Genomic DNA, 45,796 nt, shown 5'->3' on the forward strand with positions numbered 1-45,796 from the left:
GCTGCGCCTGGCCCAGACGGCCCAGAAATTGGTCCAAAGCCCGCTTGCCTTTGCCCGTCTGGTCCGCGCCAACCTCATGCACCTGCGCCGCATCGACCGCCTAATCGGAGACGACCGCAGCCCCAGGGGCGCTCCCAATCAGATGGTGTTGCTATGAGCCCGAAAATTAAACCGGACAGCAGTGGGTCAAGCCCGGCCATGACGGGTGGAGGAACTGTGCTTCAGCCAAAGCCAGGCAGACTCAAGCCCCGCTGTCACCGCACCTTGAAGATCGGCTCGACTGCCTTGCAGGGCAGGCGCTCTTCCAGTTTGCCGGTGGCCAATTCCTCGGCGACGCGGCCAAACGCCGTGTCATAGGCGCGCAACACCACGCCCAGATCGTCCTCGGTGTGGGCATAGCACAGATTGTGGCTGGCCAGCAGCAGCACGCCGTTCTGCATCACATGGTACGAGAACAAGGTCTTCATCGCCTCGACCCGGGCCTGGGGATGCGGCTTGAAGGCGAAGATCTTCCACGGCGCCTTGCCGACCATCGACACCACGTCCGACAGGCCGTGCTTGGCGGCCAAAGCCTCGGTCTCGGTGGCCAGCACCTCGCCCATCTGCCACAGGCGCTCGATCACCGGCTGGGATTTCATCTTGTCGATCACCGCGATCGAGGCGGCCAGCGACAGGGTCTCGCCGCCGAAGGTGCCCGAGAAGAAGATGTTCTCCATCTCGTGCAGAATGTCGGCGCGGCCGACCACCGCCGAGATGGGCATGCCGTTGCCCATGGCCTTGCCGAACGAGGCAAGGTCGGGGGTGACGCCGAACAAGGCCTGGGCGCCGCCCAGGGCATAGCGGAAACCGGTGATTACCTCGTCGAACACCAACAGCGCGCCATGGGCGTGGACGATGTCCTTGACCTGCTCCAGATAACCGGCAGGCGGCTCGACGGCGTTCATCGGCTCCATGATCAGGGCGGCGATCTCGCCGGGATGGGCCTTGAACAACGCCAGTAGGGCGTCCAGGTCGCCATAGGGCGCCATGTGGGTCAATTCGCGGACGGCACCGGGCACGCCCTTGTGGCGGACGGTGGCGCCGATATACCAATCCTGCCAGCCGTGGTAGCCGCAGGCGATCACCCGGTCGCGGCCGGTGAAGGCGCGGGCCAGGCGGATGGCAGCGCTGGTGGCGTCGGTGCCGTTCTTGCCGAACCGCACCGCTTCGGCGCAGGGGATGATCTCGACCAGGCGCTCGGCCAGTTCGGTTTCCAGTTCGGTGGCCAGGCTGAGCGAGATACCGTTGTTCAATTGGCTGCGGATGGCCTGATCGACGTCGGGATCCTGATAGCCCAGCACCACCGGCAACAGCCCGGACACCAGATCGACATAGCAATTGCCGTCGACGTCCCACACCCGGCCGCCCTGGCCGTGGGTCAGGAACATCGGGGCGCCGGCCGGATATTGGATGTGGCTTTTGGAAAAGGTCTGGCTGCCCAGCGGGATGACCTTTTCCGCCCGCTTCAGCAATTCGCCCGAGACCTTGGCGCCGCGCCAGGCCGGCGCCTTCTCGGCCCGCAGCGTCTTGGCGAAGCCGGCATTGCGGACGATCTTGCGGTTGATATCGCGTAAGTCCGGGTTGGCTTCCAGTACCGCCCACACCTCCATCCACGAAGGCGGGGCGGCCTTGGCCGGAAGGCGGGCCAGGACGGCGGCAAGGAACTCGAAATCCTTATCCTCGTCCAGGGTCCAGCGCTCGGCCTGCAGGCCGGGCAGCGGCGCGATGACGCATTCCTGGCGGAAGCGGTGGCGGTTATCGCGTAAGTAAGGCGTGACGTGTTCGCGCTCCATCGGCCGATTGGCCTCGGCGGCGGCGGATTCCAGCGCGGCGCGGGTGAACACCTCGCAATCCAGGCCGTCGGGCCAGGTGGCCGGGGCGATGTTGCTGGCGTAATCGAGCTTGCGGGCGGCGCGCAACGCCACCACCGAGCCCGCCACCCACGGGTCGAGCAGCGGGCAATCGCCGGTCAGGCGGATGATGATGTCGGCCTGCTCGGCGCGGGCGGCCAACAGGAAGCGGTCCAGCACGTCCTCTTCCGATCCGCGATGGCAGGGCACGGTGTTGGCGGCGCACCAGGCGGCCAGCGCATCGTCGGCCGGCTGGTCGGTGGTGGCGACCACCGCCTTGTCGATGCCGGGGATGGCCTGGGCGGCGGCGACCACACGGGCGATGACCGGCTTGCCGGCCAGGTCCATCAGGGCCTTGCCGGGCAGGCGGGTCGAGGATTGGCGGGCCTGAATGATGGCGATGGTCTTCATGACGGCAATCCTGCGATGCGGCGGGCGGTGATCAATCGGTCAAGGACGTCCAGCGCTTCGCGGCCGGGGCACGAAGGCTGGGCCTCGCCCCGGCAGCAGGCCAGGAACGATGTCATCTCGTCCAGGTAATCGTCGGCATAGGCGCCGGGGAATTGGTGCTCGGCCAAGGGGACGCCGTCGCCCCGGACGATGCTCAGCTTGCGGGCATCAAGGTCCAGATGCATCGCCGCCTCGGTGCCATAGACCAGGGTGTGGCGGCGCCGCGGCCGGCTGACGAAATCGACATGGACCAGCGATTGCGCGCCGCCGGGATGGACCAGCACCATGTCGGCCAGGTCCTCGGATTCCAGGCCCAGGGTGCCGGTATGGGCGGCGACACAGGCCTTGACCTCGGGCACCCCCAGCAGGAAGGCGGCCAGATCGAATTCGTGGACGATGTCGAAGATGACGCCACCGGTCTTTGGGTCGTTGGCATAGCCCTGGCGGAAATCGGTGCCGGGCCGCCAGTGGGGCAGGTAGTCGGCCAGTTCCAGCCTGGCCCACAGCGGCCGGCCCAGATGGCCCTCGCGGATGGCGCGCTGCGCCTGCAGCACCGCCGGGTGGTGGCGCAAATTGAAGCCGACGGCGACCACCTTGCCGGATTCGTCGGCCTGGTCCAGCAGGGCGGCCAGGCCTTCGGTGGTGTGGGCCAGCGGCTTTTCGACGAACAGATGGCAACCGGCATCCAGGCCGGCCCGCATGTCGTCGAAATGCCGCCCCGACGGCGAGGCGATCACGGCGGCGGTGGCGGCGGCCAGCGCCTCGTCGCGATGAACCGCCGGCAGGCCGCCTTCGGCCGCCAGCATCGAACGGCGTTCCTCGGACGGGTCGTAGCCGATCACCCGGACGCCCAGCGACAGCAGGTTGCGGGCATGGCGCAGGCCGATCGAGCCCAGGCCCAGGACGGCGATCACGACGCACCCCCCAGGATGCGCGCCAGCGACGACGCCACCCGGGCGACATCGTCGTCGGTCATGCCGACGAACAGGGGCAGGGTCAGGCAGGCGGAATAATAGGCATCGGCCCCGGGCAGGGACAGCAGGCCGGTGCGCTGGCGGTAATAGGGCTGGCGGTGGACCGGCAGATAATGGACCTGGGTGCCGATGCCGTCGGCGGCCAGGGCGCGCATCACCTGGGCGCGGCTGGTGCCGGCGGCGGCGAAATCGATATGGACCACCTGGATGTGCCAGGACGGAAGAGACCACGGCACCTGCGGCACGGACCGTACCAGTGGGGTCAGCCCGGCCAAGTGCTGTTGGTACAGCCCGCGCAGGCGGGAGCGTTCGGCCACGAAGCGGTCCAGCTTGGCCAACTGGCTGCGGCCCAGGGCGCAATTGATGTCGCTGGCCCGGTAATTGAAGCCGGGCGCGGCCATTTCGTAATACCAGGGATTGGCCTGGCCGTCGGAATCGAACGCCTGGTCGGGACACAGGAAGGCGCCGGCATCCTTGCTCATGCCGTGGCTGCGCAAGAGCATAAGCCGGGCCGCCAACTGATCGTCCCGGGTGGTGACGGCGCCGCCTTCGCCCATCGCCGCGGTCTTGACCGGGTGGAACGAAAACACCGCCATGGTCGATTGCCGGCAACTGCCGACCGCATCCCAATTGCCGCCCCGGCGCTGACGGGCGCCCAGGGCGTGGCAGCCATCTTCGATCACCGCCAGATTGTGACGCGCGACCAGGGGCGCCAGCGCCTCCAGATCGACACACTGGCCGTTCAGATGCACCGGCAGCACGGCGCGAGGCGTAAGCGAGCCGACCCGCGCCAAGGCCTGTTCCAGATGCTCGGGCCCCATCAATCCGGTGACCGGATCGACATCGGCGAACACCACTTCGGCTCCGACATAGCGGGCGCAATTGGCGGTGGCCAGGAAGGTCAGGGACGGCACGATGGCCGCGTCGCCCGGTCCCAGCCCCATGGCCAGCGCGGCCAGATGCAGGGCGGCGGTGCCGTTGGCGCAGGCCACCGCGTGGGGGGCATCGCAGCGGGCCGCCAGGTCGGCCTCGAAGGCGGCGACCTCGGGGCCGGTGGTCAGGAAATCGCCCTTCAGCACCCTGGCGACGGCGGCCAGATCGTCATCCTCGATCAGCTGCCGCCCATAGGGCAGGAATGGCGGGCTCATACCATCATGCGGCTGATCATTCCCAGCAGCTCGCCCTCACTCAGCCACCAATCGTTGGAATCGCTGGCATAGCGGAAGCCTTCAGCGACCGGCTTGCCGCCGGCGGCCGGGGCGTCAGTCTCGACGAACCGCATGATCGGCTGGATCACGAAATGGTCGTCATATTCGAAGGCGGTGCGGGATTCTTCCTCGGCGATCATCACTTCGTGCAGCTTCTCGCCCGGGCGGATGCCGATCACCCGGTGCGGAAGGTTCGGACCCAGGCACTTGGCCAGGTCGGTGATGCGCATCGACGGGATCTTGGGGATGAAGATTTCGCCGCCGGTCATCAGATCATAGGACGACAGCACGAAATCGACGCCCTGCTGCAGGGTGATCCAGAAGCGGGTCATGCGATCGTCGGTGATCGGCAGATGGTCGGTGCCCTGCTTGATCAGGCTTTGATAAAGCGGCACCACCGACCCGCGCGAGCCGACCACGTTGCCGTAGCGCACCACCGAGAAGCGGGTGCGCGAGGTGCCGCGCAGATTGTTGGCGGCGACGAAGACCTTTTCGGCGGCCAGCTTGCTGGCGCCGTACAGGTTGACCGGGTTGACCGCCTTGTCGGTGGACAGCGCGATCACCGCCTCGAGGTCGTTGTTCAGCGCCGCCCACACCAGATTCTCGGCGCCCCAGACGTTGGTGTGCAGGCATTCGGTGGGGTTGTACTCGGCCACCGGCACATGCTTCAGCGCCGCCGCGTGGATGACGATATCGACGCCCCGAAGCGCCATCATCAGGCGTTCGCGGTCGCGAACGTCGCCGATGAAATAGCGGATGGCGGGATAGCGGCTTTCCGGGAATTCGCGCGCCATCTCGTATTGCTTCAACTCGTCGCGCGAGAAGATGATCAGGCGGCGGACGTCGTAGCGTTCAAGGACGGTGCGGGCGAATTGGTGGCCGAACGAGCCGGTGCCGCCGGTCACCAGGATGGACTTGCCCTTAAGCTTGTCGCCGAGGTCACGGCGGAAGGTATTGAGAATCGGCACCGGTCATCCCCTGTTGTTCGTGAAAAAGTCCCTCGGCTTCGCCTCGGTGTACTTTTCCCCGATTTTGTTGGGTAAACCCGTGCTCAAGCAAGCTCTCCGCGCGGGTTTTGGTCTTTTCCCGCCTTTAGGCGGCCGTCAAACATGAAAAATAGGCGTAGGACCGCCCCAAGCCTATTTTTCTCCTTTTGAATCAACGTAAAAAAGTACACTGAGCGAAGCGAAGGACTTTTTCACGAGTGACTCCCACTACGGGTCATGGAAAACGGGCGGTGGTGCGACCTGCGCATCCTCCCGCCCGCGAATCCTGGCTGTCAAAGCATTAAGATTTCCCTGCACTCAGGCGGTCAATAGCCATGGGCCTGGAACATGATGTCGGTCATCGACAGCTTCTTGACGCCCCAATCGTTCATCGTCAATTGCTGGATCAACGCGGTGGCGTTGCCTTGGGTCAGGGCCAACGAATTGTTGAGGAAGCCGAAGCGTGCCTTGGCGGCCTTGATTTCCGCCTGTTTGGCATCGAGATTTTCCTCGGCGACGGCGGCGAACTGTTTGTTCAGCTCGTCGACCTCGGCCTTCATGGTGGTGCGGGCGGCGGACAGGCCGGCTTCGTCGTTCAGGAACGTGCGCTCGGCGCTGGAAATCCGCAGATGGGCGGCCGAGATATCCGTGGCGGCCCGGTCCTTGTCGGCCTGGGTGGCGAAATTGTTGTAAAGCCAGGCGTTCAGCACGGTTCCGCCGCCGCGGGTCAGCGTGCCGGTATAATCGACGCCGGCTGCGCCATCGTCGTAATGGAAGGTGATGGCCCCGGTCCCGCTGTCGAGCGAGGTCACCGACAATTTCGAGAATTCCAGCTTGGTCCCGTCATCGCCTTCCATCGCATAGGACTTGATGCTGGGATTGAGCCGTCTGCCGTCGGACAGCTCGATCGAGTAATCGTTGCCGATGAACTTGCGATCGACCGAGATCACCGTGCCGTGGCCGCCATCGACCTGATCGACCCGATCGGACCATTGGCCCAATCCGTTGGTCGGATTGGCGATCAGGCTGTCGGGCTGGTGATAGCGGACGCCGGCATATTGATTGAGGGTGCTGAAATTGTGGTCGAAGGCCTCGAAGCCCCCGGCGTCGGCATTGGTCCGCATGTAGATCAATTCGTCGCGGATGTCGTCGATCTTCTTCAGCGCCGTCTGGGCGCGCGACAGATAGTCGGAAACGTTGATCGCCTTTTCGCTCAACTTCTCGACTTGTTGCTCGATGTTGCTTTCCTTCGAGCCGTCGTACTTCTCGTTGATGCGCCGTATTTCCTCTTCCATGCGCAGCGCCGAGCCGAGCTTGATATTCAAGCGCGCGCGATCCGCCATGCTCTGGTAGAGAGAGAATTGAATTGAGTTCCCAGCCATTCTGCACCTCCTCGTCCCGCTGCGGGTGACGAGATCGACAATTCTGTCGAAGATTGCTCCTATCCAAAGCCTAGCACGGGGGCGGGGGGATCGCCAGGGGAATCTTCGGGGCGACCTTGTGTCTAGGTCCCTGATTGTGTTAATATTTTTTTCATCAGGGCCGGTAGAATTCCGGCCTCCCCATGGCTGAAACGCTCATGATCAGCGGGATCGGATACGGACAGGGACTCGTCAGTCGCCCGGTCGGCGTGTTGGACGCCGCATCGGCCACTGGGCTGCGCCGTTTCAATCAGGGCGTCAGCGGCCTGTCCGGCAGCTCGGCCCAGGCCCCCGTCGGGCTCAATCTGGGCGAGGGGCGGCTGGCCTTGTCGGCCGCCGTCAGTGGCGCCGACACCGTCATCAACGAACTGGCCAGCCTGAAGGAAACCGTCGAGAAGGCCCGAGGCCTGTCGGTACCCAGCTATCGCGGTGATACCAATGTTTTCGCCCTGCAGGCCGAGGCCGACCAGTCGGCCTCCAATATCGATCAGGCAGTGGATTTGTCGTCGGCGGGCGGCACCAACCTGATCGGCACCCCCACCACCAATGTCCGCATCAGCTCGCCCAACGGCACCATCGCGGTGACGGTGCAGCCGCTGACCGCCAGGGAACTTGGGGTATCGCAACTGGATCTGACCACCGAGTCCGGAATCGAGGCGGCCTTGTCGACGGTCCGGGCGGCGCTGACGACGGCGACATCGCGGCGCGAGCTGCTGGCGGCGGTGTCCGACGAACTGGGCAACAGGCAGCGCTTCACCGCCCGGTTGGCCGGCTCGCTCAACGAATTGTCCAGGTCCGCCACCGGCAGCTATCTGAAGACCGGGGCCTCGCTGGATATCCGCGCCTGATCAGCTTTTCTTCGGGCTGACCATGTCCCAATCCATCGGCTCGCCGCGCTTGATGGCGCGCTGGGCGGTGCGGCCCAGGATGTCGGGCAGGTATTTGGGCTTGAGGCCGAAGCCCGGCCGGATCGAGCGGACCTTGGCCTCGGTCAGCACCTCGCCGGCGGCGATGTCGGCGACGGCGTAAAGCGAGCGGCGGAACTGGCGCAGGCCGGCTTCCGACGCCTCGACGTCATAGGTGACGCGGCCCAAGGCTTCCCAGGCGGCCCGCGTGCCGCGCACCAGTTCGGCCAGTTCCGCCGGTTCCAGCGAGAAGGCGGCGTCGGGGCCGCCATCGGCGCGGGCCAGGGTGACGTGCTTTTCGATCACGGTGGCCCCCAGCGCCACGGCGGCCAACGACACGGCGACGCCCATGGTGTGGTCGGACAGGCCGGCCTGGACCCCGAAGGCGGCGGCCAGGTGGGGCAGGGTGCGCAGGTTGGCGTCGGCCGGTGGCGTCGGGTATCCCGACACGCAATGCAGCAAGATCAGGTCGTAGCAGCCGTTGTTGCGGGCGGTGGCGACCGCTTCCTCGATCTCGCCCAGGCTGGCCATGCCGGTGGACATGATCATCGGCTTGCCGGTGGCGGCCATGCGGGCGATCAGCGGCAGATCGACCAGCTCGAACGACGCCACCTTGTAGGCCGGGGTGTTCAGGCTTTCCAGCAGGTCGATGGCGGTGGGGTCAAAGGGGGTGGAAAAGACGGTGATGCCCAACTCGGCCCCCTTGGCGAACAGGGCCGGGTGCCAGTCCCACGGGGTCTGGGCTTCCTGGTAAAGATCGTGCAGCGAGCGCCCGTCCCACAGGCCGCCCTGGATGACGAAGCTGGGATCGTCATGGGCGATGGTGATGGTGTCGGCGGTGTAGGTCTGCAGCTTGACCGCGTCGGCGCCCGCCGCCTTGGCCTCCTCCATCATTTTGAAGGCGCGGTTGATGTCGCCCATGTGGTTGGCCGACAGTTCGGCGATGACATAGGGCGGATGGGTCTGGCCGATCAGGCGGCCGGCGATGGCGATGGCCTCGGGAACATGGGGCAGCATGCGGCTCCTTTCAGGCGGGCGGGCGTTCGGCGTGGATGATTATCGTCATGGTGACGACCGGCTGACCAGCAATTCCCGCACCTCGGCCAGCGAGGCCAGGCGCCGTGCTCCGTCGGGCAGCGGCTGGTGGCCCCCGACCAGGCAGGTGGGGATGCCGGCGGCCAGGGCGGCCATGGCGCCGGCGGGCGAATCCTCGACCGCCAGCGAATCCCCGGCGGCCGCGCCGGTCAGGGCCAGGCCGGCCAGATAGGGGTCGGGATGGGGCTTGCCGCGGGTGACGTCGTCGCCGCCCACCACCAGTGGCACCAGCGGCGCCAGGCCCGAGCGGGCCAGCCATTCCCGGGCCATGGCGCGCCCGGCCGAGGTGACCAGGCAGCAGCGCCACTGACGGGCATGGGCCTCGTCCAGCAATTCGCGGGCGCCGGCCATGGCCCGCACGTTGGGATATTCCTCGTCCAGGATGTCCAGCCAGCGGCGATGAATGGCGGCAGCCTCGAGCCCCAGCCCGTGGCGGGCCACCAGGATCTTGGCGCATTGCCACAGGGGCGGACCGTTCAGGCTGTCGAAGGCCTGGTCGGTGTCGGGCAGGCCCAGTTCGGCCATCAGGCGGGCGAATACCTGGCGCATGATGCCCAGACTGTCGGCCAGGGTGCCGTCCATGTCGAGAAGCAGGGCGCGGGGCGGGGTGTGATTCATCCGGCGATTGAACCAGCCGGGGCATTCGGGCGCAAGCGCTTCCCGCGCGTGACTTTCTCCGGCGCTGTCGGTTATAAGGCGGCACCCGCCAAGGAGGTTTAGATGGAAAACCGCGAGATGTTCGACGAGATCAACGCCCTGATCGGCGCCATCGCCAAGGCGTTCGAGACCAGCGAGATCGACGTGGTCACCGCCATCGAGCAGGGCCGGCTGGGCATGGAGATGCTGGCCGACGACCAGGGCCGCAACTACATCGCCGCCACCTTGGACGAGCGGGTCGCCCGCATCTACCAAGGCGCCATCTTCCGCCCCGACGACCAGCCCGAGGCCGAGGACGAGGATTGCGGCGGCGGTTGCACCTGCGGAAAGTAGGGCACCCCTTTAATCCCGGCTGTGCGCTTCCCAACTCCTCTGCAAAGGGGAAATCCCGCAGGGAGGACGTGCCATGATCAGCGCCAGCGATACCCATTCGACCGACGGGATTCATCTGAAGGCGGTAACCCTTGACCATCCATGGCGGTGGCTGTCCGCCGGCTGGCTGGACATGTGCACCGTGCCGGGGGTCAGCTATCTTTACGGCGGCGTCTTCACCGCCATCGGCTTCCTGCTGCTGTTCTTCCTGGACCAGGTCGAGATGGCCTATCTGATCCTGCCGCTGGCCTTCGGCTTCGCCCTGGTCGGCCCGGTGGCGGCCGTCGGCCTGTACGAGGTCAGCCGCCGCCTGACGGTGGGGCAGAATGTCAGTCTGGGCGACGCCATCGGCGCCTTGCGGCGCAACGGCAGTCAGATCGCCCTGGTCGGCATGTTCCTGCTGATCGCCTTCCTGGCCTGGGTGCGGTTGGCGATGCTGGAATTCATGCTGTTCTTCGGCTCGGCGCCGCCCTCGCTGGACCATCTGGTTGATGCCATCATGCTGTCGCCGCAAAGCGTGCCGTTCCTGGTGGTCGGCACCGTGACCGGCGGCGCGCTGGCTTTGGCGGTGTTCGCCATGACCGCCATCGCCATCCCCATGCTGATCGACCGCCCCGAATGCGACGCCATGACCGCCATGCTGACCAGCCTGGACACGGTGCGGCACAATTTCCGGCCGATGATGCTGTGGGCCGGGCTGATCGCCTTCTTCACTCTGTTCGGCCTGTCCTTGTTCTTCGTAGGCCTGGTGGTGACCCTGCCGCTGATCGGTCACGCCAGTTGGCATGCCTATCGCGATCTGGTGGAGTAATACCCGGACCCACATGACAATTCCCCCGGAACACGGCATCCTGCCGGAAACCGCAACGGGGAAACGTCATGGAAAACGGATTGCTTGTGAAGGTCGAGGGCGCGGTCGCCACCCTAAGGCTGACCCGCCCGCAGGTTCATAACGCCCTGGACGATTCCCTGATCGCCAACTTGACCCAGGCCTTCCAGAAGCTGGGCGTCGCCGATTCGGTGCGCGTCATCGTCCTGGAAGCCGAGGGCAAAAGCTTCTGCGCCGGCCTGGATGTCAGCTGGGTCAAGCGCGGCGCCGACCAATCCCGCGAAGACGGCCAACGCGATGCCATGCAATTGGCGGTGATGGTCGATGCCATCGATCGCTGTCCCAAGCCGGTGATCGCCCTGGTCCAAGGTGCCGCCCTGGGCGGCGGCGTCGGTCTGGTGGCCGCCGCCGACATCGCCGTCGCCGCCGAGGAAGCCAGCTTCGCCCTGACCGAGGTCCGCCTGGGCCTGGAAGCCACCATCATCGGGCCGCAGGTGATCGCCGCCATGGGGGGCAGGGCCAGCCGCCGCTATTGGCTGACCGGCGAGCGTTTCGACGCGCGCGAGGCCTTCCATACCGGGCTGGTCCATGCCGTGGTCGGGGCCGACAAGTTGGCCGAGGCGCGTGACCGCATCGTCGAATCCTGCCTGAAGGGGGCGCCGGCGGCCATTGCCGGCTCGAAGGAAGCCATCCGCCTGTTGTCGGAAGCCGAGACCGGCCCCGATCTGATGCGGCTGATCGCGCACCGTTTCGCCGATTGCCGCCAGGGCGACGAGGCGAGGGAAGGCGTGGCGTCGTTCCTGGAAAAGCGCAAACCGTCCTGGTCGGTCTAGAGCCCCTTGCGCCACATTTGACGCACGGGGCTCCAGCCGCCATTGAGGCGGCGGCCAAGCTCGCGGAGGCGAGCGCCCGGCGAGGGGCAAACATAATCCAAGGGGAAACATGATGCTTGCCGAATGCCTGCAAGGAATTCGCGTCCTTGACCTGACCCAATACATCCCCGGCCCGTTCGCCACCCAATGGCTGACCGATCTGGGCGCCGAGGTGGTCAAGGTCGAGCCGCCCATCGGCGACCCGATGCGCACCATGGGGCCGGTCGATCCCGACGGCACCACGCCCTTCTACAAGCTGGCCAACCGCAACAAGACCATCGTCCGGCTGGACCTGAAAAGCGAGCGCGGCAAGGCCGCCCTGGCCGGCCTGCTGGCCAAGGCCGATGTGCTGGTCGAGGCCTATCGCCCCGGCGTGCTGACCCGGCTGGGTTTTGACCCTGAGCGTCTGGCCGAACTGAATGCCCGCCTGATCCATTGTTCGCTGTCGGGCTACGGCCAGACCGGGCCGCTGGCTCCGGTGGCCGGCCATGATTTGACCTATGTGGCGCTGACCGGCGGCTTGTGGGCCAGCGGCACCTCTGATCGCCCGGTGATGACCTTCCCGCCGTTGGCCGACCATGCCGGCGCCATGCTGGCGGTGATCGGCATCCTGTCGGCCCTGGTCCGCCGGGGCGTGTCCGGCAAGGGGGCGCGGCTGGACTTGTCTTTGTCGGAAGCGGCGTTGTCGTGGATGGGCGGCGTGCTGACGGCGGCCAAGCGGTTCGGCACGGTCGGGCGCGAGGACGACATCATCAATGGCGGGGCTGGTTTCTATCGCATCTACAAGACCGCCGATTCCCGCTTCGTCGCCCTGGCGGCCATCGAGGAAAAGTTCTGGGAACGCTTCTGCATCGCGGTCGAGCGGCCGCACTGGATCACCCGCCAGTCCGAGCCGATGCCGCAAAACGAGCTGATCTCGGACCTCGACACGCTGTTTCGCGGCAAGGATCGCGATGCCTGGGTGGCATTGCTGGCGCCGGTCGATTGCTGTTTCGAGCCGGTGCTGGAACCCTCTGAGGTCGCCCATCATCCGCAATGGAAGGATCGCGGCATCGTCCAGGACGGCATCGACCGCGACAATCTGGCCGAGGTGCTGCTGCCGGTGTTCCTGGACGGCGCCCGCGCCTATCACCGCCGTCCCTTCAAGGAAGAACCCGTCGAGGCGGTGCTGGACCTATGGCGTTAGAGCTTCCCGTCCATGGCGGCGACCTGGCGGCGGCCGAGGCCCGCTGGGGCAAGCCCGCCGCCGGCTGGCTGGACCTGTCGACCGGCATCAATCCGTGGTCCTATCCGGTCGGCCACCTGCCGGGGGCCTGCTGGACCCGCCTGCCGGGACAGCCAGAGGAACAGGCGGCCCGGGCCGCCGCCCGCCATGCCTTCGGCTGTCCTTCGGCCGAATTGGTGATGGCCGGCGGCAGTTCGGCGCTGATCCTGGCCCTGGCCTTCTCGCAAGCCCCGTCGGCGGTCACGGTGGTCGGCCCGACCTATGGCGAGCACGCTCGCGCCTGGTCGCTGGCCGGCCATAAAGTCACCGAGATCGATTCCTTGCCGGATGCCGGCGAGGTGGTGGTCGTGGTCAATCCCAACAATCCCGACGGCCGCCATATCTTGCCGGCCCATCTGCTGGCCCTGGCCGAACGCTGCCGCTTGCTGGTGGTGGACGAGGCCTTCGGCGAGGTCACCCCCGAGCTGTCGGTGGCGGCCAGCGCCTCGGACAGCCTGGTGGTGTTGCGCTCGTTCGGCAAGTTCTACGGCCTGGCCGGTCTCAGGCTGGGGTTCGCCCTGACCGGGTCTGCCCTGGGCCGCGCGCTGACCGCCCGGCTGGGGCCGTGGCCGGTGTCGGGCATGGCGCTGGCGGTGGCGGCCAAGGCGCTGGCCGACGATGGCTGGGCCCAGGCAACGCGGGCGCATCTGGCAAGCCAGGCCGACCGCCTGGACGAGGTGCTGATCGGGGCCGGCCTGAATGTGGTCGGCGGCACCAGCCTGTTCCGGCTGGCGGCGCACCCGCAGGCGGCAATGATCTATGACCGGCTGGGCCGGGCCGGCATCCTGGTCCGCGCCTTCTTGGGCCGGCCCAATCTGTTGCGGGTCGGCCTGCCCGCCAACCAGGCCGAGTTGGAGCGGCTGGGGGCGGCGCTGTGAGCGCACTGACCCTGGCCGCCTTCGACGGCGATGACACGCTGTGGCACAACGAGCCCTTGTTCTGGGCGACCCAGCAGCGCTTCGCCGAATTGCTGGCGCCGTTCTGCCCGGCCGACCACCTGGCCGAGAAGCTGCTGGCCACCGAGATCGCCAATCTGGCCCTGTTCGGCTATGGCATCAAAGGCTTCGTGCTGTCGATGATCGAGACGGCGTTGGAGGTGTCGGGCAACCAGGTGCCCAACGCGGTGATCCAGGAATTGCTGGATCGCGGCAAGGACATGCTGGCCCATCCGGCCCATCTGCTGGACGGCGCCCGGACCGGGCTGGACGCGGCGCGCGCCCTGGGGTTGAAGACGGTGCTGATCACCAAGGGCGACCTGTTCGACCAGGAAGGCAAGCTGGCCCGCTCTGGCTTGGCCGAATTGTTCGACGCGGTGGAAATCGTCTCGGAAAAGGACGAGGCGACCTACCGGACGCTGTTCGCCCGCCATGGCGACGGGCCGCAAAGCGCGGTGATGATCGGCAATTCGGTCCGGTCCGATATCTTGCCGGTGCTGGCGATCGGCGGGGCGGCGATCCATGTCCCCTATGCCATGACCTGGGCCCACGAACGGGCCGAGCCGCCGACGGATCACCCCCGTTACCGCCGGCTGGACAGCCTGCACGAGCTGGGCGCCCTGTTGGGCGTTCTATAAATCATCGACAAGGGGGGAATGGGGCGAGTGATCGGGTTCGAACCGACGACATCCAAGACCACAACCTGGCGCTCTAACCAACTGAGCTACACCCGCCACCGGGAAGGCCGCATGTGTACCCAACGGAACGGGGGGTCGTCAAGGGGGAGTTTGTCCGAAGGTTGATTGCCGGCCGGCGGCCCCAATTTGGCCACAATCCGGGCCGACGGTGAACGGCCCGGATCAGGAGGCCCCGACGATGACCCGTCCAAAATCCTATCTTGCGCGCATGATGATCTTTCTGGCCCTGGTGGCGGGCGTTGCCGCCATGCTGTGGCCGGGCATCGTGATCGCTTTTTCCTACAATCCGGCGCTTAACGGCTTGATCTTCGGCGTCTTGCTGATCGGAATCGGCCTGAACTTGCGCCAGGTCGCCATGCTGGGGCCGGAAGCAGCCTGGGTCGAGGGGTGGCAGCGCGGCCAGCCGGCCGCATCGGGGCGATTGCGGCTGCTGGCGCCAATGGCCTCGATGCTGGGCGAGCGCCACGAGCGGATCAGCCTGTCGGCGATGGCCTTGCGCTCGCTGTTGGATTCCATCGCCGCCCGCCTGGACGAAAGCCGCGAACTGGCCCGCTACATGGTCGGGCTGCTGATCTTTCTGGGATTGCTGGGCACCTTCTGGGGACTGTCGCAGACCATCGGCTCGGTCGGCGAGGTGATCCGGGCGATGGACGTGTCGGGCCAGGACCCGGCCGCGATGTTCGAGTCCTTGAAGACCAGGCTGGAACTGCCGCTGGCCGGCATGGGAACGGCTTTCTCGACCTCGATGATCGGCCTGGCCGGTTCGCTGGTGCTGGGTTTCCTGGATCTGCAGGCCGGCCGCGCCCAGAACACCTTCTACAACGAGCTCGAGGAATGGCTGTCGGCCCAGACCCGGCTGGGGGCGGCCCCCTCGCTCGAAGGGGCCAGCGCGCCAGCCTATCTGCAGGCCTTGCTGGAACAGACCGCCGACAGCCTGGACAGCCTGCAGCGGCTGATCGTCCGGTCCGAGGAAAACCGCCAATCCTCGGCGGTCGGTCTGACCGCCCTGGTCGATAAGCTGTCGGTGCTGGCCGACCATATGCGGGTCGAGCAATCGCTGATGCTGAAGGTCGGCGAGGGTCAGGTCGAGCTGCGCCAGGTGCTGGCCCGCCTTGTCGACCAGCCGGCCGGCAGCGGCATCGACGAGGCCAGCCTGGGCCATCTGCGCAGCATCGACAATCACCTGCAGGTGGTCGCCGCCGAGACCAAGGCGACCCGGACCGAATTGGTGGGCGAACTGCGTCAGGAATTCCGCCTGCTGGCCCGCACCATCGCCGCCGTCGCCCAGGCCGAGCCGGGGATGAAATCGTAATGGCCGCCCGCCGCGTCCGCCGCTCGCCCGACATCTGGCCCGGCTTCGTCGATGCCCTCGCCTCGCTGGTGATGGTGGTGGTGTTCGTGCTGCTGGTGTTCCTGGTCGCCCAGTTCTTCCTGGGCCAGGCGCTTTCCAACCGCAATCAGGTGATCGGCAGCCTGGGCCGCGAACTGGCCGCCCTGGTCGATCAATTGTCGCTGGAAAAGGGGGCATCTGCCCAGTTGCGGGCCGACCTGGCCCGCCTGACCGAGGACCTGAAGTCCACTCAGGCCGAGCGCGACGCCCAGGCCGAGAAGGCCGCCCTTCTGTCCCACGACATCGCCGCCCTGGAAGCCTTGAAGGCGGAACTGGAAGGAAAGATCGGCGCCCTTGACGCCGCCTTGGGCGAAAGCCGGATGCGGGCCGCCGACGAGCGCCGTGTTTCCGAGGAAGCGCGGGCCCAGGCGGCGCTGTTGAACCGCCAGCTTGACGTCTTGCGCCAGGATCTGGCCCGCATCGCCGCCGCCCTTGATGCGTCCGACGCCCGCGATCGCGATCAGAAGGTGCAGATCGCCGATCTCGGCAAGCGGCTGAACGCGGCCCTGGCCGCCAAGGTCGAGGAATTGCAGAAATACCGGTCGGAATTCTTCGGCCGCCTGCGCAAGGTGCTGGGCGACCGTCCCGGCATCCGGGTCGAGGGCGACCGCTTCATCTTCCAGTCCGAGCTGCTGTTCGATACCGGTTCCGACGCGCTGGGCGATCGCGGTCAGGGTGAGGTGCGCAAACTGGCCGCCACCTTGAAGGACATCACCCGCCAGATGCCCAAGGATATCAATTGGGTGCTGCGCATCGACGGCCACACCGACCGCCGCCCGATCACCAGCGACCGTTTTCCGTCCAATTGGGAATTATCGACGGCGCGGGCCATTGGCGTGGTCCGCGCCCTGGTGGCGGAAGGCATCGCCCCCGAGCGCCTGGCCGCCGCCGGCTTCGGCGAGTTCCAGCCCCTCGACAACGGCCCCGGCGAGGTCGCCCTGGCCCGCAACCGCCGCATCGAGTTCCGCCTGGATCAACGCTGAGCCAAACACTCCATCACCCCACCCTGTGGCACCAATCCCCGGATATGGCGGCGGTGCCACAAAGCGTGGAACAGCAAGGTCCAGCGGGCCATGGCGGTCTTGGGCGACGCAGCGGTGAACAGCGATCGCACCGCGTCGGGGGCGGCGATCTCGGCGGTGGCTGGGTCGGAGGCCATCAATTCGGCCAGGTGCGGCTGGGCCGCCATCCATTCGCCCACCGGCACGGTGAAGCCGCGCTTGGGCGAGAAGGGCTTGGCCTCGGGCAGGGCGCGGTCCAGCCAGCGGCGCAGCAGCCATTTGCCCAGGCCCTTCTCGACCTTCCAGCGGTCGGGCAGGGCGAAGGCGAACTCGGCCACCTTGCGGTCCAGGAACGGCACGCGGCCCTCGATGGCGTTGGCCATCAGGCAGCGGTCGGCCTTGATCAGCAAATCGTTGGGCAGCCAGTCGGCGCAATCGATGGCCTGGGCCACCTGCAACCGGCTGCGCCCGCCCGTGTCCATGGTGCGTTCGCAGGCGGCGAAACGATCGCGCCAGCCATCGGCGATGCCGGGCCGCAAGATGCTCAGCCCGTCGAAGGTGCCCTTGCGCCGCATCGGCCGGGTCAAGGGCCACGGCCGCATGGCGCCGCGATAACGGCCATAGCCGCCGAACAATTCGTCGCCGCCCTCGCCGGACAAGATGACCTTGACGTGGCGGCGGGCCTCGGCCGCCAGCTTGAAGGTCGGCAGACAGGCATAATCGGCGGCCGGGTCGTCCATCGCCGCCGCCACCTGCGGCAACAGCGACCAGAAATCGGCCTCGGTGAACTCGACCTCGACATGGGTGGCGCCGACCGCCTTGGCCAGCAGGCGGGCATGCTCGCGCTCGTCGCGGGCGGCGGTGCCGGGAAAGCCGGCGGTGAAGGCCAGGACCGGGCGCGGGTTCAGCCGCGACATCAAGGCCAGCAGCACCGAGGAATCGATGCCGCCCGACAGGAACATGCCATAGGGCACGTCGGACCTTTGGTGCAGTTCGACCGCCTCGACCAGCACCCGGTTCAACTGGTCCAGCAATTGCGCCTCGCCTTCGGGCTTGATCCGGCCGGCGGGCAGGCAGGGGGCGGCGTGGGACGACACCACGCGCCCGGCCTCGATCACCACCCGCTCGCCCGGAGCCAGCCGGCGGATGCCGGGGAAGATGGTGTCGGCGCCGCAGGTGAACTGCAATTGCAGCAATTCGGCCCGGGCCTTCGAATCGACGGCCGGTGCGACCAGCCCGGCGGCGATCAGCGCCTGGGCCTCGGAGGCGAAGGCCACGCCCCACGGGCCCTCGGCCAGGTAAAGCGGCTTGATGCCGAACGGGTCGCGGGCCAGCACCACCCGGCCGGTGGTCGGGTCGTCGATGGCGATGGCGTACATGCCGCGCAACTGGTCGGTGAAGCTTTCGCCGTCCTGTCCGTAAAGGTGCAGCGGCGGCTCGCAGTCCGAGCCGGTGGCGAAGGTCTGGCCCGCCAATCCCTGGCGCAGTTCGATGTAATTATAGACCTCGCCATTGGCGACGATGGCGCGGCCGTGGCCGTCGATGATCGGCTGGCGTCCGCCTTCCAGGTCGATGATCGACAGCCGCGTCTGCACCAGGCCGACATTGCCCAGGATACGCCGTCCCGATCCGTCGGGGCCGCGATGGGCCAGGGCGGCCTGCAGCCGGTCCAGCAGGGCCGGCTCGGGCGCCTGGCCGTTGGCGGTGACGATGCCGGCCAGGCCGCACATCAGCCGGCGACCTGGCGGAAGAAATCGAGATAACGGGCGACCACCACCTCTTCGGTGAAGTGCGCCTGATAGGCGGCGCGGCCGGCGGCACCCAACCGGGCGGCCAGGCCCGGCTCGGCCAGCAGGCGGCGGATCGAGGCGGCCAGGGCGGCGGCATCGTCAACCGGCGACAACAGGCCGGTCTGGCCGTCCTCGATCAATTGGCTGGGGCCTTGCGAGGCAGAGGCGGCCACCGGCTTTCCTTGCGCCCACGCCTCGATGACGACGTTGCCCAAAGGCTCGTGCCGCGACGGGCAGACGAACAGGTCGGCGGCGGCATGCAAGGCGGCGACGTCGTCGCGCCAGCCCAGGAAACGTACGCGCGGCAGGATGCCCAGATGCTGGGCCTGGCGTTCCAGCTCGCCCATCAGCGGGCCGTCGCCGGCGATCCACAGATAGGTGTCGTGGACCTCGACCATCGCCTTCAACAGCACATCGAAGGCCTTGTTGGCGTGCAGGCGGCCCAGGGCGAACACCAGGGGCGCGCCGTCGGGCGTCGAGAAGGCCTTGCGCGGTGCCGGCGGCGCGCTGTCGCAGGCGACGAAGTTGGGGACATAGTGCGCCCGCGATTCCGGCCAGCCCTGATCCACCATCCAATTGCGGATGTCGGGGGTGTTGCCGATCAGGTGGCCGCACTGGCGGTAATATTTCAGGTCGTAATAGCCGCCCAGCCGGCCGACATGGACGAAATCGCCGCGCGGGCAGAAACGGGTGGCGCGATTCATCCAGGTCAGCGCGATGGTCGGTTTGAACTGGCTGACGGCGCGGCGAAAGCCCCAATGGGTGGCCAGATCCAGGCGGCCGCCGAAGCCCAGTTCGGTCACCGTTACGCCGCCGGCCCGCAGCAAGGCGGCGCGGCGGGGATTGGTGCGGATCAGGACGTGCTGGTCGATGCCGGCCCGTTGCAGGGCCAGGGTCAGACGCTCGAAGAAGGCTTCGGCGCCGCCATGCTCGGCGCCGGCCATGGCTTGCAGCAGGCGGGTCATGCCAGGAATGCCTCCAGCCGCTCGGCCGCCGCGTCCCAGGTGCGGCCGCCGTAAAGGGCGCGGGCCTCGGCCGACAGCGAGGCGCGCACCGACGGATTGCCCAGGATGGTGGAGGCCAGATTGGCGAAGGCGTCGGAATCGGGGGCGACATAGGCCGAGCGGCCGTCAGCCACCCGCTCGGGTGCGGCGCCCAGCGGGCGGATCACCGCCGGGCAGCCGGCCGCCTGGCTTTCCATCAAGGTAAAGGCGGTGGAATCGTCGGGATGGCCGGGATACAGGTGCAGCCAGGCCTGCTGGAAGGCCTGGGCCATCAAATGGTCGCCCTGCGGCCGTTCGACCCGGACGTTCTGGGCCGAGGCGGCGAACACCTTGGCGGCCAGGAATTCCAGCGCCGGCTCGATGCCGCCACCTTCGGCGGCTGCCGCCAGCGCCATGGAATGGATGTGCAACTCGGCCGTGGGCACCGCCGGATGGATGCGCTCGACCCACAGATCCACCAGCCAGTCCAAGCCGTGACTGGGATGCGAGGTGACGATGGCACGCGGCACTTCGGCCAACTCGACCTGGGCTTGGTTCAGGAAATCGGACTTCAAGGCCGGCGGCAGCAGGCCGACCGCCAGGCCTCGCGCCTTCCAGTCGATGGCCTGGGATTCGGAACACAGCAGCACCAGCGGCTTGTGGTTGTCCAGCATCGCCCGGGTGTCCTTGCGGTCAAGGAAGCGGCCGGGAATGGTGTGCCACAGCACCCGTTTGCGGGCCTGCCTGACGAATTCCAGCAGGGCCGGCTTCCTGAATGCGATCAGGGCGTCGGTGGTCAGCGGCTTCCTGCCCTCGAAGGTTTCCCATTGGGCGCCTTCGATGAACATGCTCCAGCGGCAGCGATTATAGACCGCGACGGTGTGGCCGCGCCGGGACAGGGCGCCGGGCAGGGCGGCGAACGCCTTTTCGGCCCCGCCCAGCGGGCGGGCCGAGGCGGTGTAGCCATCGAAGGGAATGGAATCGTCGACCAGGGTGATATGCATCGTGCCCTGTTATAAGACGCACGGTCGGGTCTTGCCAAGACGGGCTGGTTGCCCCACCTTTTGCGGGCACCGACAAAACAATCCCCCGAAGGATATCGCATGGCCGCCAGCTTCACCCGTCTGCCCCGTTCCGTCGTGGTCGTCGCAGGCGAGGACCGCCGCACCTTCCTGCAGGGATTGATCTCGAACGACATCAACAAGGTCAGCGCCGCGCAGGCGATCTGGTCGGCCTTCCTGACGCCGCAGGGCAAGTTCCTGTGGGACCTGTTCATCTGCGAGGAAGGCGACCGCTTCCTGATCGATGTGGAAGCAGACCGCGCCGAGGCCTTCAAGAAGAAGCTGTCGATGTACAAATTACGCTCGAAGGTGACGGTCGAGTTGGATGGCGGGCTTTCGGTGTTCGCCGCCTTCGGTGACGGTGCCCTGGCCGCGCTGGGGCTTGCGCCGACCGCCGGTGCCGCCAAGGGGGCGACCTATGTCGATCCCCGTCTGGCCGATGCCGGTGCGCGCATTGTCGCCGCCGACCCGTCCGCCCTGGTGGCCGCCGGCCTGAGCGAAGCGGCCTTCGCCGCCTGGGACCAGGCGCGCATTCGGCTGGGCCTGCCCGACGGCGGCCGCGACATCGAGGTGGAAAAGGGCATCTTGCTGGAAAACGGCTTCTGGGAGCTGAACGGCGTCGATTTCGACAAGGGCTGCTATATGGGCCAGGAACTGACGGCCCGGACCCGCTATCGCGGTCTGGTCAGGAAGCGCCTGCTGCCGGTGTCGTTCGAGGGCGCGGCGCCTGCGCCGGGAACCCCGGTGACGGCCGGCGAGTCCGATGCCGGCGAGATGCGCAGCGCGCAAGGCAATGTCGGGCTGGCCTTGTTGCGGCTGGAAGCGGTGCGGGCCGGTAAGGCGCTGAGCTGCGCCGGCCAGGCCCTGTCCTATTCCGTGCCCGGCTGGGTGGTGCTGCCGGAAGCCGAATAACTTAATCCAGCTCGCTTTCGGCGATTTCCGAGTAGAAGCGGAAATCGTTGCGGCCGGCATGCTTGACCCGGTACATGGCGATGTCGGCGGCCTTGCTGATCTCGTCCATGGTTTCGCCGTCGTCGGGATAGACGGCGCCGCCGATCGAGGCGCCGACCTGGCAGATATTGCCCTTGTAATCGATGGGCTTGGCCAGGGAATCGATGATCTTGCGCGCCACCAGCGCCGCCTCGTTGGGCCGGGCGACGGTTTCCAGCAGCACCACGAACTCGTCGCCGCCGACGCGCGACACCGTGTCCGACGACCGCACGCAGCGATTCAAACGCTCGGCCACCTCGCGCAGCACCTCGTCGCCGGCCTCGTGGCCCAGCGTGTCGTTGATCGGCTTGAACTTGTCGAGATCGACATAAAGCAGCGCCATGCGCGACTTGTTGCGCTGGGCGCGCGCCAAGGCGTGGCGCATGCGGTCGTTCAACAAATTGCGGTTGGGCAGGCCGGTCAGGCTGTCATGGTGGGCCAGCCGGCGGATGCGTTCCTCGTTTTCCTTGCGCTCGGAAATGTCGCGCAGGATGGCGGTGAACAGGCGGTGGCGGCCGTGGCGCAACTCGCTGACCGAGATTTCCATCGGGAAGCTCGTGCCGTCGGCGCGCTGGCCCAGCCCTTCGACCTGACGGCCCATCAGGGTCGGGAACAGGCCGGCCATGTAGGCGTCGAAGAAACGGTGATGGCGCTCGCGGTCGGCCTCGGGCAGCAAGGTGACCAGATCGGCCCCGACCAGCTTGCCGCGCGCATAGCCGAACATCCGGTCGGCGGCCGGGTTGGCCGATTCGATCCGGCCGGAATCGTTGATGGTGACGATGCCTTCCGCCACCGAGGCCAGAACGCCTTGCAGCCGCTCCTCGCGCTCGCGCAGGGCCTCGGCCGATTTGACGAATTTCGAGATGTCGCGCACTTCCAAAAGGAAGATGTCGCTGGTCGGCTGGGCCCTGCGCACCCGCAGCTCGGCCTCGAAGGCGGTGCCGTCCACGCGCAAAAGCTTCAGCGGCAGGAATTCTTCCTCGGCCAGCAGCTCCCATCCCGCTTCCATCAGGAAGCGGTAGTCCGAGACGACGAAATCCTCGAATTGGGTGCCGATCGCCTCGGCCTGGCTGTTCAGCCCCAGCATGCGGGCGCCAGCATGGTTGACGAAATCGATCTTGCCGTTCTTCAACAGGCAGACAAGCGACGACACGAGCTCGAGAAGCTCATGGTCCAGCATAGCCGTCGTCGTCATGGCCGGCATGGAAGCCGTCACCTTGCAATTCTCCCGTATCCTTTGTGTGGATGCTCTGCCCAACGGATGGGAATGTCAACAACCGGGCGATTTACGCACAGCCAAGGCGAGTGTTGACGGTCGCCAGTCGCGAGAACGGAGATTCCCCCGGCGGCAGGCTCAGGTCGCCGGCCCGGCGGATTCCCTCGCGGCCCCAGCGTTCGCGGACCGCCTCGCACAGCCAAAGCGCGGCCTGGCCGTGGCGGGCATCGACCAGACGGCCGCTTCCCTCCAGGAAGGCCCGATGGTCGTCGATGGCGGCGATCAACTGGTCCAGGCCGTCCTGGCGCAGCGACGATACCATCAGCACTGGCACGGTCCAGCCGTCGGCCCCATCGGCGCCGCCCAGCGACAGCGCGCCCAGCACATCCGAGCGGGCACGTTGTGCCGCCTGCTCCATGTCGGCCTTGGTGACCACCACCACATGGGGGATTTCGGCGATGCCGGCCTTCATGAATTGCAGCGAATCGCCCGATCCCGGCTGGACGCAGAACAGCACGGTATCGGCGACGCCAGCCACGTCGGTCTCGCTTTGGCCGACGCCGACGGTCTCGATCAGCACGATGTCGTAAAGGGCGCGCATCAGCACCATCGCCGACACCGTCAGCCCGGCCAGGCCGCCCAGCCGGTCGCGCGCCGCCATCGAGCGAACGAAGATGCCCTGATCCTCGGGGTCGGTGGACAGCCGCGTGCGGTCGCCCAGAAGCGCTCCGCCCGAACGGCGCGACGACGGATCGACGGCGATGCAGGCGACGCGGCGGCCGGATTTGCGCCAGCCGCCGATCAGGGCGTTCATCAGGGTCGATTTGCCGACGCCGGGCGGCCCGGTCATGCCGACCACATGGGCGGTGGGCGCCTGGTAGGCCTGGTCAAGCAGCGCCACGGTTTCGGGGGCGTCGGGGTGGCGCTCGATCTCGGCCAGGGCGCGGGCCAGCGCCGCTTTGCCGCCGGCTTTCAGGGTGTCTAGGTCCATGGCGGCGATTGTCCATGGACCGGCGAGTGTGGTCAAGACCAGCCGCCTTTGCTATGGTCGCCGCCATGAAAAATGCTGCCCGTCTTCCCCTGTTCGTCCTGGCGGTTTCAGTCGCCGCTTTGGCTTTCGCCCTGACTGCCGAATACGGTTTCGGCCTGAAACCGTGCGTGTTGTGCCTGGTGCAACGGGTGCCATTCGTCCTGGCCGGTCTGGCCGCAGGGCTGGTGCTGGCCTTGCCGCGCCTGGGGCGATGGGTGATGCCGCTGGTGGTTCTGACCTTCCTGGTCAATTCCGGCATCGCCGTTTATCACGTCGGCGTCGAACAGAAATGGTGGGCGTCGTCTTGTTCCGGCTCGGCCGGCCAGGCGCTCGACGTCACCGACCTGGCGGCGATGATGAGCAAACCCGCCGAGGCCCAGTGCGACGAGCCGGCCTGGCAATGGCACGGCATCACCATGGCGGCGCTGAACGTGCCGTTCTCGGCGGGGCTGGGCTTGATGGTGCTGGCGGCGCTGCTGCGGCGAAAGGATGGACGATGAAGACGGCGGAACGGCGTATTCCCGGCGATCCCACCAAGGACCAGCTGATCGACCGCTTCCTGCGGGTCAACCAGGCCGGCGAGTTGGGGGCGGTGCGCATCTATCAGGGCCAGCGGGCGGTTCTGGGCAAGGGCCGTCACGGTCCGCTTCTGGCCCATATGGCGGCGCAGGAACAGCATCACCTCGACACCTTCAACCGGCTGATCGGCGAGCGCCGCACCCGGCCGACCGTGCTGGCGCCGTTGTGGCATGTCGCCGGCTTCGTCCTGGGCGCCGGCACCGCGCTGTTGGGCGACCGGGCCGCCATGGCCTGCACGGTGGCGGTCGAGGAGACCATTGATGCCCATTACGCCGAACAGGCGGCGCAGTTGGGCGAGGACGAGGCGCCGCTGAAGGCGACCATCGAACAGTTCCGCGCCGAGGAACTGGAGCACCGCGATATCGGCCTGGCTAACGAGGCCGAGCAGGCGCCCGGCTATCCGCTCCTGTCCACGGCCATCAAGACCGGCTGCCGGATCGCCATCTGGCTGTCCGAGCGGATTTAGCCGGCTCGAGAAAAGAACGTCATTCCCGCGCCGGCGGGAATCCATGCCTCCGCCACTCGATATCTTCCGGCAAGGTCGTCATCTCGCCCCACGATGGACCCCCACCTGCGCGGGGGTGACGGCAAGAGAGAGGCTGAGGCGAATTTTTCCTCGAGCCTGCAAGCCTGGGCAATGTCGAAAGCAAGCCGGCCGCCTGATGGGGGGATTGGCAGCCGGCCCTGCTTACGCTGATCAAGCGGCGGCCCGGCCTAAAGGGAATCTCCTGGGATACGGGAGTGGAGATGCCGGCATTACGCACAAATCGCTGCTTCCAAAGTATAGTAATCTATACGAACGAAGCAGAACAGTGGAATCGGTTCACTTTTGCCCGCCGCACATCCCCTTCAGCGCTTGCCACTGGGCGGGGCCGAGCGCCGGGCGGTAGGCGCGCCCGGCCTGGCGATCGGCCAGGAAGGCGGCGGCCCGGGCCGACGAATCCGGATGGGACGACAGGAATTCCGGCACGTTCCCCTCGATCTTTTCCAGCATCTCGAAGGTGCGGGCCATGCCGATGGGGTCGATGTCGGCCCGGTTCAGCAGGGCCAGGGCTTGGGCGTCGGCCTCGGTCTCGTCGTCGCGGGAATAGGTGAAGCCCAGCAGCGAACCGGCGGCGGTTCCCACGATGCCCGAGGCGTCGCCGACCACGATGGCGGCCAGGGCGCCGACTCCGATGGCCCGAACCGAGGCGGCCAGCGCGTCGCGGCGCCGGACATGGCCGATCTCATGGGCCAGCACCCCGGCCAGTTGCTCTGGCGTGTCGAGCTTGTCCACCAGGCCGCGCAGGATAAGAATGGTTCCGCCCGGCAGGGTGATGGCGTTGACCATCGGCGAATCGACCACCATCACCCGGCGCGGCCTTGTTTGATCCGATCCGTTGACCCGGCTGGTCAGGGACCACAAGGCGGCGCCGCCCTCGGGGCCGGTGCAGGCCGGCCAGGCCTTGAGGATCTGGAAATGGAGGGAATCGCCCATAGCGATCTCGGCTTCCATCGGCACATGGCGGGCGGCAAATCGGGCCAGGGGCGGAATCGCCAGCCAGATCAGGACGATCAGGGCCGGGGCCGCCGCCAACAGGGCCACCAGCCGCCAGGGCTTGTCTGTCCGGCGGGACGGGCGGGGAAGGCGGCGGCTCAAGTCCTCGGGATCGTCGATGGTCAAGGTGGCGTCGGCGCATAGGAAAGCGGCGCCGTCTCTTTCGATCTCGGCCAGCGGCCAGTGGGCCAGCGCCGAGCCGTCCAGGGCGGCGATGGTCAGGACGCGCTCGCCGATTTCGACCCGGACCTCGTGGGCCAGGGCGACGCGGCCGTCGCAAAAGCGCCCGCGCATCAAAAGGCGCCGATTCCGTCGAACACCTCGACGATGCCTTCGGCCGAGCCGGCTGCGGCCGCGTCGGACCGGGTGATGCGGGCGAAGTCGGGCTCGCCCGCGATCTCCAGATGGGCGGCGGCGAAGCGGAAGAGGCGCAATCCGGTCAGCGGCGCCAGGATGCCGAACGACAAGATGATCAGGGCGAAATTGCCCAGGAACAGCCCGATCAGGCCCCACGAGCCGACCGGGAAGGAAAAGGCCTGGCCGGTCAGGCTGGTCGATTGGGCCAGGTGGCGATAAAAGCCGGCCCGGTACCAGGCGATGGGGAAGGCCATCAGCACCAGCAGCAAGATCATGGCGAGAAACGTTATTCCGCTGGCCTGGGCGGCCGGATCGGCGCCGCTCATCTGGGCCGCGCCGACAGCCGCCACGACCAGAAAGATCGGCAGCGGCAGCGCCAGCACGAAGCAGGCCATCAGCACCAGGAAACGCTTGTACAACGGCCCCGCGCGCAATGTGCACTCCAGCCGGGTGTCGCCGATGCGGGTGTTGGACATCATGGCGCGGGCCAACTTGGCCTGGAACCATGGCACGGCCAGGCCCAGGGAAAGCACGCTGCACACGCCGGAAGCCAGGAACAGCAGGCCATAGCGCCAGGAATCGCCATCCAGGCCGCAGGCGATGCCGCGCCAGCGGGTGCGCGACAATTGGTAGCGCTTGGCTCGGTACAGGCCGGCCCCCAGCAGGAACACGCCCAGGGCGTAAAGGCCTGCGAAGCCGAGCCCGGCCACGGCCGGCTGGGTCAACACGATCATCTGCAGCAGGCCATAGGCCACCGCCATGGGCAGGAAGACGAACAGCAGCACCAGCAGGAAGCCGACGAACAATTCCCGCCCGGTGCCGGTATAGGTCAGCGGATCGCCGAAGGCCAGGGTGGTCGACCACAAATGGCGGCGCACCCGGGTCTTGCCCCAGAAGCGCCACAGGGTCAGCGTCACCAAGTTCAGCAGCGCGTTGACCAGGGCCAGACGCAGCACCGGGCCGGTGTTCGAGGTTTGTTGGAAAGGATGCACGGCCTGCCCCCCGCAAGCGTTGAAGTCGGCGTAGAGTATTCCTCTTGCGGTATGGAATCCACCGGCAGTCTGGGCTGTGGCCTGGAAATCTGGTATGACCACAAGGTGCCCCTTCCGCACGAGGAGACAGACGTTGAGCGACTTCACCGCCCTGATGCTGCATGAAACCGACGGCAAGGTGACGCCGTCGATCCGCCGTCTCGCCGATGCCGACCTGCCGGCCGGCGACGTCACCGTGCGGGTGGAATGGAGCACGCTGAACTATAAGGACGGCCTGATCCTGGGCGGATTGGGCCGATTGGTGCGGACCTATCCGCACATCCCCGGCATCGATTTCGCCGGCATCGTCGAGACGTCGGACAATCCGGCCTATCAGCCGGGCGACAAGGTGGTGCTGACCGGCTGGCGGGTCGGCGAGATCCATTGGGGCGGCTATGGCCAGAAAGCCCGGGTCAAGGCCGAATGGCTGGTGCCGCTGCCCGACGGTCTGTCCACCCGCCAGGCCATGGCGCTGGGCACCGCCGGACTGACCGCCATGCTGGCGATCATGGCCCTGGAAGATCACGGCCTGTCACCCGAGGTTGACGGCGAGGTGCTGGTGACCGGCGCCGCCGGCGGCCTGGGCAGCGTCGCTACCGTGTTGCTGGCCCGCAAGGGCTATCACGTGGCGGCCTCGACCGGGCGGGCCAGCCAGCACGATTATCTGAAGGGTTTGGGCGCCACCACCCTGATCGACCGCGCCGAGCTGTCGGGCGGCGCCGCCAAGCCGCTGCTGGCCGAACGCTGGGCGGCTTGCGTCGACAGTGTCGGCGGCCCGACCCTGGCCGCCGTGCTGGCCGGCATGAAGATGCGGGCGCCGGTGGCGTCGTGCGGCAATGCCGGCGGAATCGAGCTGGCGACCACCGTACTGCCCTTCCTGCTGCGCGGAATCAATCTCTTGGGCATCGACAGCGCCCAGTGCCCGACGGCCCGGCGCCTGGCCGCCTGGTCCCGCCTGGCCGCCGAGATGCCCTTGACCCTGCTGGACCAACTGACCACCGAGGCCAAGCTGGCCGACCTGCCCGAACTGGGCGCGCGGATCCTGAAGGGCGACATCCGCGGTCGGGTGGTGGTGAACGTCGCCGCCGGGGCGTAACCTTTTTTCCGGCGCGGGCGAACCCATCTTCACACCAGTCCGATGGAGTTCGCCCGATGCTGATCCGCCGCCCCGGCCTTAAGGAATCCCAGGTCACCGATCACCGTGCCTATCTGAACCGCCGGCTGTTCCTGGCGGCTGGCGCGGCGTCGCTGCTGCCCGGCCCGGCGCTGGCCTTGAATCTGGCCGGCTATCAGAAGGGCGAGGCCCCGGCCGGCGAGAAGCCGACCCCCCTCGAGGCGGTCACCACCTACAACAATTTCTATGAATTCGGCACCGACAAGGACGAGCCGGCGCGGAACGCCCCCGGGCGCTTGAAGGTCAGGCCGTGGGAGGTGGTGGTCGAGGGCGAATGCGCCAAGCCCGGCCGGTTGGCGCTGGACGACATCGTCAAGCCGCACCGGCTGGAGGAACGCATCTATCGGATGCGCTGCGTCGAGGGCTGGTCGATGGTCATCCCGTGGCTGGGCGTGCCGCTGGGCGCGGTGCTGGCCCGGTTCGAACCCACCCTCAAGGCCAAGTACGTTCACTTCACCACCCTGGCCGACCCCGAGCAGATGCCCGGCATCCGCTCGCGCGTGCTGGACTGGCCCTATGTCGAGGGCTTGCGGCTGGACGAGGCGATGCATCCCCTGACCCTGCTGGCGGTCGGCCTGTACGGCGCCGAATTGCCGGCCCAGAACGGCGCGCCGCTGCGGCTGGTGGTGCCGTGGAAATACGGCTTCAAATCCATCAAGTCGATTGTCGCCATCCGCTTCACCGAGACGCAGCCGCGCTCGAGCTGGATGAAGGCCAACCCGCGCGAATATGGTTTTTATTCGAACGTCAACCCGGCGGTCGATCATCCGCGCTGGAGCCAGGCGACCGAGCGGCGCATCGGCGAGTTCCGCCGCCGCGACACCTTGATGTTCAACGGCTATGGCGATCAGGTGGCCGGGCTTTATGCCGGCATGGACCTCAAGGCCAATTTCTGATGAAAGCGCCCTTCAAACCCTTGGTGTTCGCCCTCGGTCTGCTGCCCGTGGCCTGGCTGGCCGGCCGCTTCTGGCTGGACGATCTGGGGGTCAACCCCATCGAGACCGTCAACCGCTTCCTGGGTGACTGGGCCTTGCGCTTCCTGCTGATCGCCCTGGCGGTGACGCCGGTGCGCCAATGGACCCATTGGGCGCCCTTGGCCCGATTGCGCCGCATGCTGGGGCTTTACGCCTTCTTCTATGTCTGCCTGCACATGGCCTCCTATATCGGGCTCGACCTGTTCTTCGACTGGCAGACCTTATGGAAGGACGTGCTCAAGCGGCGCTACATCACGCTGGGCATGATCTGTTTCGTGCTGCTGGTGCCGCTGGCGGCGACCTCGACCGATGCCATGGTGCGCTGGATGGGCGGCAAGCGCTGGCGGATGCTGCATAAATTGGTCTATCCGGCCGGCTGCCTGGGCGTGGTTCATTTCTGGATGATGGTCAAGGCCGATATCCGCGAGCCCTTGATCTACGCCCTGGTATTGGCGGTGCTGCTGGGCTGGCGCGCGGTCAAGGCCTTTCGCCAAAACCCGGCTGGGGTCATACTGGGGCGATGATCCGCATTCTTGTTCTTCTCGCCATCATGGTTTTCTCGGCCCAGCCGGTCCTGGCCCAGGTCAAGGTCAAGCGCTGCCTGTCGGAAGCCGAGATCAAGACCGAGCAACTGGTCCGGCACGGCATCTTCCTGCGCGAATCCGGCAATCGCTGCGACGAATACAATCCCGGCACCGCCAAGATGTGGAAGGATTTCGACGCCAATGTCGGCACCCGCTTCGCCCAGCAGACCGCCAAGCGCAAGAAGATGTTCGAACGCGAGTTCAAGACCAAGGCCCTTGAGGTGATGACCTATTTCGACGGCCGTCTGGTGACCTATTACCGCCATTATCCGCTGGGCATCGCCTATTGCGGCAATATCGAGAAGCTGTTGAAGGACGTCACCAAGAAGGGTTGGAACGCCTTCACCGTCCAGGCCGAGACCATCCAGAACGAGGTGCGCGGCGACTACAAGGTCTGCAAGTAATCCTGCGCCAGGGCGGCGAACAGCCGCACGCCGAAGCCGGTCGCGCCCCTGGGGGAATAGTCCGCGTCCTCGGGCGTTTCCGAGGTGCCGGCGATGTCCAGATGGGCCCAGGCCAGACCGGGCGGCACGAATTTCTGCAGGAAGCGGGCGGCGTCGTCATTGTCGGGCAGCGCGCCCCAGCCGCAATTCTTCCAATCGGCGATGTCGGATTTCAGGTGCTCGTCGCAGGCCGCCGACAGCGGCAGCCGCCACAAAGGCTCGGCCTCGCGCCGGCCCAGCTCCACCAGCTTCCGGGCCAGCCGGTCGCTGGCGGTATAGAGGCCGGCATGATGAAGCCCCAGCACCCGGACCACTGCCCCGGTCAGGGTGGCGGCATCGACCATCAGGCCGGGGTTCAGATTGGCCGCCGCCCATGACAGCGCGTCGGCCAGCACCAATCGGCCCTCGGCGTCGGTGTCGACCACCTCGACGGTCAGGCCCTTGTGCGAGGTGATGACGTCGCCGGGCCGAAGCGCGTTGCTGCCCGGCATGTTCTCGGCCACCGCCAGCACGCCGACCACCGGAACCGGGTCTTTGCGTCCGGCGATGGCGGCGATGGCGCCCAGCACCGCCGCCGCGCCGGCCATGTCGCCCTTCATCTCTTCCATGCCCTGGGCCGGCTTGATGGAAATGCCGCCGGCATCGAAGGTGATGGCCTTGCCGACCAGCACCAGCGGCTTGGCGTCGCGGCCGTCGCCGGGCCAGCGCAGCACCACCAGCCGGGGCGGTTGGTGGCCGGCGCGGCCGACGGCGGCCAGCAGGTTCAGTCCGTGGGCCTGGGGCTCCAGCACTTCGACGGTGACGCCCAGGGCCTCCAGCAGGCGGGCGCGCTCGGTCAATGGCTCCGGCGCCAGCATGTTGCCGGGTTCGGTCACCAGATCGCGGGCCAGCAACACGCCGCGCGCCACCGCTTCCAGGCGGTCGAACTCGGCCTGGGCGGCGGCGGGGTCGGCGGTGACGACCACGACATGGTTGGGATGGGGCAGGGGGGCTGTTTCGTCGGGGCGGGTGCGGTACTTGGTCAGTTGCGGCGCCGCGCGAAGCCGCAGCCCAAAGGCGAACCCGGCCGCCTGGTCGGGGGCAAGGTCCAGATCGATGGCGACGGGTGACGGACAGCCGGCCAGCAGCGGCGCCAGACGGGCGCCGTCCAGGCGGGAATCGTCAGAGGTCTTCACGGTGATGGTGAAGGGTTGGGCGGCGGCGAAAATCTCGGTCTTCGCCGCCGCCCGAACGTGTGCGGCGGCGGCGGGCGCCGTCGCCGCGAAAGCGATCCTCACCTATTTGTCTTCGTAATGGTCGGCCACCAATTGGTCGAGCAACCGCACCCCGAAGGCCGAGGCACCCTTGGGGCAGGTGGCGCTGTCCTTCTTGGTCCAGGCGGTGCCGGCGATGTCGATATGGGCCCAGGGGGTGTCGGCGACGAAGCGCTTGAGGAACTGGGCGGCGGTGATCGAGCCGCCCTCGCGGCCGCCGACATTCTTCATGTCGGCGATGTCGGACTTCAGCTGCTTGTCATAGGCATCGCCCAGCGGCAGGCGCCACACCGGCTCGCCCACCTTGCCGCCGGCGGCGGTGATGCGCTCGGCCAGCTTGTCCTGGCTGGCGAACAGGCCGGCATATTCGTTGCCCAGCGCGATGATGATCGCCCCGGTCAGGGTGGCGAGGTCGATCATCGCCGCGGGCTTGAAGCGTTCCTTGGCGTACCACAGGGCATCGCACAGGACCAGGCGGCCCTCGGCGTCGGTGTTGATCACCTCGATGGTCTGGCCTGACATCGAAGTCACCACGTCGCCCGGCCGCTGGGCAGTGCCCGACGGCATGTTCTCAACCAGACCGACGATGCCGACGACGTTAGCCTTGGCCTTGCGCCCAGCCAGCGCCTTCATGGCGCCGATCACCGCGCCGGCGCCGGCCATGTCCCACTTCATTTCTTCCATGCCGCCGGCCGGCTTGATCGAGATGCCGCCGGAATCGAAGCACACCCCCTTGCCGATCAAGGCCAGCGGGGCGGCGGTGGCATCCTTGGCGCCCTGCCAGCGCATCACCACCAGCTGGCTTTCGCGGTCCGAGCCTTGGCCGACGCCCAACAGCGCCCCCATGCCCAGCTTCCTCATCTGCTTCTCGCCCAGCACCTCGACCTCGACGCCCAGGGCGGACAGCTTGCGGCATTCGTCGGCCAGGCTTTCGGGGTGGATGACGTTGGCCGGCTCGGACACCACGTCGCGGGTCAGGAACACGCCGTCGGCCAGCGCGTCCATGGGGGCGAAAGCGGCCTTGGCGCCCGACGCGGCGGTCAGCACCGTCACCTTCTTGATGGACGGCTTGTCGTCCTTCTTTTCCTTGGTGAAGTACTTGCCGAAGCGATAGCCGCGCAGGCGCGCTCCGAAGGCCGCCTGGGCGGCGAAGGATTCGGGCGACATCTTGAGGCCGGGGATGTCGTCGCAGGCAATCGCCAGGTTGGGGTCGCCCGAGGTCAGCACGGCGGCCAGGCCGGTGCCGCCAAAGGATTGCGCGGCTTGGGAATCGATGGATTCAGCCTTGCCCAGGCCGACCAGCACCACCCGGCCCAGTCCGCTGTCGGCGGGCGCCAGGATGGTCAGGGTCTGGTCCTTCTTGCCGGTGAACTTGGCGGCGGCGACGGCACGGGCGATGCCGCCGGCGGCCAGATCGTCGATCGCCTTGGCCGAGCCGGTCAGCCCCTTGCCTTCCAGGACACCGACCACCAGGGCGCCTTCGGACGGCAGTTGCGGCTTGGCGAAGCTGATCTTCATGGGCAGGAATCCTTGCATTGGGCGAGAAAAGGGTCTTCCCAATGTAGCGATCCTGGCGGGGAAGAAAAGAGGCTTAGAAACACTCTTCCTCGAGCAGGCGCAGGGCCGCCAGGGCGGCTTCGTCGTCATGGTCCTCGAACAATTCGACCATGTAATAGACGTGGGAATGCAGCAGCAGCAGCTTGTCGGCCAGCGGGCGTTCGGCGGCCTCGGCCTGGCTCAGGCGCTGCTCGAAGCGCTGCCAGAACGGGTTGGTCAGGGCCGGATCGTCGAGATAACGCCGCAAATGGCGCAGCACCGCCCCCATGTTGCCCTCGAAGTCGATCGAGGTGAAGCTGGTGTAGCGGGCAAGGTCGGCCATGGCGGATCCGGATTGTTACGGCAAGGGTGGGGCGGGGCTGCGCACGCCGGGATCTTCGTCGGTGGCGGCGGCTTCGTCGGCCAACTCCTCGGCCTCGATCCTGCGTCCGCCCGACAACAGGAATACCAGCCCGCCGGGCAGAGCCGTCAGCATGGTGAGGATGCCGAACAAGATCGACAGCACCAGCGCCTCGTCGCCGGCGATTCCGACGAAGCCGAAGGCGGTGACCATGGCCGTCTCGCGCAGGCCCCAGCCGGCGATCGAGATCGGCAAGGTCATGACCAGCAGCACCGGCGGCACCAGCACCAGGCAATCCAGCACGTGGACATCCATGCCCAGGCCTTCCGCCAGCATGTAGACCACCAGCGAGATGTTGGCGTTGCCGGCCAGGCCGACCAGCACGCAGGTCAGGCTCCAGCCCGGATGGAAGAACAGCTTGCGGGTGTCGCTGGCCAGATGGACCAGCCCGCGCACCAGCCGCCAGCGATGCAGCGATTCCGGCAGCTTGTCCAACGAGGCCAGCACCAAGATGCCGATCACGCACACCGCCAGCAGTACCGGGAACATGGTGCCGCCCGGCAGATTGGGGACGCGCGACATTAAGATCGGCTGGGTCAGGCACACCAGCAGGACCAGCGAGAACACGGTGACGGCGCGTTCCAGCATCACCGAATTGATGGCGGTGGCCAGCGACAGCCCGCCCTTGCGGGCGAACCACATGCGGACGGCGTCGCCGCCGACGGCGCCCGGCAGTACGATCGAAAAGAACACACCGATATAAAAGACGCTGATGGTCTTGGTCCAGCCGAACACCGCGTCCAGCGATCGCAGCACCAGACCCCACCGCACGCCGCCCAGACCGATCTGCACCAGCATAAACACCACGGCCAAGCCGGCCAGTTGCGGGTCGATGGCCTTGGCCTTGGCCCAAGCTGACGGCAGATCGACCTTCGAGAGGACCCAGGTGATCAGGCCAACGGAGATTCCGCCCTTGATGATCCAGGGAAGCCAGCGCTTGATCATGAAAACGAAGCCGTGCGACGTGGGATGAGGGCGCCTCTTTAACACAAAGAGGTCGGTATGAATACCATCGATCAGAATAGGAACCGCCCCCTGCGGGGGCTGGGCGATCCTGAAAGAAAACGCCCCGGCCGGGAATGCCGGCCGGGGCGGCTTTGTTAAACGGCGCGCGCCTTGACGTAGGCGCCGGGCGCCGGTTCGATGGCTTTAAGCTTGCCGTCGCCGGGCTTCCTGGCCGGCACCTGCTTGACCCCCTTGGTCGCCCAGCCGTGCCAGTCCGGCCACCACGAGCCTTCTTCCTGCTTGGCGCTGGCCAGCCAGGTGTCGGGGCCCTTCGGCTTCTTGGTGTTGGTCCAATAGCAATATTTGTTGGCGGCCGGCGGGTTGACCACGCCGGCGATGTGGCCCGACGCCGCCAGCACGAACTTGACCGTTCCGCCGGTGCGCTGGGTCAGGGAATAGGTGCTTTTCCAAGGCGCGATGTGGTCCTCGCGGGTCGACAGCATGTAGATCGGCGTCTTGATCGTCGAAAGGTCGATGGCGACGCCGTCCAGGGTGATGCCGCCCGGCTCGACCAGCTTGTTCTGCTGGTACATCTTGCGCAGATAGAAGCTGTGCATCGCCGCCGGCATGCGGGTGGAATCGGAATTCCAGTACAGCAGATCGAACGGGAAGGGGTCCTTGCCCAAAAGGTAATTGTTGACCACGAACGACCAGATCAGGTCGTTGGCGCGCAGCATGTTGAAGGTCATCGCCATGTCGCGGCCGTCAAGATAGCCGTGCTCGCTCATTTTCTCTTCCAGGCTGGTCAGCTGTTCCTCGTCGATGAAGACGCCCAGCTCGCCCGGTTCGGCGAAGTCGGTCATGGTGGTGAACAAGGTGGCGCTGGCGATGGAATCCTTCCCCTTGGCCGCCAGATAGGCCAGGGTGCACACCGTCAGCGTGCCGCCCAGGCAATAGCCCACCGCGTTCACCTGCTTCTGGCCGGTGGCCTTTTCGATGGCGTCGATGGCGGCCAGCGGGCCTTCCAGCATGTAGTCGGCGAAGCCCTTGGCGGCCAAGTGCTCGTCGGGGTTGACCCACGAGATGACGAACACCGTGTGGCCCTGGTCGACCGCCCACTTGATGAAGCTGTTCTTGGGGCGCAGGTCCAGGATGTAGAACTTGTTGATCCATGGCGGCACCACCAGCAGCGGCCGCTCGGCGACGGTCTCGGTGGTGGGGTCGTACTGGACCAACTGCATCAGGTCGTTCTGGAAGACCACCTTGCCCGGCGTCACGGCGATGTTCTCGCCGACCTTGAAGGCGTCGTAATCGGTCATCTTGATGGACAGCTTGCCCTTGCCGCGTTCCAGATCGTCCAGCAGGTTGTTCAGGCCCTTGACCAGGTTCTCGCCGCCGGTCTCGACGGTGGCGCGCAGCACCTCGGGGTTGGTCAGCACGAAGTTCGACGGTGCCATCGCATCGACGAACTGGCGGGTGTAGAAGTCGACCTTCTGGGCGGTGTGTCCGTCCATGCCCTCGACCCCATCGACCAGGCCGTGCAGGTAGCGGGCCGACAGCAGATAGGACTGCTTGATGAAGTCGAACACCTCGTTGTCCTGCCACATCTCGTCCTTGAAGCGGCGGTCGGCCGCGTCGGGGGTGGCGATCGGCTCCGAGGTCTCTCCCATCAGGCGGCGCGCGGTGCTTTGCCACAGCGCCATGTAATCGTTCCACAAGGACAGGTTGGCTTCGACCAGGCGGGCCGGGTCGGACATCATCCGGGTGGTCATCTCCAGGAAGGCGTTACCGATGTTCAAGGGGTCCAAAGATCCGTTGCCCTTGGGTTCGGCGGTCTGACGTTGCAGGAAATCGGCGACCAAACGCTGGCTGCGCTCGGCGATGCCGGTCATCGCCTGCGATAGTTCCGCCGGGTCGATCATCTTGATCTCGGTACCCTTATCATCAGCCATTGGAAACCCTCGCCACTATTGCACCGGGCCAAGCCACCCAGAGGGGTTGCCGGCGGGGAGGTGCGAAAGGCCGAGCCTCGGCCCGTCCTTTGAATTCCCCCCATAGCCCTATATACTTTCGATCGCCGGCCTGTTAAACGTGAACTTGACGGATTTGGTGGTCATTCAAAGATTTTTTTGTGACGTCAGGGGTGGTGGTCGAGCCATGAAGGGTCGCGTGAAGATGGATTGGCGCCGCTGCGCCAGGCGCGTGCTGACGCAAGTCTTTGGTGTCGGGGCGGTAACTCTGTTGTCGGCCTGCTCGTCGGTTCCCGATGCCGTCAATCCGGTTGAATGGTACAAGGGCGCCAGCGACCTGATCACCGGGCGCGAGCGTCCCGAGGTGGCCAGCCCGGCCTCGAACGCCAAGGGCTACCCGGATGTCAACACCGTGCCGCAGCGCACCTCGGACACCCGCAAGGACCTTCCCAAGGGCCTGGTCGCCGACCGCTCCAACGCCAAGTATGCCGATCCGGTCCCGCGTGAGGTCGCGCCGACCAAGCCGTTGGCCAAGCGCACGCCCGCGCCGGCGGACACCCAGGTCGCCAACTCGGCGCAGGGTGTGGTGCCGCCCAAGCCGGCGGTCCAGGCCAGCCCGTTGCCGGATTCTGGAACCCAGGTGGCCCAGGCGGCCGAGCAGCCTCGGCTGTCGCCCGACCGCCGTCAGCCGACCGCCCGCGGCGAATTGGGCCCCGACGCGCCGCCCGCCAGCATGAACATGCAGCCGCCCGCCCGCGCCGATGTGCCCGAGCAGGTGCCGATGCCCGGCGGCCGCAAGATGAAGCCGATTCAAGAGCAGTTCCAGAAGCGTCTGGCGGAATCCGCCCAGACCAGCGTCTATCCCGGCATGGTCGATATGCCGCGCCCGGCCTCGGCTGGCGGCGCCTATGCCGACGACGCCCCGATTCATTTGGTTCCGCCCACCGGCCGTCGTGGCGGCAGCAGCGGCGGCGGCAAGGGCCTTGCGGCGCCGGCCCCGGCTCCGGCTCCGGCGGCGTCCTTCCAGGTGGCGTCGCTCGACTTCACCGGGGCGTCGGCCAAGCTGTCCTCGGCCGACCGGGCCGCCATCGCCGAGGTCGCTCGGCTTTACAAGCAGACCGGTGGCGTGGTCCGGGTGATCGGGTTCGCGCCGACGCCGGAATTCTCGGCCGGTGACGCCGTCCACCAGTTGATGGGCGGGTTGGATGCCTCGAATGATCGCGCCGTCGCCGTCGCCCGCGAATTGTCGCGCCGTGGCGTGCCGGCCAGCAAGATCATGGTGGCCGCCGATCCCAGCTATGCCAGCATGGGCGGTGCCGGGGCCCAGGTCTATCTCGACGTGATTTGACGGCGGGGCGCGACCGGATCGCCGGGGCGCTGGATCGTCTGGCCCGGCATGTGCCGGCCTTCGAGCGCATGGCGATTCTTGATCACGCCATGGATTCGCCGGGTCTAAGCAAGGCCTCGCCCGAGGCGGCGGCCTGGCTGTCGATGGTGGCGACCATCCGCCATCTCCACACCGATTACGATGGCCTGCTGGCCGACTTCTATGACCCGGACGCCGCCCGTTGGGCCGTCGCCCCGGCCATCGACGACATCCTGGCCGCCTGGGGATGCCGCAGGCGGGTGTCGGACGATCAGCGGTGATTCACTTCTGATTCCACTCGATCCAGCACGGACATGATCGCCTGGGTCTGTTCGGCCGACAGGGAGGCATGAGTTGGCAGGAATTCCGCCAGTCGATGGCGGCCGGCTCGGCCGCGCAATTCGCCGTCGTCGCCGCGAACCACCAGATCGCGGATCAACTCGGCAGCGGTGTCGTGGCAGTCGCCGCAGCGTTCGGCGTATAGCGGCGGCGTCGCCAACTGGGCGGCCAGCATGATGCGGAACGAGGCGATTTCGTCGGGGCCGTAGCCGCCATTATGGATGGTCAACAATTCGGCCAAGTCTCGGCCCGAAGCGCGACCAATCAGGTGCCCGTCGATCTCGATCAGGGACCGGCGGGCGAACGGTCCGGCATGGCCGTGGCAGCCGCCGCACTGTCGGTCCCACAATTGGTGAAGGTCGCCACCCCATGCCGGGGAAAGGCCAAAGGCGGCCATTGCGGAAACCAATACAATGCGTAAGCTTGCAGCCATGTCTTTTGCCCAATTCAAGCGGCCGGGGCGCCCAAAAAGCGCGTGATTATTCCCCCTGTGCACGCTAGATATAGTGCCTTGCCTGCGCACTGGCGCAGTCTGTCACGAGATGGATGCCATGAGCAACGACCAGGAATTCCACCGGATCAAGCGGCTTCCGCCTTACGTCTTCGCCGAGGTCAACGCCATGAAGGCGCGCGCCCGCGCCGCCGGCGAGGACATCATCGATTTCGGCATGGGCAATCCGGACCAGCCGACGCCGCCCCACATCGTCGAGAAGCTGGTCGAGGCCGCCCGCAATCCCCGCGCGCACCGCTATTCCATGAGCCGCGGCATCCCCGGCCTCAGGAAGGCCTTGTCGGCCTATTACGCCCGGCGCTTCGCCGTCGATATCGATCCCGAGACCGAATGCATCGTCACCCTGGGCTCGAAGGAAGGCCTGGCCAATTTGGCCAACGCCATCACCAGCCCCGGCGACATCGTGCTGGTGCCCAATCCCAGCTATCCGATCCATCCTTACGGCTTCATCATCGCCGGCGGTTCGTGCCGCTATGTGCCGGTCACGCCTGACGCCGAGTTCCTGAAGGCGCTGGATCGCGCCGTGCGCCATTCGGTGCCCAAGCCGATCGCCCTGGTGTTGAACTATCCCAGCAATCCCACCGCCCTGCTGGCCGATCTGGATTTCTATGGCCAGGTCGTCGATTTCTGCCGCCATCATGGCATCTGGATCCTGTCGGACCTGGCCTATTCGGAAATCTATTTCGACGTGGCGCCGCCGCCCTCGATCCTGGAAGTGCCGGGCGCCAAGGACATTGCGGTCGAATTCACCTCGATGAGCAAGACCTACAACATGCCGGGCTGGCGCATCGGCTTCGCCGCCGGCAACAAGAAGCTGATCGCCGCCCTGGCCCGCATCAAGTCGTACCTGGATTACGGCGCCTTCACGCCGATCCAGGTGGCGGCGGCCGCCGCCCTGAACGGGCCGCAGGATTGCGTCGAGGATATCCGCCAGATGTACAAGGCGCGGCGCGACGTCATCATCGAGGGCCTGGCCGCCGCCGGCTGGGACGTGCCCAGCCCGCCGGCCACCATGTTCGCCTGGGCGCCGATCCCCAAGGCCTTCGCCCATCTGGGTTCGCTGGAATTCTCGAAGCTGTTGATGCGGGAAGCCCAGGTGGCGGTGGCTCCGGGCATCGGCTTCGGCGAATATGGCGACGGCCATGTCCGCATCGGGCTTGTGGAAAACACCCAGCGCACCCGGCAGGCGGTGCGTAACATCAAGACCTTCCTGGGCCAGTACGATAAGGTCTTGGAAGATTCCGAAAAGAAACGCGCGGGAACCTGCTGATGAAAACCTTGAAGATTGCCGTGGCTGGCCTGGGCACCGTCGGTGCCGGCCTGGTCAAGCTGTTGTCGGACAATGCCGAGATCATCGCGCTTCGCGCCGGGCGGCGGATCGAGGTGGTGGCGGTGTCGGCCCGCGACCGCAGCCGCGATCGCGGCGTGGCGATCCCGGCCTCGGTGGCATGGTACGACGACGCCGCCAAGATGGCCGACGAGGCCGAGTGCGACGTGGTGGTCGAGGTGATCGGCGGCTCGGACGGCATTGCCCGCCAGGTGGTCGAGAACGCCATCGCCAAGGGCCGCCACGTGGTCACCGCCAACAAGGCGCTCTTGGCCCATCATGGGGCGGCGCTGGCCCGGGCGGCCGAGGACAAGGGCGTCTTGCTGGCCTTCGAGGCGGCGGTGGCCGGCGGTATCCCGATCATCAAGGCGCTGAAGGAAGGCCTGGCCGGCAACGTCATAAGCCAGGTCACCGGCATCTTGAACGGCACCTGCAACTATATCCTGACCACCATGCGCGAAACCGGGCGGGACTTCGCCGACGTGCTGGGCGAGGCGCAGGCGCTGGGCTATGCCGAGGCCGATCCCAGCTTCGACATCGACGGCATCGACGCCGCCCACAAGCTGTCGATCCTGACAAGCCTGGCCTTCGGGACTCCGGTCGATTTCGCCTCGGTCCATGTCGAGGGCATCCGCCACGTTTCCGCCGACGACATCCGCTTCGCCGATCTGCTGGGCTATCGCATCAAGCTGTTGGGCATCGCCCGGATGACCGATCACGGCATCGAGCAGCGGGTCCATCCGTGCATGGTGCCGGTCAAGACGCCGATCGCCACCGTCGATGGGGTGTTCAACGCCGTGGTCGCGGAAGGCAATTTCGTCGGTCGCTCGATCTATGAAGGGCGCGGTGCCGGCGCTGGTCCGACCGCCTCGGCAGTGGCCGGCGACATCATCGACATCGCGCGCGGCAGCCGGGTGCCGGCCTTCGGCGTGCCGGCCGCCGCCCTCAAGGCGCAAGGGGTGGCCTCGATCGACCGCCGGGTCGGCGCCTATTACATGCGCCTGTCGGTGGTCGACCGCCCGGGCGTGCTGGCCGAAGTCGCCGCCACCTTGCGCGACGAGGGCGTCTCGGTCGAACAAATGATCCAGCCGGCCCGCTCGCCCGCCGACAGCGTGCCGATGGTGATGACCTTGCACGACACCGAAGAGGCGGCGATGAACCGTGCCGTGGCCCGGATTTCCGCTCTCGACGCCGTGCTGGAACAGCCTCGCATCATCCGTATCGAAGCCCTTTGATGAACGAGCCCGCGATGCCCAACCGCCTTTTCGTCCCGCCACCGCGCGCGCTTGACCGCAACCTTGCCCTGGAAGTGGTGCGCGTCACCGAGGCCAGCGCCCTTGCCGCCGCCCGCTGGGTTGGGCGCGGTGAAGAGCGCGCCGCCGACCAGGCCGCCGCCGAGGCGATGCGTGAGGCGCTGAACAGCCTGTCCATGGACGGCAACGTCGTCAATGGCGAGGGCGAGGAATGCTCGGGCAAGGTCGGCACCGGCACCGGACCCAGGCTCGACATCGTACTGACCGCCATCGAGGGCGCCACCATCTGCGCCAAGGCCGGCCATAACGCGCTGTCGGTGGTGGCCGCCACCGAGCAGGGCTCGTTCTTGCAGGTTCCCAGCGGCGTCTATATGGAAAAGATCGCCGCCGGTCCGGATGTGCCCGAAGGCGTGCTGGATCTGGACCTGCCGGCCGAGGTGATGGTCGCCCGCGTCGCCGAGGCCAAGGGCGTGCCGGTATCGTCCTTGACCGTGTGCATGCTGGATCGGCCGCGCCACACCGACATGCTGGGCCGCATCTACGAAGCCGGAGCCCGCGTCGTGCTGATCGAGGCCGGCGACGTGTCGGGGGCCATCGCCACCGGCCTGCCGGAAACCGGCATCGACCTTTACATGGGCTCGGGCGGTGCCGCCCAGGGCGTGCTGGCCGCTGCCGGCCTGAAATGCCTGGGCGGGCGCATGCAGTGCCGCTTGCTGCTCAGGAACGAGGAAGAGCGCGGCCGGGCGCGTCGTGCCGGCTTCACCGATCTGGCGCGCAAGTTCGACCTGGACGACATGGTCAAGGGCCATGTGATGTTCGCCGCCACCGGCATCACCAGCGGTCACATCCTGGACGGTGTGACCCTGTTCGACGGCGGGGCGGTCAGCCATTCGCTGGTCATGCGCTCGGCCACCGGCACGGTGCGCAAGATGACGGCGCGGCACGACTTCAAGCGCCACATCCTGCTGCATCAGGACCCATGACCACCGGCCCCGCCTTCCTGGGGGTTGAACGGTCGCTGACCGGTCGGCGCTGGCAGGAAAGCGGGGGTGATTCGCGTCTGGCCCTGACGTTCTCCCAACGCCTGGGACTGCCGGAAGTGGTGGGGCGGGTGTTGGCGGCCCGGGGCGTCGGTCTGGCCGACGCCGAAAACTTCCTGGCGCCCACCCTGCGCGCCTTGCTGCCCGATCCCTTCCATCTGAAGGACATGGACAAGGCGGCCCGGCGCATCGCCCGCGCGGTGCAGGGCGGCGAAGCCATTGGCATCTTCGGCGATTACGACGTCGACGGCGCCACCTCGTCGGCGCTGCTGGCCCGGTTCCTGCGCGCGGCCGGCGCCACGGTCCAGGTACACATCCCCGACCGCATCGCCGAGGGCTACGGCCCCAACCTGCCGGCCCTGCTGTGTTTGAAGGATGCCGGTGTGGGGGTGGTGGTGACGGTCGATTGCGGCACCACCGCCTACGAGCCGCTGAAGGGCGCCGCCGAGGCCGGCCTGGACGTGGTGGTGGTCGATCATCACGAGGCCGAGCCCGACCTGCCCGCGGCTTTCGCGGTGGTCAATCCCAACCGCGTCGACGAGGACAGCCCGCACGGCCATCTGGCGGCGGTCGGCGTGACCTTCCTGCTGGTGGTGGCGGTCAACCGGGTGCTGAAGGATTCTGGCTGGTACCAGGGGCGCGCCATGCCCGACCCCCTGCAATGGCTGGACGTCGTGGCGTTGGGCACGGTGTGCGACGTGGTGCCGCTGAAGGGCGTCAACCGCGCCCTGGTGACGCAAGGCCTGAAGGTGATGGCCAAGCGGGCCAACGTCGGCCTGACGGCGTTGTCCGACATCGCCGGCATCCGCGAGCGACCGGACGCCTATCACCTGGGCTATGTGCTGGGGCCGCGCGTCAATGCCGGCGGCCGGGTCGGCGAGGCGCCGTTGGGCCATACTCTGCTGGCCTGCGACGCCCCCTTGGAGGCGGCGGAAATGGCCCGGCGTCTGGACGGCTATAACCGCGAGCGCCAAGAGATCGAGGCCGCCGTGCTGCTGGAAGCCATCGAGCAGGTGGAGGGCCGTCCCGACGACGGGCTGCCGCTGCTGGTGGCGGCCGGCGAGAACTGGCATCCCGGCGTCATCGGCATCGTCGCCGGCCGTCTGAAGGAACGCTATGCCCGCCCGGCCTGCGTGATCGCGCTGGAAGGCGGCGAGGGCAAGGGCTCGGGCCGTTCGGTGGCCGGTTTGGACCTGGGAGCGGCGATCATCGCCGCCCGCCAGGCCGGCATCTTGAAGGCCGGCGGCGGCCACGCCATGGCGGCCGGCTTCACCGTGGCGCGCGAACGCCTGGACGATTTCAAGACCTTCCTGGCCGAGCGCCTGCAGGCCCAGTTGACCGGCGAATTGGTGCCGGTGCTGGAGCTGGACGGCGCCCTGGATTGCGCCGGCTGCACGGTGGATCTGATCGAGACCTTGAAGCAGATCGGTCCGTTCGGGGCGGGCAATGCCGAGCCGCGCTTCGCGGTGTCGGCGGCTCGTATCGTCAAGGCCGACGTGGTGGGCCAAGGCCATGTGCGACTGATCCTGGTCGGGCAGGGCGGCCAACGCCTGAAGGCCATTGCGTTTCGCGCCGCCGACAGCGACATGGGGCTGGCGCTGCTGCGTTCGGCCGGCCAGACCTTCCATTTGGCTGGGACTCTTCGGGCTGATTCGTGGCAAGGAACCACCTCGGTCCAGCTGGTGGTCGATGACGCCGCGCCGGCCCGGTGATTTTTTCCCAAAAGCCACTTGATTTCCCCCCCCACCCCCTGTATCTAGACGCCCTCACCTCGCGACGTCCCCATCGTCTAGAGGCCTAGGACACCGCCCTTTCACGGCGGCGACAGGGGTTCGAATCCCCTTGGGGACGCCACGCGATTTCAATGACTTAGCAAGATTTGAAATCTTCCGTCTTCCGTATTTCTTCCGTCTTCGTCGATGGAAAGGAGTGGATTGCGGTGGATAGCGCATGGCTGGAATGTTTCCGCCGTGGGCATGGTTCGTATCAGTTCACCCGCTCCCCCGGCCCTGGCTGATCCCGGAGCAGTTCCTCGGCGGCAAAATTCCAATCCGAACTATCTTTTACTCACTTGGTGGAACTGGACATTTTGTTCACGGCCATAAAGGCGGCGGGCAAGGTAAGTTACGTTTTCGGCCAGATAACGCTCAAGTTCCTCAGATGTGACCAATCCATCTTCATCACCAAACGGCTTCTTGTCGGCAGTTCCAGAGGCGCCTAGCAGGAAATGCTTGGTAAACAGCCCATGAGATTTGTCCTGCTCCCATGATGCCATCTGATCGGCAGCACCCGCTGAAATGACGGTGACGTTCGTAGGGACCTTCGGCACCTTGGGCAGAATGTTGATTGGCGAAGCATTTGGAATGACCGTGCCAGATGGGCTGATTCCTGAAAAGCATGCCTCAAGCACGACTGTAATTTTATCGGAGGGGATTTTGGCTAAGAGCCCGTCCGGAAGGTTCTTGAGTCCGATGAATCAGTTGTGATTCCATAGCTCTCCAGACGAATCGGGGGGCAGCATGTGGACGAAGGAGAACCGGCGGGTCTATGAGCGGCGCGGCCTCCGCTATCCCAGCGACTTGACGGATGAAGAATGGGCGCTGGTGGAACCGTTGATTCCCCCGGCGAAACGTGGAGGCCGCCAGCGGACGGTCAACATCCGCGAGGTGTTGAACGGCGTTTTCTACGTGCTGATGACCGGGTGCCAGTGGCGGGCGCTGCCGACAGACCTGCCGCCCAAGAGTACGGTGCATGAATATCTCGGGCTGTGGGAGTGGGATGGCACCCTGGCCCGCCTCCATCACGTGCTGTTCGTCGCGGTACGGGAGTTGGCTGGCAAGGAAGCCAGCCCGACAGCGGCGATCATCGACAGTCAGAGCGTCAAAGGCGCGGAAAAAGGGGGGCGCGGATCGACCCGTCGGGCTACGACGCGGGCAAAAAGGTCAAAGGCAAGAAGCGGCACATCGTCGTCGATACGCTCGGCCTGATCCTGGCGGCCCACATCCAGCCCGCCGATGTCCAGGACCGAGACGGCGCGTTGCCGGTGCTCAAGGAGGTCCGCCGCCTGTTTCCGTTCATCGTGCGGATCTTCGCCGATGGCGGTTACCAGGGCGCGGCCACGGCAGCGGCGGTGCGCGAAC

Annotated in this window: 43 protein-coding genes, 2 tRNA genes and 2 pseudogenes; 25 read left to right on the plus strand and 22 right to left on the minus strand. The window is 66.8% G+C overall.

Annotated elements, in window-relative coordinates; genetic code table 11:
- Window positions 1–157 (plus strand): annotated as a pseudogene (locus A6A05_RS21800) (IS4 family transposase); the annotation flags it as partial.
- A 97-nt stretch (window positions 158–254) separates the two neighbouring features.
- Here the strand turns inward: A6A05_RS21800 and A6A05_RS20135 are convergent.
- From A6A05_RS20135 to A6A05_RS08920, 5 genes are all read right to left on the minus strand, one after another.
- Complete coding sequence (locus tag A6A05_RS20135) at window positions 255–2,300, minus strand: aminotransferase class III-fold pyridoxal phosphate-dependent enzyme (protein WP_082910828.1); 2,046 nt, start codon at window positions 2,298–2,300, stop codon at window positions 255–257.
- Window positions 2,297–3,253: a Gfo/Idh/MocA family protein gene (locus tag A6A05_RS08905; protein WP_068499539.1), complete on the minus strand. Its 957-nt coding sequence runs from the start codon at window positions 3,251–3,253 to the stop codon at window positions 2,297–2,299. The genes A6A05_RS20135 and A6A05_RS08905 overlap by 4 nt, the downstream gene beginning before the upstream one ends.
- Window positions 3,250–4,461 (minus strand): UDP-4-amino-4,6-dideoxy-N-acetyl-beta-L-altrosamine transaminase, encoded by a 1,212-nt coding sequence (pseC, locus tag A6A05_RS08910; RefSeq protein ID WP_068499544.1) that lies wholly within the window; start codon window positions 4,459–4,461, stop codon window positions 3,250–3,252. The genes A6A05_RS08905 and pseC overlap by 4 nt, the downstream gene beginning before the upstream one ends.
- On the minus strand, window positions 4,458–5,489 hold the full coding sequence (gene pseB / locus A6A05_RS08915; protein WP_245644244.1) for a UDP-N-acetylglucosamine 4,6-dehydratase (inverting): 1,032 nt from the start codon (window positions 5,487–5,489) through the stop codon (window positions 4,458–4,460). Before pseB ends, pseC begins: the two co-directional genes overlap by 4 nt.
- Window positions 5,490–5,833: 344 nt before the next feature.
- Entirely contained in the window at window positions 5,834–6,832 is a 999-nt protein-coding gene (locus A6A05_RS08920) for a hypothetical protein (RefSeq protein ID WP_156520977.1), read from the minus strand.
- Window positions 6,833–7,086: 254 nt separating this feature from the next.
- Here A6A05_RS08920 and A6A05_RS08925 point away from each other — a divergent pair, with 254 nt between their 5' ends.
- Window positions 7,087–7,776, plus strand: coding sequence for a hypothetical protein (locus A6A05_RS08925; RefSeq protein ID WP_156520978.1), 690 nt, complete (start codon window positions 7,087–7,089; stop codon window positions 7,774–7,776).
- Here A6A05_RS08925 and pseI read toward each other — a convergent pair whose 3' ends face one another.
- Both pseI and A6A05_RS08935 read right to left on the minus strand, forming a co-directional pair.
- Window positions 7,777–8,850 (minus strand): pseudaminic acid synthase, encoded by a 1,074-nt coding sequence (gene pseI, locus A6A05_RS08930; protein ID WP_068499550.1) that lies wholly within the window; start codon window positions 8,848–8,850, stop codon window positions 7,777–7,779.
- A 45-nt stretch (window positions 8,851–8,895) separates the two neighbouring features.
- Complete coding sequence (locus A6A05_RS08935; protein ID WP_068499552.1) at window positions 8,896–9,546, minus strand: HAD family hydrolase; 651 nt, start codon at window positions 9,544–9,546, stop codon at window positions 8,896–8,898.
- Between the two features lie 102 nt (window positions 9,547–9,648).
- Here A6A05_RS08935 and A6A05_RS08940 point away from each other — a divergent pair, with 102 nt between their 5' ends.
- The 6 genes from A6A05_RS08940 (at window position 9,649) to A6A05_RS08965 (ending at window position 14,495) form a co-directional block, all read left to right on the plus strand.
- A complete protein-coding gene (locus tag A6A05_RS08940; RefSeq protein WP_068499554.1) occupies window positions 9,649–9,918 on the plus strand; it encodes a hypothetical protein in 270 nt (89 codons plus the stop codon).
- A 73-nt stretch (window positions 9,919–9,991) separates the two neighbouring features.
- Window positions 9,992–10,768: a DUF2189 domain-containing protein gene (locus tag A6A05_RS08945; RefSeq protein ID WP_068499556.1), complete on the plus strand. Its 777-nt coding sequence runs from the start codon at window positions 9,992–9,994 to the stop codon at window positions 10,766–10,768.
- A gap of 68 nt (window positions 10,769–10,836) precedes the next feature.
- The gene (locus A6A05_RS08950) at window positions 10,837–11,619 is read left to right on the plus strand and encodes an enoyl-CoA hydratase-related protein (RefSeq protein WP_068499558.1); all 783 of its coding nucleotides are present in this window, start codon (window positions 10,837–10,839) and stop codon (window positions 11,617–11,619) included.
- 109 nt (window positions 11,620–11,728) lie between these two features.
- The gene (locus tag A6A05_RS08955; protein WP_245644245.1) at window positions 11,729–12,844 is read left to right on the plus strand and encodes a CaiB/BaiF CoA transferase family protein; all 1,116 of its coding nucleotides are present in this window, start codon (window positions 11,729–11,731) and stop codon (window positions 12,842–12,844) included.
- Entirely contained in the window at window positions 12,835–13,800 is a 966-nt protein-coding gene (gene cobD / locus A6A05_RS08960) for a threonine-phosphate decarboxylase CobD (protein WP_068499559.1), read from the plus strand. Before A6A05_RS08955 ends, cobD begins: the two co-directional genes overlap by 10 nt.
- Complete coding sequence (locus A6A05_RS08965; protein ID WP_068499561.1) at window positions 13,797–14,495, plus strand: HAD family hydrolase; 699 nt, start codon at window positions 13,797–13,799, stop codon at window positions 14,493–14,495. The genes cobD and A6A05_RS08965 overlap by 4 nt, the downstream gene beginning before the upstream one ends.
- 19 nt (window positions 14,496–14,514) lie before the next feature.
- Here A6A05_RS08965 and A6A05_RS08970 read toward each other — a convergent pair.
- Window positions 14,515–14,591: transfer RNA gene (locus A6A05_RS08970), tRNA-His, on the minus strand.
- Between the two features lie 142 nt (window positions 14,592–14,733).
- Between A6A05_RS08970 and A6A05_RS08975 the strand changes: the two genes are divergently transcribed.
- Both A6A05_RS08975 and A6A05_RS08980 read left to right on the plus strand, forming a co-directional pair.
- Entirely contained in the window at window positions 14,734–15,867 is a 1,134-nt protein-coding gene (locus A6A05_RS08975; RefSeq protein WP_068499622.1) for a flagellar motor protein MotA, read from the plus strand.
- Window positions 15,867–16,928 (plus strand): peptidoglycan -binding protein, encoded by a 1,062-nt coding sequence (locus tag A6A05_RS08980; RefSeq protein WP_068499562.1) that lies wholly within the window; start codon window positions 15,867–15,869, stop codon window positions 16,926–16,928. The genes A6A05_RS08975 and A6A05_RS08980 overlap by 1 nt, the downstream gene beginning before the upstream one ends.
- On the opposite strand, the gene asnB is transcribed toward A6A05_RS08980, so the two are convergent.
- From asnB to A6A05_RS08995, 3 genes are read right to left on the minus strand one after another with little or no spacing between them, the layout of a single operon-like run.
- A complete protein-coding gene (asnB, locus tag A6A05_RS08985) occupies window positions 16,919–18,676 on the minus strand; it encodes an asparagine synthase (glutamine-hydrolyzing) (RefSeq protein WP_068499564.1) in 1,758 nt (585 codons plus the stop codon). The two genes, A6A05_RS08980 and asnB, sit on opposite strands and share 10 nt — an antisense overlap.
- Window positions 18,676–19,701 (minus strand): glycosyltransferase, encoded by a 1,026-nt coding sequence (locus tag A6A05_RS08990; RefSeq protein ID WP_068499565.1) that lies wholly within the window; start codon window positions 19,699–19,701, stop codon window positions 18,676–18,678. The genes asnB and A6A05_RS08990 overlap by 1 nt, the downstream gene beginning before the upstream one ends.
- Window positions 19,698–20,723: a glycosyltransferase gene (locus A6A05_RS08995; RefSeq protein ID WP_068499567.1), complete on the minus strand. Its 1,026-nt coding sequence runs from the start codon at window positions 20,721–20,723 to the stop codon at window positions 19,698–19,700. Before A6A05_RS08995 ends, A6A05_RS08990 begins: the two co-directional genes overlap by 4 nt.
- 99 nt (window positions 20,724–20,822) lie before the next feature.
- Here A6A05_RS08995 and ygfZ point away from each other — a divergent pair, with 99 nt between their 5' ends.
- Entirely contained in the window at window positions 20,823–21,692 is an 870-nt protein-coding gene (gene ygfZ, locus A6A05_RS09000) for a CAF17-like 4Fe-4S cluster assembly/insertion protein YgfZ (protein ID WP_068499569.1), read from the plus strand.
- A gap of 1 nt (window position 21,693) precedes the next feature.
- Here ygfZ and A6A05_RS09005 read toward each other — a convergent pair whose 3' ends face one another.
- Both A6A05_RS09005 and meaB read right to left on the minus strand, forming a co-directional pair.
- The gene (locus A6A05_RS09005; protein ID WP_068499572.1) at window positions 21,694–22,974 is read right to left on the minus strand and encodes a diguanylate cyclase domain-containing protein; all 1,281 of its coding nucleotides are present in this window, start codon (window positions 22,972–22,974) and stop codon (window positions 21,694–21,696) included.
- A gap of 82 nt (window positions 22,975–23,056) precedes the next feature.
- A complete protein-coding gene (gene meaB, locus A6A05_RS09010; protein WP_068499574.1) occupies window positions 23,057–23,977 on the minus strand; it encodes a methylmalonyl Co-A mutase-associated GTPase MeaB in 921 nt (306 codons plus the stop codon).
- Between the two features lie 65 nt (window positions 23,978–24,042).
- Here meaB and A6A05_RS09015 point away from each other — a divergent pair, with 65 nt between their 5' ends.
- Both A6A05_RS09015 and A6A05_RS09020 read left to right on the plus strand, forming a co-directional pair.
- Window positions 24,043–24,516 carry a disulfide bond formation protein B gene (locus tag A6A05_RS09015; RefSeq protein WP_068499623.1) on the plus strand — a complete coding sequence of 158 codons (474 nt, stop codon included), beginning with the start codon at window positions 24,043–24,045 and terminating at the stop codon, window positions 24,514–24,516.
- Window positions 24,513–25,061, plus strand: a complete 549-nt coding sequence (locus tag A6A05_RS09020) for a demethoxyubiquinone hydroxylase family protein (protein WP_068499576.1) — start codon at window positions 24,513–24,515, stop codon at window positions 25,059–25,061. The genes A6A05_RS09015 and A6A05_RS09020 overlap by 4 nt, the downstream gene beginning before the upstream one ends.
- Window positions 25,062–25,418: 357 nt before the next feature.
- Here the strand turns inward: A6A05_RS09020 and A6A05_RS09025 are convergent, their stop codons facing one another.
- Complete coding sequence (locus A6A05_RS09025) at window positions 25,419–26,426, minus strand: M48 family metallopeptidase (protein ID WP_068499577.1); 1,008 nt, start codon at window positions 26,424–26,426, stop codon at window positions 25,419–25,421.
- Window positions 26,426–27,481, minus strand: a complete 1,056-nt coding sequence (locus A6A05_RS09030; protein ID WP_172822245.1) for a DUF898 family protein — start codon at window positions 27,479–27,481, stop codon at window positions 26,426–26,428. Before A6A05_RS09030 ends, A6A05_RS09025 begins: the two co-directional genes overlap by 1 nt.
- Before the next feature lie 94 nt (window positions 27,482–27,575).
- Here A6A05_RS09030 and A6A05_RS09035 point away from each other — a divergent pair, with 94 nt between their 5' ends.
- The 4 genes from A6A05_RS09035 to A6A05_RS09050 are packed head-to-tail and all read left to right on the plus strand — an operon-like array spanning window position 27,576 to window position 30,656.
- On the plus strand, window positions 27,576–28,616 hold the full coding sequence (locus A6A05_RS09035; protein WP_172822247.1) for an MDR family oxidoreductase: 1,041 nt from the start codon (window positions 27,576–27,578) through the stop codon (window positions 28,614–28,616).
- A gap of 56 nt (window positions 28,617–28,672) precedes the next feature.
- Window positions 28,673–29,590, plus strand: a complete 918-nt coding sequence (gene msrP / locus A6A05_RS09040; protein ID WP_068499581.1) for a protein-methionine-sulfoxide reductase catalytic subunit MsrP — start codon at window positions 28,673–28,675, stop codon at window positions 29,588–29,590.
- Complete coding sequence (locus A6A05_RS09045; protein ID WP_068499584.1) at window positions 29,590–30,192, plus strand: protein-methionine-sulfoxide reductase heme-binding subunit MsrQ; 603 nt, start codon at window positions 29,590–29,592, stop codon at window positions 30,190–30,192. Before msrP ends, A6A05_RS09045 begins: the two co-directional genes overlap by 1 nt.
- Window positions 30,189–30,656, plus strand: coding sequence for a hypothetical protein (locus tag A6A05_RS09050; RefSeq protein WP_068499587.1), 468 nt, complete (start codon window positions 30,189–30,191; stop codon window positions 30,654–30,656). Before A6A05_RS09045 ends, A6A05_RS09050 begins: the two co-directional genes overlap by 4 nt.
- On the opposite strand, the gene A6A05_RS09055 is transcribed toward A6A05_RS09050, so the two are convergent.
- From A6A05_RS09055 to A6A05_RS09075, 5 genes are all read right to left on the minus strand, one after another.
- Window positions 30,638–31,972 carry a leucyl aminopeptidase family protein gene (locus A6A05_RS09055; protein WP_068499589.1) on the minus strand — a complete coding sequence of 445 codons (1,335 nt, stop codon included), beginning with the start codon at window positions 31,970–31,972 and terminating at the stop codon, window positions 30,638–30,640. The genes A6A05_RS09050 and A6A05_RS09055 overlap by 19 nt on opposite strands.
- Window positions 31,973–33,466: a leucyl aminopeptidase gene (locus tag A6A05_RS09060; RefSeq protein WP_068499628.1), complete on the minus strand. Its 1,494-nt coding sequence runs from the start codon at window positions 33,464–33,466 to the stop codon at window positions 31,973–31,975.
- 73 nt (window positions 33,467–33,539) lie between these two features.
- Complete coding sequence (gene cowN, locus A6A05_RS09065) at window positions 33,540–33,827, minus strand: N(2)-fixation sustaining protein CowN (RefSeq protein ID WP_068499591.1); 288 nt, start codon at window positions 33,825–33,827, stop codon at window positions 33,540–33,542.
- A gap of 15 nt (window positions 33,828–33,842) precedes the next feature.
- Window positions 33,843–34,850, minus strand: a complete 1,008-nt coding sequence (locus tag A6A05_RS09070; protein WP_068499594.1) for a lysylphosphatidylglycerol synthase transmembrane domain-containing protein — start codon at window positions 34,848–34,850, stop codon at window positions 33,843–33,845.
- A 155-nt stretch (window positions 34,851–35,005) separates the two neighbouring features.
- On the minus strand, window positions 35,006–36,802 hold the full coding sequence (locus A6A05_RS09075; protein ID WP_068499596.1) for a PHA/PHB synthase family protein: 1,797 nt from the start codon (window positions 36,800–36,802) through the stop codon (window positions 35,006–35,008).
- A gap of 205 nt (window positions 36,803–37,007) precedes the next feature.
- Between A6A05_RS09075 and A6A05_RS09080 the strand changes: the two genes are divergently transcribed.
- Both A6A05_RS09080 and A6A05_RS09085 read left to right on the plus strand, forming a co-directional pair.
- A complete protein-coding gene (locus A6A05_RS09080) occupies window positions 37,008–38,168 on the plus strand; it encodes an OmpA family protein (RefSeq protein WP_068499598.1) in 1,161 nt (386 codons plus the stop codon).
- Entirely contained in the window at window positions 38,165–38,467 is a 303-nt protein-coding gene (locus A6A05_RS09085) for a DUF2293 domain-containing protein (RefSeq protein ID WP_068499600.1), read from the plus strand. The genes A6A05_RS09080 and A6A05_RS09085 overlap by 4 nt, the downstream gene beginning before the upstream one ends.
- Here A6A05_RS09085 and A6A05_RS09090 read toward each other — a convergent pair.
- On the minus strand, window positions 38,458–38,922 hold the full coding sequence (locus A6A05_RS09090; RefSeq protein ID WP_068499602.1) for a hypothetical protein: 465 nt from the start codon (window positions 38,920–38,922) through the stop codon (window positions 38,458–38,460). The two genes, A6A05_RS09085 and A6A05_RS09090, sit on opposite strands and share 10 nt — an antisense overlap.
- Before the next feature lie 154 nt (window positions 38,923–39,076).
- Here A6A05_RS09090 and A6A05_RS09095 point away from each other — a divergent pair, with 154 nt between their 5' ends.
- From A6A05_RS09095 to A6A05_RS09115, 5 genes are all read left to right on the plus strand, one after another.
- The gene (locus tag A6A05_RS09095; RefSeq protein ID WP_068499630.1) at window positions 39,077–40,306 is read left to right on the plus strand and encodes an LL-diaminopimelate aminotransferase; all 1,230 of its coding nucleotides are present in this window, start codon (window positions 39,077–39,079) and stop codon (window positions 40,304–40,306) included.
- On the plus strand, window positions 40,306–41,598 hold the full coding sequence (locus A6A05_RS09100; protein WP_068499604.1) for a homoserine dehydrogenase: 1,293 nt from the start codon (window positions 40,306–40,308) through the stop codon (window positions 41,596–41,598). Before A6A05_RS09095 ends, A6A05_RS09100 begins: the two co-directional genes overlap by 1 nt.
- Before the next feature lie 14 nt (window positions 41,599–41,612).
- Window positions 41,613–42,599, plus strand: a complete 987-nt coding sequence (glpX, locus tag A6A05_RS09105) for a class II fructose-bisphosphatase (protein ID WP_068499631.1) — start codon at window positions 41,613–41,615, stop codon at window positions 42,597–42,599.
- Window positions 42,596–44,368, plus strand: a complete 1,773-nt coding sequence (recJ, locus tag A6A05_RS09110) for a single-stranded-DNA-specific exonuclease RecJ (protein WP_068499606.1) — start codon at window positions 42,596–42,598, stop codon at window positions 44,366–44,368. The genes glpX and recJ overlap by 4 nt, the downstream gene beginning before the upstream one ends.
- 66 nt (window positions 44,369–44,434) lie before the next feature.
- Window positions 44,435–44,510: transfer RNA gene (locus tag A6A05_RS09115), tRNA-Glu, on the plus strand.
- Between the two features lie 202 nt (window positions 44,511–44,712).
- On the opposite strand, the gene A6A05_RS20795 is transcribed toward A6A05_RS09115, so the two are convergent.
- The gene (locus A6A05_RS20795; RefSeq protein WP_156520981.1) at window positions 44,713–45,066 is read right to left on the minus strand and encodes a hypothetical protein; all 354 of its coding nucleotides are present in this window, start codon (window positions 45,064–45,066) and stop codon (window positions 44,713–44,715) included.
- A 109-nt stretch (window positions 45,067–45,175) separates the two neighbouring features.
- Between A6A05_RS20795 and A6A05_RS09125 the strand changes: the two are divergent.
- Window positions 45,176–45,796: pseudogene (locus tag A6A05_RS09125) on the plus strand (IS5 family transposase); the annotation flags it as partial.

Origin of the sequence: Magnetospirillum moscoviense, assembly GCF_001650635.1 — a bacterium.
Lineage (GTDB): Bacteria > Pseudomonadota > Alphaproteobacteria > Rhodospirillales > Magnetospirillaceae > Magnetospirillum > Magnetospirillum moscoviense.

Bases quoted from the DNA above. Each gene is read 5' to 3' on its own strand.
- A6A05_RS20135 (WP_082910828.1), bottom strand. From the start codon at position 2,300: ATGAAGACCATCGCCATCATTCAGGCCCGCCAATCCTCGACCCGCCTG.
- pseC (WP_068499544.1), bottom strand. From the start codon at position 4,461: ATGAGCCCGCCATTCCTGCCCTATGGGCGGCAGCTGATCGAGGATGAC.
- A6A05_RS08925 (WP_156520978.1), top strand. From the start codon at position 7,087: ATGATCAGCGGGATCGGATACGGACAGGGACTCGTCAGTCGCCCGGTC.
- pseI (WP_068499550.1), bottom strand. From the start codon at position 8,850: ATGCTGCCCCATGTTCCCGAGGCCATCGCCATCGCCGGCCGCCTGATC.
- A6A05_RS08935 (WP_068499552.1), bottom strand. From the start codon at position 9,546: ATGAATCACACCCCGCCCCGCGCCCTGCTTCTCGACATGGACGGCACC.
- A6A05_RS08940 (WP_068499554.1), top strand. From the start codon at position 9,649: ATGGAAAACCGCGAGATGTTCGACGAGATCAACGCCCTGATCGGCGCC.
- A6A05_RS08945 (WP_068499556.1), top strand. From the start codon at position 9,992: ATGATCAGCGCCAGCGATACCCATTCGACCGACGGGATTCATCTGAAG.
- A6A05_RS08950 (WP_068499558.1), top strand. From the start codon at position 10,837: ATGGAAAACGGATTGCTTGTGAAGGTCGAGGGCGCGGTCGCCACCCTA.
- A6A05_RS08955 (WP_245644245.1), top strand. From the start codon at position 11,729: ATGATGCTTGCCGAATGCCTGCAAGGAATTCGCGTCCTTGACCTGACC.
- cobD (WP_068499559.1), top strand. From the start codon at position 12,835: ATGGCGTTAGAGCTTCCCGTCCATGGCGGCGACCTGGCGGCGGCCGAG.
- A6A05_RS08975 (WP_068499622.1), top strand. From the start codon at position 14,734: ATGACCCGTCCAAAATCCTATCTTGCGCGCATGATGATCTTTCTGGCC.
- A6A05_RS08980 (WP_068499562.1), top strand. From the start codon at position 15,867: ATGGCCGCCCGCCGCGTCCGCCGCTCGCCCGACATCTGGCCCGGCTTC.
- asnB (WP_068499564.1), bottom strand. From the start codon at position 18,676: ATGTGCGGCCTGGCCGGCATCGTCACCGCCAACGGCCAGGCGCCCGAG.
- A6A05_RS08990 (WP_068499565.1), bottom strand. From the start codon at position 19,701: ATGACCCGCCTGCTGCAAGCCATGGCCGGCGCCGAGCATGGCGGCGCC.
- A6A05_RS08995 (WP_068499567.1), bottom strand. From the start codon at position 20,723: ATGCATATCACCCTGGTCGACGATTCCATTCCCTTCGATGGCTACACC.
- ygfZ (WP_068499569.1), top strand. From the start codon at position 20,823: ATGGCCGCCAGCTTCACCCGTCTGCCCCGTTCCGTCGTGGTCGTCGCA.
- A6A05_RS09005 (WP_068499572.1), bottom strand. From the start codon at position 22,974: ATGCCGGCCATGACGACGACGGCTATGCTGGACCATGAGCTTCTCGAG.
- meaB (WP_068499574.1), bottom strand. From the start codon at position 23,977: ATGGACCTAGACACCCTGAAAGCCGGCGGCAAAGCGGCGCTGGCCCGC.
- A6A05_RS09015 (WP_068499623.1), top strand. From the start codon at position 24,043: ATGAAAAATGCTGCCCGTCTTCCCCTGTTCGTCCTGGCGGTTTCAGTC.
- A6A05_RS09020 (WP_068499576.1), top strand. From the start codon at position 24,513: ATGAAGACGGCGGAACGGCGTATTCCCGGCGATCCCACCAAGGACCAG.
- A6A05_RS09025 (WP_068499577.1), bottom strand. From the start codon at position 26,426: ATGCGCGGGCGCTTTTGCGACGGCCGCGTCGCCCTGGCCCACGAGGTC.
- A6A05_RS09035 (WP_172822247.1), top strand. From the start codon at position 27,576: ATGACCACAAGGTGCCCCTTCCGCACGAGGAGACAGACGTTGAGCGAC.
- msrP (WP_068499581.1), top strand. From the start codon at position 28,673: ATGCTGATCCGCCGCCCCGGCCTTAAGGAATCCCAGGTCACCGATCAC.
- A6A05_RS09045 (WP_068499584.1), top strand. From the start codon at position 29,590: ATGAAAGCGCCCTTCAAACCCTTGGTGTTCGCCCTCGGTCTGCTGCCC.
- A6A05_RS09050 (WP_068499587.1), top strand. From the start codon at position 30,189: ATGATCCGCATTCTTGTTCTTCTCGCCATCATGGTTTTCTCGGCCCAG.
- A6A05_RS09060 (WP_068499628.1), bottom strand. From the start codon at position 33,466: ATGAAGATCAGCTTCGCCAAGCCGCAACTGCCGTCCGAAGGCGCCCTG.
- cowN (WP_068499591.1), bottom strand. From the start codon at position 33,827: ATGGCCGACCTTGCCCGCTACACCAGCTTCACCTCGATCGACTTCGAG.
- A6A05_RS09070 (WP_068499594.1), bottom strand. From the start codon at position 34,850: ATGATCAAGCGCTGGCTTCCCTGGATCATCAAGGGCGGAATCTCCGTT.
- A6A05_RS09075 (WP_068499596.1), bottom strand. From the start codon at position 36,802: ATGGCTGATGATAAGGGTACCGAGATCAAGATGATCGACCCGGCGGAA.
- A6A05_RS09080 (WP_068499598.1), top strand. From the start codon at position 37,008: ATGAAGGGTCGCGTGAAGATGGATTGGCGCCGCTGCGCCAGGCGCGTG.
- A6A05_RS09090 (WP_068499602.1), bottom strand. From the start codon at position 38,922: ATGGCCGCCTTTGGCCTTTCCCCGGCATGGGGTGGCGACCTTCACCAA.
- A6A05_RS09095 (WP_068499630.1), top strand. From the start codon at position 39,077: ATGAGCAACGACCAGGAATTCCACCGGATCAAGCGGCTTCCGCCTTAC.
- A6A05_RS09100 (WP_068499604.1), top strand. From the start codon at position 40,306: ATGAAAACCTTGAAGATTGCCGTGGCTGGCCTGGGCACCGTCGGTGCC.
- glpX (WP_068499631.1), top strand. From the start codon at position 41,613: ATGCCCAACCGCCTTTTCGTCCCGCCACCGCGCGCGCTTGACCGCAAC.
- recJ (WP_068499606.1), top strand. From the start codon at position 42,596: ATGACCACCGGCCCCGCCTTCCTGGGGGTTGAACGGTCGCTGACCGGT.